The organism is Bradyrhizobium sp. NC92, assembly GCF_025200865.1.
Classification (GTDB): domain Bacteria; phylum Pseudomonadota; class Alphaproteobacteria; order Rhizobiales; family Xanthobacteraceae; genus Bradyrhizobium.
Genome location: NZ_CP104171.1, coordinates 7,951,038 through 8,007,287 on the forward strand (window position 1 = coordinate 7,951,038; position 56,250 = coordinate 8,007,287).

The 56,250-nt window shown below is 65.4% G+C and carries 55 protein-coding genes; 29 read left to right on the forward strand and 26 right to left on the reverse strand.

Annotation, left to right across the window (positions count from 1 at the left end; all coding sequences use genetic code 11):
• Window positions 1-211 precede the first annotated feature (211 nt).
• Both N2602_RS36960 and N2602_RS36965 read left to right on the forward strand, forming a co-directional pair.
• Window positions 212-895: a response regulator transcription factor gene (locus N2602_RS36960; protein WP_260381171.1), complete on the forward strand. Its 684-nt coding sequence runs from the start codon at window positions 212-214 to the stop codon at window positions 893-895.
• Complete coding sequence (locus N2602_RS36965; RefSeq protein WP_260381172.1) at window positions 892-2,838, forward strand: ATP-binding protein; 1,947 nt, start codon at window positions 892-894, stop codon at window positions 2,836-2,838. The genes N2602_RS36960 and N2602_RS36965 overlap by 4 nt, the downstream gene beginning before the upstream one ends.
• Window positions 2,839-2,978: 140 nt before the next feature.
• Here N2602_RS36965 and N2602_RS36970 read toward each other — a convergent pair whose 3' ends face one another.
• Window positions 2,979-3,263, reverse strand: coding sequence for a hypothetical protein (locus tag N2602_RS36970; RefSeq protein ID WP_260381173.1), 285 nt, complete (start codon window positions 3,261-3,263; stop codon window positions 2,979-2,981).
• Window positions 3,264-3,499: 236 nt separating this feature from the next.
• Between N2602_RS36970 and N2602_RS36975 the strand changes: the two genes are divergently transcribed.
• Window positions 3,500-3,724: a hypothetical protein gene (locus tag N2602_RS36975; protein ID WP_036020653.1), complete on the forward strand. Its 225-nt coding sequence runs from the start codon at window positions 3,500-3,502 to the stop codon at window positions 3,722-3,724.
• Window positions 3,725-3,803: 79 nt separating this feature from the next.
• Here N2602_RS36975 and N2602_RS36980 read toward each other — a convergent pair whose 3' ends face one another.
• Complete coding sequence (locus N2602_RS36980; RefSeq protein ID WP_212256198.1) at window positions 3,804-4,226, reverse strand: GFA family protein; 423 nt, start codon at window positions 4,224-4,226, stop codon at window positions 3,804-3,806.
• Window positions 4,227-4,318: 92 nt separating this feature from the next.
• Complete coding sequence (mddA, locus tag N2602_RS36985) at window positions 4,319-5,107, reverse strand: methanethiol S-methyltransferase (RefSeq protein ID WP_260381174.1); 789 nt, start codon at window positions 5,105-5,107, stop codon at window positions 4,319-4,321.
• A gap of 133 nt (window positions 5,108-5,240) precedes the next feature.
• Here mddA and N2602_RS36990 point away from each other — a divergent pair, with 133 nt between their 5' ends.
• The 8 genes from N2602_RS36990 (at window position 5,241) to N2602_RS37025 (ending at window position 14,147) form a co-directional block, all read left to right on the forward strand.
• The gene (locus N2602_RS36990) at window positions 5,241-6,788 is read left to right on the forward strand and encodes a winged helix-turn-helix domain-containing tetratricopeptide repeat protein (protein WP_260381175.1); all 1,548 of its coding nucleotides are present in this window, start codon (window positions 5,241-5,243) and stop codon (window positions 6,786-6,788) included.
• 314 nt (window positions 6,789-7,102) lie between these two features.
• A complete protein-coding gene (locus tag N2602_RS36995) occupies window positions 7,103-8,653 on the forward strand; it encodes an ABC transporter substrate-binding protein (RefSeq protein ID WP_172786032.1) in 1,551 nt (516 codons plus the stop codon).
• 199 nt (window positions 8,654-8,852) lie between these two features.
• Window positions 8,853-9,824, forward strand: coding sequence for an ABC transporter permease (locus tag N2602_RS37000; protein ID WP_172786033.1), 972 nt, complete (start codon window positions 8,853-8,855; stop codon window positions 9,822-9,824).
• Window positions 9,821-10,660 (forward strand): ABC transporter permease, encoded by an 840-nt coding sequence (locus N2602_RS37005; protein WP_172786034.1) that lies wholly within the window; start codon window positions 9,821-9,823, stop codon window positions 10,658-10,660. Before N2602_RS37000 ends, N2602_RS37005 begins: the two co-directional genes overlap by 4 nt.
• Window positions 10,661-10,662: 2 nt before the next feature.
• Window positions 10,663-12,282 carry an ABC transporter ATP-binding protein gene (locus N2602_RS37010; RefSeq protein WP_172786035.1) on the forward strand — a complete coding sequence of 540 codons (1,620 nt, stop codon included), beginning with the start codon at window positions 10,663-10,665 and terminating at the stop codon, window positions 12,280-12,282.
• Between the two features lie 369 nt (window positions 12,283-12,651).
• Complete coding sequence (locus tag N2602_RS37015; RefSeq protein ID WP_172786036.1) at window positions 12,652-12,828, forward strand: hypothetical protein; 177 nt, start codon at window positions 12,652-12,654, stop codon at window positions 12,826-12,828.
• Window positions 12,825-13,034 carry a hypothetical protein gene (locus N2602_RS37020; protein WP_080133401.1) on the forward strand — a complete coding sequence of 70 codons (210 nt, stop codon included), beginning with the start codon at window positions 12,825-12,827 and terminating at the stop codon, window positions 13,032-13,034. Before N2602_RS37015 ends, N2602_RS37020 begins: the two co-directional genes overlap by 4 nt.
• Window positions 13,035-13,205: 171 nt before the next feature.
• On the forward strand, window positions 13,206-14,147 hold the full coding sequence (locus tag N2602_RS37025; RefSeq protein ID WP_260381176.1) for an AEC family transporter: 942 nt from the start codon (window positions 13,206-13,208) through the stop codon (window positions 14,145-14,147).
• A gap of 35 nt (window positions 14,148-14,182) precedes the next feature.
• On the opposite strand, the gene N2602_RS37030 is transcribed toward N2602_RS37025, so the two are convergent.
• On the reverse strand, window positions 14,183-14,467 hold the full coding sequence (locus N2602_RS37030) for a hypothetical protein (protein WP_246708859.1): 285 nt from the start codon (window positions 14,465-14,467) through the stop codon (window positions 14,183-14,185).
• Window positions 14,468-14,654: 187 nt separating this feature from the next.
• Here N2602_RS37030 and N2602_RS37035 point away from each other — a divergent pair, with 187 nt between their 5' ends.
• The 4 genes from N2602_RS37035 to N2602_RS37050 all read left to right on the forward strand — a co-directional run bounded on the left by N2602_RS37035 (window position 14,655) and on the right by N2602_RS37050 (window position 19,584).
• Window positions 14,655-14,975: a hypothetical protein gene (locus tag N2602_RS37035; RefSeq protein WP_260381177.1), complete on the forward strand. Its 321-nt coding sequence runs from the start codon at window positions 14,655-14,657 to the stop codon at window positions 14,973-14,975.
• 224 nt (window positions 14,976-15,199) lie between these two features.
• Complete coding sequence (locus N2602_RS37040; protein WP_260381178.1) at window positions 15,200-15,925, forward strand: outer membrane protein; 726 nt, start codon at window positions 15,200-15,202, stop codon at window positions 15,923-15,925.
• A gap of 163 nt (window positions 15,926-16,088) precedes the next feature.
• Complete coding sequence (locus N2602_RS37045) at window positions 16,089-18,233, forward strand: methyl-accepting chemotaxis protein (protein WP_260381179.1); 2,145 nt, start codon at window positions 16,089-16,091, stop codon at window positions 18,231-18,233.
• 289 nt (window positions 18,234-18,522) lie between these two features.
• Window positions 18,523-19,584: an MBL fold metallo-hydrolase gene (locus N2602_RS37050; RefSeq protein WP_260381180.1), complete on the forward strand. Its 1,062-nt coding sequence runs from the start codon at window positions 18,523-18,525 to the stop codon at window positions 19,582-19,584.
• Between the two features lie 170 nt (window positions 19,585-19,754).
• Here the strand turns inward: N2602_RS37050 and aroQ are convergent, their stop codons facing one another.
• Complete coding sequence (aroQ, locus tag N2602_RS37055; protein ID WP_011084019.1) at window positions 19,755-20,186, reverse strand: type II 3-dehydroquinate dehydratase; 432 nt, start codon at window positions 20,184-20,186, stop codon at window positions 19,755-19,757.
• A 279-nt stretch (window positions 20,187-20,465) separates the two neighbouring features.
• Between aroQ and hemA the strand changes: the two genes are divergently transcribed.
• On the forward strand, window positions 20,466-21,695 hold the full coding sequence (gene hemA / locus N2602_RS37060) for a 5-aminolevulinate synthase (protein WP_212256174.1): 1,230 nt from the start codon (window positions 20,466-20,468) through the stop codon (window positions 21,693-21,695).
• A gap of 407 nt (window positions 21,696-22,102) precedes the next feature.
• Complete coding sequence (locus N2602_RS37065; RefSeq protein ID WP_212256173.1) at window positions 22,103-25,612, forward strand: PAS domain-containing hybrid sensor histidine kinase/response regulator; 3,510 nt, start codon at window positions 22,103-22,105, stop codon at window positions 25,610-25,612.
• A 594-nt stretch (window positions 25,613-26,206) separates the two neighbouring features.
• Here the strand turns inward: N2602_RS37065 and N2602_RS37070 are convergent.
• The 3 genes from N2602_RS37070 to N2602_RS37080 all read right to left on the reverse strand — a co-directional run bounded on the left by N2602_RS37070 (window position 26,207) and on the right by N2602_RS37080 (window position 28,322).
• Entirely contained in the window at window positions 26,207-26,767 is a 561-nt protein-coding gene (locus tag N2602_RS37070; RefSeq protein WP_260381181.1) for a cytochrome P460 family protein, read from the reverse strand.
• Between the two features lie 71 nt (window positions 26,768-26,838).
• On the reverse strand, window positions 26,839-27,867 hold the full coding sequence (locus tag N2602_RS37075; protein ID WP_260381182.1) for an alpha/beta fold hydrolase: 1,029 nt from the start codon (window positions 27,865-27,867) through the stop codon (window positions 26,839-26,841).
• A 35-nt stretch (window positions 27,868-27,902) separates the two neighbouring features.
• Window positions 27,903-28,322, reverse strand: a complete 420-nt coding sequence (locus tag N2602_RS37080) for an organic hydroperoxide resistance protein (RefSeq protein WP_260381183.1) — start codon at window positions 28,320-28,322, stop codon at window positions 27,903-27,905.
• A 194-nt stretch (window positions 28,323-28,516) separates the two neighbouring features.
• On the opposite strand from N2602_RS37080, the gene N2602_RS37085 reads away from it, so the two are divergent.
• Window positions 28,517-31,348, forward strand: coding sequence for a tetratricopeptide repeat protein (locus N2602_RS37085; protein ID WP_260381184.1), 2,832 nt, complete (start codon window positions 28,517-28,519; stop codon window positions 31,346-31,348).
• 4 nt (window positions 31,349-31,352) lie between these two features.
• Here N2602_RS37085 and N2602_RS37090 read toward each other — a convergent pair whose 3' ends face one another.
• Complete coding sequence (locus tag N2602_RS37090) at window positions 31,353-32,021, reverse strand: response regulator transcription factor (protein WP_260381185.1); 669 nt, start codon at window positions 32,019-32,021, stop codon at window positions 31,353-31,355.
• A gap of 333 nt (window positions 32,022-32,354) precedes the next feature.
• On the opposite strand from N2602_RS37090, the gene N2602_RS37095 reads away from it, so the two are divergent.
• A complete protein-coding gene (locus N2602_RS37095; protein WP_172786051.1) occupies window positions 32,355-33,980 on the forward strand; it encodes an MFS transporter in 1,626 nt (541 codons plus the stop codon).
• A gap of 65 nt (window positions 33,981-34,045) precedes the next feature.
• On the opposite strand, the gene N2602_RS37100 is transcribed toward N2602_RS37095, so the two are convergent.
• Window positions 34,046-34,519: a secondary thiamine-phosphate synthase enzyme YjbQ gene (locus N2602_RS37100; RefSeq protein ID WP_172786052.1), complete on the reverse strand. Its 474-nt coding sequence runs from the start codon at window positions 34,517-34,519 to the stop codon at window positions 34,046-34,048.
• Between the two features lie 142 nt (window positions 34,520-34,661).
• Window positions 34,662-35,180 carry a hypothetical protein gene (locus N2602_RS37105; RefSeq protein WP_409241877.1) on the reverse strand — a complete coding sequence of 173 codons (519 nt, stop codon included), beginning with the start codon at window positions 35,178-35,180 and terminating at the stop codon, window positions 34,662-34,664.
• Between N2602_RS37105 and N2602_RS37110 the strand changes: the two genes are divergently transcribed.
• The 6 genes from N2602_RS37110 to gspM all read left to right on the forward strand — a co-directional run bounded on the left by N2602_RS37110 (window position 35,155) and on the right by gspM (window position 38,169).
• The gene (locus tag N2602_RS37110; RefSeq protein ID WP_172786053.1) at window positions 35,155-35,487 is read left to right on the forward strand and encodes a hypothetical protein; all 333 of its coding nucleotides are present in this window, start codon (window positions 35,155-35,157) and stop codon (window positions 35,485-35,487) included. The two genes, N2602_RS37105 and N2602_RS37110, sit on opposite strands and share 26 nt — an antisense overlap.
• Window positions 35,488-35,532: 45 nt before the next feature.
• On the forward strand, window positions 35,533-35,907 hold the full coding sequence (locus N2602_RS37115; RefSeq protein WP_025033499.1) for an AtpZ/AtpI family protein: 375 nt from the start codon (window positions 35,533-35,535) through the stop codon (window positions 35,905-35,907).
• A 111-nt stretch (window positions 35,908-36,018) separates the two neighbouring features.
• The gene (locus N2602_RS37120; RefSeq protein ID WP_172786054.1) at window positions 36,019-36,768 is read left to right on the forward strand and encodes a F0F1 ATP synthase subunit A; all 750 of its coding nucleotides are present in this window, start codon (window positions 36,019-36,021) and stop codon (window positions 36,766-36,768) included.
• Window positions 36,769-36,821: 53 nt separating this feature from the next.
• On the forward strand, window positions 36,822-37,049 hold the full coding sequence (locus tag N2602_RS37125; protein WP_018643436.1) for a F0F1 ATP synthase subunit C: 228 nt from the start codon (window positions 36,822-36,824) through the stop codon (window positions 37,047-37,049).
• A gap of 62 nt (window positions 37,050-37,111) precedes the next feature.
• Window positions 37,112-37,678 (forward strand): F0F1 ATP synthase subunit B, encoded by a 567-nt coding sequence (locus N2602_RS37130; protein WP_172786055.1) that lies wholly within the window; start codon window positions 37,112-37,114, stop codon window positions 37,676-37,678.
• A gap of 5 nt (window positions 37,679-37,683) precedes the next feature.
• A complete protein-coding gene (gene gspM, locus N2602_RS37135; protein WP_172786056.1) occupies window positions 37,684-38,169 on the forward strand; it encodes a type II secretion system protein GspM in 486 nt (161 codons plus the stop codon).
• Window positions 38,170-38,427: 258 nt separating this feature from the next.
• On the opposite strand, the gene N2602_RS37140 is transcribed toward gspM, so the two are convergent.
• The 5 genes from N2602_RS37140 to N2602_RS37160 form a co-directional block, all read right to left on the reverse strand.
• A complete protein-coding gene (locus tag N2602_RS37140) occupies window positions 38,428-39,078 on the reverse strand; it encodes a hypothetical protein (RefSeq protein WP_260381186.1) in 651 nt (216 codons plus the stop codon).
• 120 nt (window positions 39,079-39,198) lie between these two features.
• The gene (locus N2602_RS37145; protein WP_260381187.1) at window positions 39,199-39,786 is read right to left on the reverse strand and encodes a GNAT family N-acetyltransferase; all 588 of its coding nucleotides are present in this window, start codon (window positions 39,784-39,786) and stop codon (window positions 39,199-39,201) included.
• A 39-nt stretch (window positions 39,787-39,825) separates the two neighbouring features.
• Window positions 39,826-41,115 carry a pitrilysin family protein gene (locus tag N2602_RS37150; protein WP_260381188.1) on the reverse strand — a complete coding sequence of 430 codons (1,290 nt, stop codon included), beginning with the start codon at window positions 41,113-41,115 and terminating at the stop codon, window positions 39,826-39,828.
• Window positions 41,112-42,530, reverse strand: coding sequence for a threonine synthase (thrC, locus tag N2602_RS37155; RefSeq protein ID WP_260381189.1), 1,419 nt, complete (start codon window positions 42,528-42,530; stop codon window positions 41,112-41,114). The genes N2602_RS37150 and thrC overlap by 4 nt, the downstream gene beginning before the upstream one ends.
• Window positions 42,531-43,069: 539 nt before the next feature.
• Window positions 43,070-43,714: a response regulator transcription factor gene (locus N2602_RS37160; RefSeq protein WP_172786060.1), complete on the reverse strand. Its 645-nt coding sequence runs from the start codon at window positions 43,712-43,714 to the stop codon at window positions 43,070-43,072.
• A gap of 86 nt (window positions 43,715-43,800) precedes the next feature.
• Here N2602_RS37160 and N2602_RS37165 point away from each other — a divergent pair, with 86 nt between their 5' ends.
• Entirely contained in the window at window positions 43,801-45,141 is a 1,341-nt protein-coding gene (locus tag N2602_RS37165; protein ID WP_260381190.1) for a histidine kinase, read from the forward strand.
• A 1-nt stretch (window position 45,142) separates the two neighbouring features.
• Here the strand turns inward: N2602_RS37165 and N2602_RS37170 are convergent, their stop codons facing one another.
• The 9 genes from N2602_RS37170 to coxB all read right to left on the reverse strand — a co-directional run bounded on the left by N2602_RS37170 (window position 45,143) and on the right by coxB (window position 52,258).
• Window positions 45,143-45,508: a nuclear transport factor 2 family protein gene (locus N2602_RS37170; protein ID WP_172786062.1), complete on the reverse strand. Its 366-nt coding sequence runs from the start codon at window positions 45,506-45,508 to the stop codon at window positions 45,143-45,145.
• Window positions 45,509-45,617: 109 nt separating this feature from the next.
• Window positions 45,618-46,382: an SURF1 family protein gene (locus tag N2602_RS37175; protein WP_260381191.1), complete on the reverse strand. Its 765-nt coding sequence runs from the start codon at window positions 46,380-46,382 to the stop codon at window positions 45,618-45,620.
• Entirely contained in the window at window positions 46,379-46,780 is a 402-nt protein-coding gene (locus N2602_RS37180; protein ID WP_260381192.1) for a DUF983 domain-containing protein, read from the reverse strand. Before N2602_RS37180 ends, N2602_RS37175 begins: the two co-directional genes overlap by 4 nt.
• 97 nt (window positions 46,781-46,877) lie before the next feature.
• A complete protein-coding gene (locus N2602_RS37185) occupies window positions 46,878-47,774 on the reverse strand; it encodes a cytochrome c oxidase subunit 3 (RefSeq protein ID WP_260381193.1) in 897 nt (298 codons plus the stop codon).
• A 78-nt stretch (window positions 47,775-47,852) separates the two neighbouring features.
• Window positions 47,853-48,506 (reverse strand): cytochrome c oxidase assembly protein, encoded by a 654-nt coding sequence (locus tag N2602_RS37190; protein WP_172786066.1) that lies wholly within the window; start codon window positions 48,504-48,506, stop codon window positions 47,853-47,855.
• A gap of 5 nt (window positions 48,507-48,511) precedes the next feature.
• The gene (locus N2602_RS37195) at window positions 48,512-48,688 is read right to left on the reverse strand and encodes a CoxF protein (RefSeq protein WP_260381194.1); all 177 of its coding nucleotides are present in this window, start codon (window positions 48,686-48,688) and stop codon (window positions 48,512-48,514) included.
• The gene (locus N2602_RS37200) at window positions 48,685-49,629 is read right to left on the reverse strand and encodes a heme o synthase (protein ID WP_172786067.1); all 945 of its coding nucleotides are present in this window, start codon (window positions 49,627-49,629) and stop codon (window positions 48,685-48,687) included. Before N2602_RS37200 ends, N2602_RS37195 begins: the two co-directional genes overlap by 4 nt.
• A 61-nt stretch (window positions 49,630-49,690) precedes the next feature.
• Window positions 49,691-51,316 carry a cytochrome c oxidase subunit I gene (gene ctaD / locus N2602_RS37205; protein ID WP_172786068.1) on the reverse strand — a complete coding sequence of 542 codons (1,626 nt, stop codon included), beginning with the start codon at window positions 51,314-51,316 and terminating at the stop codon, window positions 49,691-49,693.
• Between the two features lie 87 nt (window positions 51,317-51,403).
• Entirely contained in the window at window positions 51,404-52,258 is an 855-nt protein-coding gene (gene coxB, locus N2602_RS37210; RefSeq protein ID WP_172786069.1) for a cytochrome c oxidase subunit II, read from the reverse strand.
• A gap of 459 nt (window positions 52,259-52,717) precedes the next feature.
• On the opposite strand from coxB, the gene N2602_RS37215 reads away from it, so the two are divergent.
• Window positions 52,718-53,251 (forward strand): invasion associated locus B family protein, encoded by a 534-nt coding sequence (locus N2602_RS37215; RefSeq protein ID WP_172786070.1) that lies wholly within the window; start codon window positions 52,718-52,720, stop codon window positions 53,249-53,251.
• A 224-nt stretch (window positions 53,252-53,475) separates the two neighbouring features.
• Here N2602_RS37215 and N2602_RS37220 read toward each other — a convergent pair whose 3' ends face one another.
• Entirely contained in the window at window positions 53,476-53,763 is a 288-nt protein-coding gene (locus N2602_RS37220) for a hypothetical protein (RefSeq protein ID WP_210268310.1), read from the reverse strand.
• Between the two features lie 169 nt (window positions 53,764-53,932).
• On the opposite strand from N2602_RS37220, the gene tldD reads away from it, so the two are divergent.
• Entirely contained in the window at window positions 53,933-55,360 is a 1,428-nt protein-coding gene (gene tldD / locus N2602_RS37225; protein WP_172786071.1) for a metalloprotease TldD, read from the forward strand.
• Complete coding sequence (gene lepB / locus N2602_RS37230) at window positions 55,357-56,133, forward strand: signal peptidase I (RefSeq protein WP_172786072.1); 777 nt, start codon at window positions 55,357-55,359, stop codon at window positions 56,131-56,133. Before tldD ends, lepB begins: the two co-directional genes overlap by 4 nt.
• Window positions 56,134-56,250: the final 117 nt, after the last annotated feature.

The window sequence follows — 56,250 nt, forward strand, 5'->3', positions numbered from 1 at the left end:
GCCTGAGGCAGAGCGGACGTCATATGCACCCCAAGTGCAGCACGGATTATGAGCCCGCGCTCTAGCTTAGGCGCAATCCTAGGACCGTGCATGCGTGCCCGACGCGGGACCAAGTTATCGCCGCCCCCATGATTATGGGTGTCGCCGCCTTCGCGCTGCGGTTAGACTTGCCTGGCGCCGCGGGGGACACGCGGGTCGCGGGACCATGGACATGACCGAACAGGGCGAGACGGGTGACGCCATCACCATCCTCCTCGTCGAGGACGATGCGCCGACCTGCTGGCGGCTGCAGGATGCGCTGGCCAAGGCCGGTTACGAGGTGCGCAGCGCCGGTACGCTCGCGGAGGCGCGGCAGGCCCTCGCCGCCGTCGCGCCGCGCGTGCTGCTGACGGATCTGCGGCTGCCCGACGGCCACGGCATCGAGCTGATCCGCGAGATGCGGCATCGCTTTCCCGACACCGAGATCATGGTGATCTCCGCGCTCGGCGACGAGGAAAGCGTGATCTCTGCAATCACGGTCGGCGCCACCGGCTACCTGCTCAAGGACGCCTTCCCCACCGACATCGCCACCACCGTGCGCGACCTGGTCGCCGGACATTCGCCGATCTCGGCCTCGATCGCCCGCTTCATCGTGCGCCGGACGCAAGGTGCCGCGCAGAGTTCAACGGAGCCGCCGCCCGGCCCCGCGCTAAACACGGCGAGGCTGACCCCGCGCGAGATCGACATTCTCTGGGGCATCGCCAAAGGCTTCAGCTATGCCGAGATCGCCAGCCATCTCGGTCTGTCCAAGCAGACCGTGCCCGGCCATATCAAGAACATCTATCGCAAGCTCGAGGTGCACACGCGCAGCGAGGCGGTGTTCGAGGCGGTGCAGCAGGGCCTGATCAAGCTGTGAGCGAGATCGCGGCCAAAGCACCCACGAAGGCACCTGCGAAGGCACCGACACGCCCGCGGCGCCGCCTGCTCGCGTCGCGTCTCGTGCCATATCTGCTGCTGCAGGCGTTGATCGTCATCGTCACGATCCTGGGGCTTCGGCTGCTGCAGCCGAGCGATCCCGAAGACTACGCGGTGAGCGATTTTTCGGCGCGGGAGGACGGTCTGACGCGCCCCGTGACGCTGCCGCATTTCACCTCGTCGCGCGACTCGCTGGCCGACCCGCCATTCTACACCGGCACCTTCACATTCCGGAGCGGCGATGCGGCCTCGGGCTGGTCGGTGTACCTGCCGCGCTTCAGCAATGCCGTGGAAGTCGCCGTCAACGGCGTCGTCGTGCTCGACTCCCGACGCGACGCCAACGCCAACCGGCCCGACCGCAACACGCCGCAGATCGCAGCCATCCCCGCCTCGCTGCTGCGCGACGGCGCCAACGAGATCACGGTGCGGCTTTTCGTGTGGGGACCGCTCAAGGGCTTCCTCGATACCGTCTTTCTCGGGCCGGATGCCGCCTTGCGCCCGGCCTATGAGACGCGCACGCTGCTGTTCGTCACGCTGCCGGTGGTGTTCTCCGCCTGGCAGGCGATCCTGGCCGTCATCCTTGCGATCATGTGGCTGATGCGGCGCCACGAACCGGTCTACGGCGTGCTTGCCGCGGCGATGGTGCTCGGCGTGGCGCAGGCATTCGCGCCGCCGCCGGTGCCGCCGGCCACGGTCTCGCGGCTGGCTGCGGTGCTGCTGGCCTCCGCACCGATCGAGAGCGCGCTGGTCGTCGCGTTCGGCGTGCTGTTCTTCGGCTGGCGCTGGCCGCGTTACGCCACGCTGCTGTTCGTGCCTGGAATCGTCGTGTTCGTGGTCGGGCTGATCGGAGGCCCGCCGCTGCCGCGCATCCTGTTCCTGGTCCTCGGCATTCCCACCGTCGGCATTTGCCTGTTCCTGATGGCCTGCGTCACGGCCACGGCGGTGGTGCGGCGGCAGGACGCGGCGAGCTTCACGATCGGCTGCGCGGTGACCATCGTGCTGGTCTGCTGGGCCCAGGACATGCTCACGGTGCTCGAGATCGCGAGCAATGATCGCATCTTCGTCTCGCGCCTGTCCTATTCGGCGATGCTGGTCGCGATCGGCGCCGGGCTGACCTGGCGCTTTGCCCGCGCCTTGAACCAGGTCGACAGCTTTGCCGGCCAGCTGGTGACGCGGGTGCGCGAAGCCGAGGAGCGGCTGAAGGCGAGCTTTGCCCGCGAGGAGGAGCGCGCCCGCGCGGCGGCGCTCGCCAATGAGCGCACGCGCCTGATGCGAGACCTGCATGACGGTCTCGGCGGCCAGCTCGTGAGCATCGTCGCGCTGTCCGAGCGTGGCAGCGCCGGCGCGACCATCACGGACGCCGCGCGCGCTGCGTTGAAGGATCTGCGCCTCGTCATCGATTCCATGGACGACATTGGCGGCGACCTGATGCTCGCGCTCGGCTCCTGGCGCGAGCGCGCGACGGCCCAATTGCGGCCGCACGACATCGCACTCGAGTGGCGCGTGGCGACGCCGCAGGGCCTGCCGCTGCATCCCGAGCTGAGGCCATGGCACGTCATCCAGATCGTGCGCATCCTCGACGAGGCCGTGACCAATGCGGTCAAGCACGCGCAGGCCCGCCGCATCGCAGTGACAATCGACACGTTCGACGCAGGCCAGGGGCCGTACGGCGTGATCAGCGTGACGGACGACGGAAGCGGCTTTGCACTGGCCGGCACTGGCGAGGCCGCGGGCACCGGCCAGACCGCGCGCGGCCTGCGCAACATGAAAAGCCGCGCCGCGCGCTGCGGCGCGGTGCTCGACCTGACGTCTGATTCCTCCGGCACGCGCGTGCGGCTGAAATTGCCACAGCGCTTTCCCGATGGCGACATGGCCGCGGGCTGAAAGGCCCCCTCCCCGAACGTGTGGGGCGCACGGAGAGAGGGGACGGGCCAGGTTAAAATTTCCTGCGGAGGACGGGGGGTGTTCGTCCGCAGGCCCCGTTGGCCCGTAGCGATCCAATCAATTCAATCGAACAGAAAATATCAGCGCACGCCGACGCGATTGACCGGGCCGCCGCGATTCATCGGCGTTCCCGCGCGCACGCCGACGCCAGGTGCGCCGACGCCTGGCGTTGCGACCGCCGCCGCCACGACCGGCGCTCCCACCACCACGGCGCCAGCCGGCCGCACCACGCAGCCCTTCGGCACGCCGACGGTCTTGCAATAGACCACAGCCTGCGCCGGGCTCGTGCCCAGCGACACCATCGCCGCGCCCGCCAGCGCCATGACCGTCAGCGCTGCGCCCAGCGCTCCAGCTCTCTTCGACATTCTTGCTCTCCTGCTTCCCGTTCGGCGTCCCGATGCAATCACCGGGTTTCGCAGCCGAGGTGCAGCCTGAATGACAAAAGTGGGCGCGCGGATACATGCCATGAAGATGGGGGTACCGCGGGCGGGAGGACTGGCCGGTGCCATGAACATGGCATGGACCCGCGGCCGGGCTTTGCGAGATGGTCCGGCCCGATTGATCCCGGTCGGGACCAACGACGATTGCAAAGAGGTGCTTCATGAAAATTTCGGTTCTTGCCGCGCTGCTGCTCGCAGCTGCCGCCCTGCCCGCTGCGGCGCAGTCCGGTCCATCCGTCCAGGAGCAAATGGCCTGCCGCGGCGACGCCAGCAAATTCTGCGCCGAGCATATCGGCAAGCCGCCGCAGATGAATGCCTGCCTGCGCGAGAACAAGTCGAAGCTCTCGGACTCCTGCCGCAAGGTGGTTGAATCGCGCGGCGGCTAGTCGTTCGCCCCTCTCTCTTGGGAGAAAACAGAGAGGGCGGCGCTCTGCCGCCCTCTCGATAAATGCCGAAGGCGCGCCGCTATTCCTGCATCATCTCGCCGCTTCCGCCGAACTCGGCCGGAAAATCCTTCAGCTTGGGCAGGCCGTCGCGCATCGGTAGCACGGTCTCGGCATAATTGACGTGAACTCCGGGCGTGAACGCGAGCGTGGGGATGGTGGCGGTGAAGACGTCGACCAGACCGAGCGGCGGATGGTTGGTCATGAGATGGCCGCCACACTGCTTGCAGAATTTGCGCTGGCTGAGCGGCGTCTTGGCGAAGGTCTCGACATTCTGAGCGCCTTCGGTGATGCGCACGGCTTCGGGCTTCCACAGGCTGAAGGCGTTGACCGGACCGCCCGACCACGAGCGGCAGGAGCGGCAATGGCAATAGCCCATCGCCTCCGGCTCGCCCGTGACCTCGACCGTGACCGCGCCGCAGAAGCAGTTTCCGACATGTTTCATCTGGAACCTCTCCGTTTTTCTGAAGGATTGTTATTGCGCATCGGCGCCCCGCGCGTCCTTCTTTCGATTGGACGCGCGCGGCTTGGCCGAGACTATACCGATCGGCGCCAGGGAATAAGCATCGAGACGCGTTGTTTGTACTGCCGGTACTCGTCGCCGAAGAGATCGACGAGATCGCTCTCCTCCAGCGCGATGCCGACGAAGATGTAGAGCGTGGTCACGGCCGCGAACAAAAGATGACCCGCGGTCATGACCGGCGCCGCCCAGAACGCGACGATGAAGCCGAGATAGATCGGATGGCGGACGAACTTGTAGAGCAGCGGCGTCTTGAAGCGCGGCGGCTCCATCTCCTTGCCGACGAGATGATTGGTCACCTGATGCAGGCCGAACAATTCGAAATGGTTGATGATGAAGGTCGAGGTGAACACCAGCACCCAGCCGGCGAAGGACAACGTGACCAGTGTCACGGCAAGATCGGGGTTCTCCACGCTCCATATGACCGACGGCAGCAGACGCCACTGCCAGAACAGGAGGAGCAGTGACAGGCTCGCGAACAGCACGTAGGTGCTTCGCTCGACCGGCTTGGGGACGAACTGCGTCCACCAATCCTTGAATTGCTGGCGCGCCATCACGCTGTGTTGAACCGCGAACAGCGACATCAGCAGCAGATTGATGAGGACCGCGCGGACGACGGGCGCTTCGGCTCCGGTGTCGATGGTCTTGGGCACCATCACCCCCATGACGAAGCCGATCGCATAGAGAATGGTGACGAAAAACACGAGATACGCCGCAATTCCGTACAGAAAGGCAATGAACCTGAAAATGCGAGAGCCCGTAATCTCCGGGCCGATGGAATGAACCTGGTGATCGAGTTGGGTCATAGAACGCTCCGTTGTGCCGAGGCATCGACACGGTTTGGTCTTCGCACCGTGCCGGATCGGACGTCCCGCGGCTTTTGCAGATGATTGATTTTCGCCTGAGACGACTTTGATTTTTGCTTGAGACGACGAAAACGTGCGATTTCGCTTTGAAAACAACGTGCTGGACGGTGACCTTCGGGAGCTCACATGCGAGGGAACGGTCGTTCCGTTGCAGCCGCAAGTGCTCGATCTGCTGCTTTATCTGGTCACGCAACGGGCGCGAGTGGTCAGCAAGGATGACCTGATCAGCCAGATCTGGAACGACCGGATCGTGTCGGATTCCGCCCTGAACAGCCGGATCAACGCCGCGCGCAAGGCGCTGGGCGATGACGGTGCGACCCAGCGCCTGATCAAGACCATTCCGCGCAAGGGCTTTCGTTTCGTCGGCGAAGTCCGGGAAGAGTTGGCGGCGGCGCCTGCGGGGACGGAAGCCAAGCCCGCTCCCCCGCGCGCGGCGGACCGCCCGGCGATCGCCGTACTCGCCTTCGAGAACATGAGCGGCGATCCCGCGCAGGACTATTTCGGCGACGGGATCAGCGAGGACATCCTCACCGCGCTGTCGAGGCAGCGCTGGTTCATGGTGATCGCCCGCAACTCCTCCTTCACCTACAAGGGGCGTGCGGTCCATATCAGGCAGATCGCCGAGGAGCTCGGTGTCCGCTACATCGTCGAAGGCAGCGTGCGCAAGGCAAACAACCGCGTGCGCGTCACCGCACAGCTCAACGACGCCGTCTCGGGCAGCCATCTCTGGGCCGAGCGCTATGACCGCGAGCTCGTCGATGTCTTCGCCGTGCAGGACGAGATCACCAACGCGATCGCCGCGGCGATCGAGCCGCAGATCCACGCGGCCGAGAATTTCCGCAGCCATCGCAAGCCGCCGGCGAGCCTCGACGCCTGGGACCTCTTGATGCGCGCGCTGTCGCATTATTGGCGCGTGACGCGCCAGGATCACGAGGCCGCGAAGGCGCTGCTCGCGCGCGCGATCGCGATCGATCCGAATTACGGCCAGGCGCTGTCGCTGCTGGCCGTGAACGACATGTTCGGCGTGCATCTCGGCTGGGTCGAGCTCGCCGCGGTCGCGCCGGCCGCGGAAGCCGCCGCGCTCAAAGCGGTGCGCTGCGACCATGAGGATTCCTGGGCGCATGCCGCGCTCGGCAGCGTCTGCTTCTCGACCCGCAGGCTCACAGACGCGCTGTCCGAATTCGAGCAGGCGCTCGCGCTCAATCCGAACTTCTCGCTGGCGCAGGGCTATTACGCGCTGGCGCTGTCCTATGCCGGACGCTCGAACGACTCGTTCGAGGCCGCGCAAAAAGCGATCCGGCTGTCACCGCGCGATCCGTCACTGGCGATCTATCACGGCATCGCCGCCTATGCGCGCTTCACCGAGCGGCGCTATGGCGAGGCCATCGCGCTCGCGCGCGAGGCGATCCGGCACCGCGGCGACCTCACCGGCGCCTACCGCGTGCTCGCCGTCTCCGCCGGCATGTCCGGCGATGGCGCGCTTGCGGACATGGCACTCGGAGAGCTCCGCCGCACCCAACCTGGCATCTCGCTACACTGGATCGCGACGCAGCTGCCGTGGGCCGACGAGCGAGATCGCGACCACTATCTGGAGGGATTCCGCCGCGCCGGGTTGCGGTAAGACGTCTTGCCCTGGCGGGTAAGCGCGAGGGCGCTCTCGCCGCCGCCATGCCGCGACGCTGTGTCGCTATTCGCAGCCGTCATGTCGACGCACGACGAACGTGACGGACGCCCAGCAATACAAGCCCAACTCATCAAAACAGGACGCGCTGTACATTTTTTGTGCGCGCACTGTCGCGACTTTCATCTTGCCGCGCCGAACGGGACTGTGTGAGCCTCGATGGCGGATGGGGAATGGGATGGACCGACCGTCGCTTTGCGCGCCAGGGCGCCTGCGAAGCGCTTGCGGCCGGTCTCGCTTGAGAAAGATACGACATGCCAAAACGAGTGTTGCTTGGTCTCCTCCTGGCTTGCGGCCTTGCGGCCCCTGCGCTGGCACAAGAACCGAAGACGGGCGGTGTGATCAATGCCGTGATCCAACCCGAGCCGCCGGGCCTGATGCTTGCGATGGTCCAGAACGGCCCGGTCCAGATGGTCTCGGGCAACATCTTCGAAGGCCTCTTGCGCTACAGCCCCAAGCTCGACCCGCTGCCGGAGCTTGCCGAGAGCTGGAGCGTCAGCGAGGACGCCAAGACCTACGCCTTCAAGCTGAAGAAGGGCGTGACCTGGCATGACGGCAAGCCCTTCACCGCCGCCGACGTGCTGTTCTCGATCGAGATGCTGAAGCAGACCCATGCGCGCGCCCGCACCAACCTGGCGCAGGTCGACAAGATCGAGACGCCGGACGATTACACGGTGGTGTTCACGCTGAAGCAGCCGTTCGGCCCGTTCCTCGGCATCTTCGAGGTCGGCTCGATGCCGATGGTGCCGAAGCATCTCTACGACGGCACCGACTGGAAGACCAATCCCTACAACAACGCGCCCATCGGCACCGGGCCCTTCATGTTCAAGGAATGGCAGAAGGGCTCGTTCATCCGCCTGATCAAGAATCCGAACTACCACGAGAAGGGCAAGCCCTACCTCGACGAGATCTACTGGCAGATCATTCCCGACGCCGCCGCGCGCTCGGTGGCGTACGAGACCGGCAAGGTCGACGTGCTGCCCGGCGGCTCGGTCGAGAATTTCGACGTGCCGCGCCTGTCCAAGCTGAAGGACACCTGCGTCACCGGCGCCGGCTGGGAATTCTTCTCGCCGCTGGCCTGGCTGTGGCTCAACAACCGCCAGGGTCCGCTCGCCGACAAGCGGGTGCGGCAGGCGATCATGTATGCGGTCGATCGCGACTTCGCCAAGGACGTGATCTGGAACGGGCTCGGCAAGGTCGCCACCGGCCCGTCGGCCTCGACCATCAAGTACTACACCGACGACGTGAAGAAGTATCCCTACGATCCGGCCAAGGCCAAGGCGCTGCTGAAGGAAGCCGGCTACAAGGGCGAGAAGATCCGCCTTTTGCCGCTGGCCTATGGCGAGACCTGGCAGCGCTGGGGTGAAGCCGTGAAGCAGAATCTCCAGGACGTCGGCATGACCATCGAGACGATCGCCACCGACGTTGCCGGCGGCAACCAGAAGATCAGCGACTGGGATTACGACATCGCCTTCACCTATCTCTACCAGTACGGCGATCCCGCGCTGGGGGTGGGGCGCAACTACATCTCCAGCAACATCGCCAAGGGCCAGGTCTTCAACAACGTCGAGGGCTATTCCAACCCTGAGATCGACAAGCTGTTCGCCGACGGCGCGGTGGCGACGCCCGACTCCAAGCGCAAGGAAATCTACGAGAAGGCGCAGAAGATCCTGGTCGAGGACGTGCCGGTGGCCTGGATGCTCGAGCTGCAATTCCCGACCATCACGCGCTGCAAGGTCAAGAACCTGATCACCACGGGGATCGGGGTCAACGATGGCTTCAAGGACGCATGGCTCGACAAGTGACGGCAGGCGCTCCGAACTCCCCTTACCTCTCCCGCTTGCGGGAGAGGTCGCTAAGCTCGAAGAGCGTAGCGGGTGAGGGCTCTCTCCTCTTGGCAATCCCTTTGCGGAAGCACCCCCTCCCCTGCCCTCCCCCGCAAGCGGGAGAGGGAGCGCACCGCCGCTGCGGTTGCGGCCACCCCGATATCATCGCCGTTTGATCATGCTCTCCTTCGTCGCTCAGCGTATTCTGAAGGGCGTGATCGTCCTGCTCGCGATCGTCGTCCTCAATTTCTTCCTGATCCGCCTGGCGCCCGGCGATCCCGCGATCGTGATGGCGGGCGAAGCCGGGGCCAGCGACCAGGTCTTCGTCAAGCAGCTCCGGGAGAAGTTCGGCCTCGACAAGCCGCTGCCCGAGCAGCTCTTCATCTACGTCAAGGGCGTCGTCGGCCTCGACCTCGGCTTTTCCTTCCGCCAGCAGGCACCGGTCGCGAAGCTGATCGGCGAGCGGCTGCCGGCGACGCTGCTGCTGACCCTGACGGCATTCGCGATCTCGCTGATGCTCGGCATCCTCTGCGGCACCTTCGCCGCGCGCTTTGCCGGAACCTTTCTCGACACCGGCATCACCGTGTTCGCGCTGATCTTCTACGCCATGCCGATCTTCTGGGTGGCGCTGATGGGCATCCTCTTGTTCTCGGTCACGTTCGACTGGCTGCCTAGCTTCGGTTACGAGACGGTCGGCGCCAACCTCACCGGCCTTGCCCATGCGGTCGATGTCGCAAAGCACCTGATCATGCCGGCGATGACGCTCGGCCTGTTCTTCATGGCGACCTACACCCGCATGACGCGCGCCTCGATGCTCGAGGTGAAACGGCTCGACTTCGTCAAGACGGCGCGCGCCAAGGGCCTTAGCGACGCCGTGATCCAGCGCCGCCACGTGCTGCGCAATGCGCTGCTGCCGGTGGTGACGCTCGCCGGCGTGCATTCCGGCACGCTGATCGGCGGCGCCGTCATCACCGAGACCGTGTTCGCCTGGCCCGGGATCGGGCGGCTGATGTACGACGCCCTGCTGCAGCGCGACTACAATCTGCTGCTCGGCGTGTTCGTGATCTGCTCCGCCATGGTCCTGATCTTCAACCTCGTCACCGACCTCGTCTATCGCCTGGTCGATCCGCGCATCGAATACGCCTCATGAAACAGTTCTGGAAATCGATGCTGAGGAGCCCGAGCGGCGTCATCGGGCTCGTCATCCTCCTGGTCGCAGTCTCCGTCGCGGTGTTCGGGCCGATGCTGTTCCCGAACTCGCCCTGGCGCATGGTGCAGCGGCCGTTCCTGCCGCCGTTCACGCTCGGGGCCGTGCCGCTCGGCACCGACGCGCTCGGCCGCGACATCTTCGCCGGCATGATCTTCGGCGCCCGCGTCTCGCTTCTGGTCGGCCTCGTCTCCACGCTGGTGGCGCTGATCGTCGGCGTGCCGATCGGCGCCACGGCCGGTTATTTCGGCGGCAAGGTCGACGACGCCCTGATGCGCTTCACCGAGTTCTTCCAGACCATTCCGAGCTTCGCGCTCGCGATCGTGCTGGTCGCGATCCTGCAGCCCTCGATCTATTCGATCGTCGCCTCGATCGCAGTGGTGAGTTGGCCGCCGGTCGCCCGCCTCGTGCGCGGCGAGGTGCTGTCGCTGCGGACGCGCGAATATGTCCAGGCCGCCGTAGTCACCGGCCAGAGCAACAGCTGGATCATCCTGCGCGAAATCCTCCCCAACGCGTTGTCGCCCGTGATCGTGCTGGCCTCGCTGATGGTGGCGACCGCGATCCTGCTGGAATCCTCGCTGTCCTTCCTCGGCCTCGGCGATCCCAATCTGATTTCCTGGGGCTACATGGTCGGCGCCGGCCGCACCGTGATCCGGCAGGCCTGGTGGATCACCGTGTTTCCGGGCGTCGCCATCCTGATCTCGGTGCTCGGGCTGAACCTGATCGGCGAAGGCCTCAACGATGCGCTCAATCCGCGCCTGTCGCGGGAGGGCCGCTGACGATGACCGCCTCGCCCGCCGTCTCCATCAAGAACTTGCGGATCGCGTTGCCCAAGGGCGCCGAGCGCCCCTTCGCGGTCGACGGCGTCTCGCTCGATTTGCAGCCCGGCAAGATCGTCTGCGTCGTCGGCGAGTCCGGCTCCGGCAAGTCGATGTGCGCGCATGCACTGATGGGCCTGTTGCCGGATACGGTGTCGGTCGCCTCGGGCGAGATCCAGTTCGAGGGCAGCGACCTGCTCAAGCTCGATGACGACGGCTGGCGCGATCTGCGCGGCCGACGGCTCGCGATGATCTTCCAGGAGCCGATGACCGCGCTCAATCCGTTGATGCGGATCGGCGACCAGATGGCGGAGATGTTCGAGGCCCACGGCCTGCTCACGCCGAAGGAGCGGCGCGCCAAGGCGTTGTCGCTGGCACGCGAGGTCGGCCTGCCCGACCCCGAGCGCATCGTCCGCGCCTATCCGCACCAGCTCTCCGGCGGCCAGCGCCAGCGCGCCATGATCGCGATGGCGCTCGCGCTCGAGCCGGCGGTGCTGGTCGCCGACGAGCCGACCACCGCGCTCGACGTCACCACGCAGGCCCAGATCCTGAAGCTGATCCGCAATCTCCAGCAGAGCCGCAACATGGCGGTGATGTTCATCACCCATGATTTCGGCGTGGTTGCCGATATCGCCGACCAGGTCGTGGTGCTCCGCCACGGCAAGGTCGTCGAGGAAGGACCGGCCACAGTCGTCTTCAACGCGCCGCAGCACGACTACACCAAGGCATTGCTTGCCGCCGTGCCCTCGATGGATCCGCCGCCGCGAGAGCCACTCGACGATCGGGCCAGGGCCGTCGAGGTGATCGGGCTGGACAAGACCTATGTCACGTCGGGCGGCTGGTTCCGCGAGGATCGCCGCGTCGATGCGGCGCGCGCGGTCAATTTCAACATCCTCAAGGGCGAGACGCTCGGCCTGGTCGGCGAATCCGGCTCGGGCAAATCGTCGGTGGCGCGCCTGGTGATGCGGCTGATCGAAGCCGACCGCGGCACGGTGCGGATCGGCGAGACCGACCTCACGTCTCTGTCCGGCAAGGCGCTGCGCGCCGAGCGCCATCGCATCCAGATGATCTTCCAGGATCCGTTCGCCTCGCTCAATCCGCGGCGCAAGATCGTCCACATCATCGCCGACGGCCCGATCGCAGCCGGCCTCGATCCGAAAGTTGCGTTCGACCGCGCCCGCGATCTCCTCAAGATGGTGGGCCTCGATGCCGGCGCGCTCGAACGCTATCCGCACGAATTCTCCGGCGGCCAGCGCCAGCGGGTCGGCATTGCCCGTGCGCTCGCGCTCGAGCCGGAGATCATCGTTGCGGATGAGGCCGTCTCCGCGCTCGACGTCTCCGTGCAGGCGCAGGTGTTGAAGCTGCTGGAAGACCTCAAGGCGCGCCTCGGCCTGTCGATGCTGTTCATCACCCACGATCTGCGGGTCGCGGCCCAGATCTGCGACCGCATCGCGGTGATGCAGCGCGGCGCCATCGTCGAGCTGAAGCCGACTGCACAACTGTTCGCCGCGCCCGAGCATGCCTATACGCGCGAGTTGCTCGCAGCCGTGCCCGGACGGAAGGAGCACGCGCCGGCGGCCTGAGACGGCTCGTCTTCATTCATCGATCTCCGTGATGGTTCCAAAAACTTGCACGCTGAGCGGGAGAAACCTATTCGATCCAGCAGCATTTGCTTTTGTGAGACCATCCTTGCTCATGTCGGCAAGGGGTGAGTTGACGCCAATACTCGCTCGTCGCGGCTGCCGCCGTACAACGAACGTGACGTGGTGGGCAGCTTCACAACCCAGCAAATGAGACACACCGGGATGCTGGGAATCGCACAGCGCAGTCACGCGCTTTTTATCCGGTCGTGACCGGGCCTGCCGCTTCAAGGCCGAAGGCGGCACCATAGATGACGATTGAAATGATCGACGTCATCTCATGACGGACTCACACTGATATTCGGAGCCAACATGGGCGAAGTTATTCGATTTGTCTCAAAATCCGAGCGCGAGCGAGCACGCCTCATCGAGGAGGCTCGCGCGATCTACGACAGCATCTTCCCGCCGGCCGATCCGGCCAACGAGGGCCAGGGAAAGCCGGCGATCGGCCGCCCGTTCATCGGCCGCGACGGGGGTAACGTATCGTGATCAAGATCATCGCCGTGCTTTGCAGCCTCGCCTCTCCCTCCAATTGTCACGAGCAGATCGTCACCACGTCGGACTTCGCGCAAGTCTCGGTGCAGTCGTGCCTGATGGGCGCGCCGCAGCTCGCCGAATGGATGAACCAGCATCCGGCCGAGCGCCTAGCGGCATGGCGCTGCGTGATTGGTCAACAGACCGGCCGCGGGATCTAGGCCCGGACCTCTCGCTTCGGCGCAGTAAGCCGTTCGCGATGGGTCCCGGCTCACGTTCGCGCGTCCGGGACACGGCACCAAGCCTGCGCCTCGCTGAACGTTGGGCAGTGACGGCACTCCATCCCCGGAGTAACCTCTCGTTGCGGCCGTTCGCAGCAAGGGGGACGCCGGATGGAAGTCGCCAGTCTCGTTCTTCCGGTCTTCGCGATCATCGTCACCGGCTGGCTCGCAGGCGAGCTTGGCTATCTCTCGCGCTCGCTTGCCGATGCCCTGGTCCACTTTGCCTACAACGTGGCGATGCCGGCGCTGTTGATCGTCACGATCGCCCAGGAGCCGGCGCGCAATCTCCTGGAATGGCGCTTTCTGCTCGCATTCGGCGGCGGCTCGCTGATCTGCTTCGCGCTCGTGTTCCTGCCGGTCCGCGCAGGCGGTACACACGATCTTGCCAGCAGCACCATCCATGGGATGGCAGCGGCGATGACCAACACCGGATTCGTCGCGCTACCGATCCTGCATGCGATCTACGGTCAACCCGCCGTGCTGCCCGCGGCTGTCGCGACGGTGTTCGTTGCCGCGGTGATGTTTCCGATCACGGTGATCCTGCTGGAAAAGCACGATGCACGCGGAGCCTCCGTGCACTCCACGGGACTGGCAAGGCAAATCCTGCTCAATCCCATGGTGCTGTCGACGCTCATCGGCCTCGCCTGGGCGGTGACGGGACTGCCGATTCCGGCACCGGTCGCGGCCTACCTCAACATGATCGCTGCCGCGCTCACGCCGTGCGCGCTGTTTGCCATCGGGCTTGGTCTCTCCGTCGAGGGCCTGCGGTCCAACCTGAAAGCGTCGTTTGCACTCGCGGCGGTGAAACTCGTGGTCATGCCGCTCATCGTCTACGGACTTTCCGTCATGATCGGCCTTACCCCTCTCTACACGGTTGCGGCCGTCATCTGCGCGGCCGTGCCGACGGCGAAAACCGTCTACGTCCTCGCGCATGAGCACAAGGTCGAGGAAAAGCTGGTTGCCGCCACGGTGTCGATCACGACGATGCTGTCGGTCGCAACATTGCTGATCGCGCTTTACCTGCTCTCGGGATCGGCGAGCGGCCTACGTTGATCCGCCAGTGGCTTGCGCCTTACCCGGAGCCCTTTCTATCTCGTGGTATTGCTCCAGGTCGGAACCGAGTTGGTCACGCCGACCGAGGGCCAATTGTATGATCCGACCGACGGCGCGGTGACGGTGCCGACCGTCTGTCCGGACGATCCATACGACGCCCCCGGCTGTGCGGCCGGCGCTCCGGCTCCGCTATTGGTCGGCGCCATCACGCCAGTGCTGTAATGCCGGCTCGACCGGACCTTTTTTGCTTCAGCCGCGAAAGGCGCGGCAAGAAGTCCGGTAGTGATGAGCGCGGCGATGGCAAGTCTGACTGTCTTCATGGCTGATCCTTTCGCACGCTACGCACCCCGATATGCCAAGTGTTCATGGATCGGGAAATTTCCATGGGTCTGCCTTCATAACTCCGCGAGCGGACGGAGGTGCCGCGGCGCGGCGCACTCCGCCGCCTTCGGATGGACCCGAATCAGCGCTAGTGCATTGCTTTCAGTGACTTCCCTGGACGCAAGCATGACCGGCGCCGAACTGAAGCAGCTTCGCAACGACCTCTCCGATGCCCTCGAGCGCAAGCTCAGCGCGGCCGACATGGCCAAGCTTTGCGGTTTGCCGGGAACGAGCGGCGCCGACACCATCCGGCGCTGGGAGGTCAGCGGCCCGACGCCGGAGGCGACCAGGATCTTGCGCGTGCTCGCGATGGCGAGCGAGCGCTATCCGATCCTGGAGAAGTTCGACATCTTCGATCGGCACGACGTGCGTGAGGAGGACAGGCCGGCGAAGCGCGCCGCCTTTCGCGCGCAGATGCGCGATGAGGCGCGGCGGCGCCTTGGTTAACACAAGACGCGCGCAAGTTACCGACAGAGCGCGCCGTTAAGCCTTCCTTCACCGCTTCTTAAGTCGCCATTAAGCACGAAAATCATTTGCACCCCAACAAGTTACGTTGGGTCTCGCTGTGCCACGGATGTGACAGCATTTTCGTCAAAAGCGAGCTATCTGCAAAACCAATGCGGCGCAGAGAACGCGCCTGCCGGGGACCTTACGTGTTGGAGTTCAAGACCATGAAGAAGATTCTGTTTGCGACCGTGGCGCTGCTCGTGCTCGGCGCGGCTGCGCCGGCCGTCGGCGCCGATCTCGGCAACCGCAATTATTACAAGACGCCCGCGCCGGCCTACGCCGCGCCGATCTACAATTGGACGGGCTTCTATCTCGGCGCCCATGTCGGTGGCGCGTTCTCCAGCGACAACAATTTCAACGGCCTCTCCACCGGCAACAACGGCAACGGCCGCTTCCTCGGCGGCGTGCAGGTCGGTGCGGACTGGCAGTTCAACCCCAACTTCGTGGTCGGCGTCGAAGGCCAGTATTCCTGGCTCTCCGGCAGCGTCGGCGCGGTGTTCCCGGGCGGCATCGCCTACACCAACGACCAGCGCGGCCTCGGCTCGATCACCGGCCGCGTCGGCTACACCTGGGGTCCCGGCCTGGTCTACGTGAAGGGCGGCTACGCCTATTCGGACAACAACGAGAAGGTCACCGTCGGCGGCGTGCCGACCGCCTTCGTCATCACGGGCGATCACCGCAACGGCTACACCGTCGGCGCCGGCCTCGAATACATGTTCGCCCCGAACTGGTCGGCCAAGGCCGAGTACCAGTACTACAATTTCGGCGAGGCGAGCTTCACCGGCGGTCCGCTCGCGGGCACCGGCAGCTTCACCACCGACGACCATACCTTCAAGGCGGGCGTCGACTACCGCTTCAACTGGGCAAGCCCGGCTGTGGCGCGCTACTGATCGTTAGCAAGACGTTATCGCGATGAGGGGCCGGCGACGTTGCCGGCCCTTCTTTTTTCGCTCTGCGGAACGCGCGCAACCGGTTGCAGCAATTGCGATTTTTTAACCGCCCCGCCCGATACTCCCGGCCACAAAACATAAGCAAGGGCGTGGGGGAATTTCGATGGGCATCCGTTTCAGTCTCGGCCGTTTCAAGCCGCGTTTCAAAATGCCGAGATGGGGCGTGCGCGGCAGCCTGTTCGCGGCCTTCGCGGTGATCGCGGGCATGGGCCTCGTGATCGCGGCCGGCGCAGGCCTTGCGCTGCAGAATCTCGGAGGACGCATTTCTGAACTGAGCGGACGAGACATTCCGCGCCTTTCCGCCAGCCTGCAATTGTCGGCGCTGAGTGCGAGCCTCGCGGCACAGGGACCGGCCCTGCTTGCGGCGCAAAGCGAAGACGCCCTGAACGAACGCACCAAGAAGCTCAGGGAATTGCAGGAGCAGACGCAGCAGAAGCTCAACGAGATCATCGAGCTCGGCGGCGACAAGAGCGTCGTGTCCGGACTCAGCGACACGATGAAGAGCATCAACGAGGCGGCTCAGAGCCTGACCAAGGCCGCCCGCGAACGGCTCGACGTCGCGGCCCTGCACGAAAAGCAATATGACGCGCTTCGCAACGCGCAGGGCGCCTTCGTCGGGGCAGCGAGCCCGGCGATGCTGGACGCGCAGACCCGAGTCAATGCCATCCTCGGTTCCGCCGACCTGTCCGCCGCCGATGCGAACGACGCCGCGCAGACCGTCGGCCAACTCGGCAACGTCGTCGCCAGCGGCAATCTCGCGGCCGCCAACATGAGCGCGGCGCTTTCGGCGAGCACCAGCGACAAGCTCGACGACATCCAGAAGGAATTCAAGACGGCGCAGGGCCGCCTGCGGTCGAACCTCGATCTGTTGCCGGACAACCAGGGCAACAAGATGCTGCGCGACACCGCGGAAAAGCTGCTCGCGCTCGGCACCGGCAAGACCGGCGTGTTCAATCTGCGCGAAAAGGAGCTCGATTCCATCGACTACGGCCAGACCATCCTGGACGAGACCCGCAAGCTCAACGTCGGCCTCGGCATCAGCGTGCAGCAGCTGGTCGACGGCGTGCAGAAGGAGACCAACACCTCGACCTTCCAGGCGCGGCAGGAGATTTCGCTCGCGACCTCAGTCATGCTGGCGCTGGGCGCGCTGATGCTGGTCGGCTCGGCGCTGTTCGTCTGGCTCTATGTCGGCCGCAACATCCTGCGCCGGATCGGCGCCCTGCAACAGTCGATGCAGCTGCTCGCCAACGGCGATCTCGAAACCGAGATCTACCGCTCGAAGAATCACAACGACGAAATCTCCGTCATGGCGAACACGCTGCAGGTGTTCCGGGAGAGCATGATCGAGACCCGCGCGCTGACGAGCGAGCAGGACAAGGACCGTATCGCCAAGGCCGAGCGTGCCGCGCGCATGGAAGCGAAGATCGCCCAGTTCGAAAGCACGGTGCGCTCCGCGCTCGACAATCTGGCGCAATCGGCCAATTCGATGCAATCGACGGCGCAGAGCATGTCGAACACCGCCGACCAGTCCAACGCGCTGGTCAACGCGGTCGCCTCCGCCGCGGAAGAGACGTCGGTCAACGTGCAGACCGTGTCGGCCGGCACCGAGCAGCTGTCCTCCTCGATCCAGGAGATCAGCCGCCAGGTCGTGACTTCCGCCGGGATCGCCAAGAAGGCGGTCGACGAAGCGGGAGCGACCGACGCCACGGTGCAGAGCCTTGCCGACAGCGCAAGCCGCATCAGCGTCGTCGTCGACCTGATCCAGACCATCGCCTCGCAAACCAATCTGCTCGCACTCAATGCCACCATCGAGGCGGCGCGCGCGGGCGAGGCCGGCCGCGGCTTCGCGGTGGTCGCCTCCGAGGTGAAGAGCCTGGCGAGCCAGACCGCCAAGGCGACGGACGAGATCCGCACCCAGATCGCCAGCATGCAGTCAGTCACGACCTCCGCGGTCGGCGCCATCCAGGGCATCGGCCGGATCATCGGCGAGATCAACGACGTCACCACGACGATCGCAGCCGCGGTCGAGGAGCAAGGCGCCGCCACGCGCGAAATCGCCCGCAACATCCAGCATGCCGCCGGCGGCACCAGCGAGGTCTCCAGCAACATCGTCGGCGTCTCCACCGCGTCCGCCGAAGCCGGCGCTGCGGCCACCGAAGTGTTGGGCGCCTCGGACGCGCTGCGGCGCGAGGCCGATATGCTGCGCGGGGAGATCGACGCCTTCCTCAACGACATGCGGGCCGCGTAGGCACGCGGCATTGAGGCTGCGCTCCCTCTCCCGCTTGCGGGAGAGGGTTGGGGTGAGGGTGCCTCCACAATGGGATACTCGCGGCATCCCGAGAATTATCCCCGTGGGGAGAGAGCCCCCACCCGGCGCTACGCGCCGACCTCCCCCGCAAGCGGGAGAGGTGCAGCGAGTATTGGGCACGACCGTCCCACATCACGGAAAAACACTCCTCGGTATGACCGCCATGCGGTCGCCGCCCAGCATCCTTTTTCGGCTGGCGCCCCGCGCGCACTGGGTTTAAGCCGGTAACATGAGCTCAAAAACCGATACCGCGCCGTCCTCGGCCGAGGCCCTGCGCTACCCCTGGGAACAGCATCCCGGCCCCGAACAGGTGGTCGAGGTCAGGCCCGGCGTGTTGTGGGCGCGGCTGAAGCTGCCGTTTCGCCTCAACCACGTGAACATCTACCTGCTCGCCGATGGCGACGGCTATGCGATGATCGATGCCGGCTTCGGCAACGAGGAGACGATCGAGGCCTGGACCAAGCTGTTCGACGGCCCGCTGAAGGGCGTCACCATCACGCGCCTGATCGTCACCCACTCCCACCCCGACCATGTCGGTCTCGCCGGATGGATCGTGGAGCGGTTCGGCTGCCCGCTGGTGATGTCGCAGGTCGAATATCTGCAATCGGTCTATCACCAGAACCGCGGCACCGAGGAGCGGCGCGAGGCGCAGCGGCTGTTCTTCCGCCGCCATGGCATGGACGAGTCGCTCACGGAAAAGCTGCTCGGCCGCGGCCAGGACTATCTCAAGCGCGTCTCGGTGCTGCCGCCGTCCTACCGCCGCATCTCGCATGGCGACGACGTCGTGATCGGCACGCGCCGCTTCAAGGTCATCACCGGCGGCGGCCACGCGCTCGACCAGGTGATGCTGTATTGCGCCGACGACAAGCTGTTCCTCTCCGCCGACCAGGTGCTGAGCAAGATCTCGCCGAATGTCAGCGTCTGGGCGGTCGAGCCCGACCAGAACTCGCTCGGCGAATATCTGGCCTCGCTCGCCAGCCTCACCACGACGCTGCCCTATGACGTGCTGGTGCTGCCCGGCCACGGCGTGCCGTTCTACGGATTGAAGACCCGCATCAAGCAGCTCGCCGACCACCACGAGGAGCGCTGCCGCCTGATCGCGGAAGCCTGCCGCGAGGTGCCGCAAACCTCGCGCGCCCTGGTGCCTGTCGTGTTCAACAAGCACGTGCTCGACGAGCACCAGATGGGCTTTGCCGCCGGCGAGCTCGTCGCCCACGTCAACTACATGATCGTCGAGGGCCGCCTCACGGCCGAGATGCAGGACGGCGTGCTGCAGTTTCGGACGACGTGAGTTCTTTCTTCACCTCGCCCCGCTTGCGGGGAGAGGTCGGTCGCGAAGCGACCGGGTGAGGGGGAGTCTCCGCGAGTCCAACTCTCACCGTCCCCGCGGAGAGTCCCCCTCACCCCAACCCTCTCCCCGCAAGCGGGGCGAGGGAGTAGACCACCCCCGCGGCAATCACCTCACTTCATATTCGCGATCGCGTGCAGCGCCGCGATGTAGCCGAACGGCCCGAGCCCGCAGATCACGCCGGTCGCCACGAACGAGATCTTGGAGTGCCGGTGATATTCGTCACGGGCGTGGATGTTGGAGATGTGGACCTCCAGCACCGGGCCCTCGAACGTCTTGATCGCATCCATGATCGAGACCGAGGTGAAGGACAGGCCGGCCGGATTGATGACGATGGCATCGGCGTCCTGCCGCGCCGACTGGATCAGATCGACCAGCACGCCTTCATGGTTGGACTGGTGGAAGGCAAGCTTGAGGCCGAGCTTGGCAGCCGCTTCCTCGCAGCTCGCGTTGACCTCCGCGAGCGTCGTCGTGCCGTAGATGTGCGGCTCGCGGATACCGAGCATGTTGAGGTTGGGACCGTTGAGGATCATCACGCGCTTCATGGAAGGGCCCTTTCGAAGACCTGGTTGAGCAAGGAAAGCGCGTGCCGGGCCGCGACGGAAGACGAGAGGCCGAGGGGCCGAACCCTCGCCCGGGCAGATGGTGCAGAGCAGCATTATATGTCGCGCAGGGTTGATCGGGATCAAACTGCGACGCGCCGGATAGGGCATTTTGCCCAAATGCTCCACAGATCCAAATGTGGGATAGCGCATAGACATTAGAGCTGGAAAAGCTCTAAGTAGATGCGTCCCCTTGGTCAGGTTCCGTTGCAGGTTTTGCCGATGGATTACGCCCAATTCTTCGATTCCGCCCTCGATCGTCTCCACACCGAGCGGCGTTATCGCGTGTTCGCCGACCTCGAACGCACGGCCGGCCGGTTCCCGCACGCGGTCTGGCACTCGCCCAAGGGCAAGCGCGACGTCGTGATCTGGTGCTCCAACGATTATCTCGGCATGGGCCAGCACCCGAAGGTGGTCGGCGCCATGGTCGAGACCGCCACGCGCGTGGGCACCGGCGCCGGCGGCACCCGCAACATCGCCGGCACGCATCATCCGCTGGTGCAGCTCGAAGCCGAGCTCGCCGATCTCCACGGCAAAGAAGCCGCGCTGCTGTTCACCTCGGGCTATGTCTCGAACCAGACCGGCATCCCGACCATCGCAAAGCTCATTCCGAACTGCCTCATCCTGTCGGACGAGCTCAACCACAATTCGATGATCGAGGGCATCCGCCAGTCCGGCTGCGAGCGGATCGTGTTCCGCCACAACGACGTTGCGCATCTCGAAGAGCTGTTGAAAGCGGCCGGCCCCGATCGGCCGAAGCTGATCGTCTGCGAGAGCCTCTATTCCATGGACGGCGATGTCGCGCCGCTCGCCAGGATCTGCGATCTCGCCGAGAAATATGGCGCGATGACCTATGTCGACGAAGTCCACGCCGTCGGCATGTACGGCCCGCGCGGCGGCGGCATCGCCGAGCGCGACGGCGTGATGCATCGCATCGACATTCTCGAGGGCACGCTGGCCAAGGCGTTCGGCTGTCTCGGCGGCTACATCGCCGCCAACGGCCAGATCATCGACGCCGTGCGCTCCTATGCGCCGGGCTTCATCTTCACCACCGCGCTGCCGCCGGCAGTCTGCTCGGCCGCGACCGCCGCGATCAAGCACCTGAAGACGTCGAGCTGGGAGCGCGAGCGTCACCAGGACCGCGCCGCCCGCGTCAAGGCGATCCTCAATGCCGCCGGCCTGCCGGTGATGTCGAGCGACACCCACATCGTACCGCTGTTCGTCGGCGATCCCGAGAAGTGCAAGCAGGCCTCCGACCTGCTGCTGGAAGAGCACGGGATCTACATCCAGCCGATCAACTATCCGACCGTCGCCAAGGGCACCGAGCGCCTGCGCATCACGCCCTCGCCCTATCATGACGACGGCCTGATCGATCAGCTTGCCGAAGCGCTGTTGCAAGTGTGGGACCGCCTCGGCCTGCCGCTGCGCGCCAAGTCGCTGGCAGCGGAATAGGGTTCTCCCTTACCCTCCCCTGGAGGGCAGGCCTATCGCATATGACTTCTCGCGGCGGCCGGTGCGCACGCCTCGTCCTTCGAGACGGCGCTGGCGCGCCTCCTCAGGATGAGGCTCATCAGCGTCAGTGCCTCTTGAACCGTAGCCACGCACTCCGTCCTCATCCTGAGGAGCCCGCCTCAAGCGGGCGTCTCGAAGGATGGCCGCGGGGAAGGGCTCTCAAATGCGATAGCCCTCCCCCTCCAGGGGAGGGTAAGAGCGGGCAGCTCATCCTACGGCTTAACGACGCCCGCAGTTCCCGCGCGCGCCGGGCATTTCGCTGTCGCTTGCGTCCGCTCAACGCGCTAGATTTACGGGGAAAATGAGCTCGCGCGCCGCCAGCGCCCAGGGAGAAAGCCCCCCGACCCATGCTGCACGATTGGGGCGTGATCGCCGCCGCCTTCGGCTATATCGGCTTCCTGTTCCTGGTGGCGAGCCATGGCGACCGCCGTTCGCCGGCGGGGCGCGGCCGCGCCTCCGGGCTGATCTATCCGCTGTCGCTGGCGATCTACTGCACGTCCTGGACCTTCTTCGGCTCGGTCGGCTTCGCCACCCGCACCTCGACCGACTTCCTCGCGATCTATGTCGGTCCGATCCTGATGATCGGGCTAGGAGCCGGCGTGCTCCGCCGCGTCATCCAGCTCGCCAAGGCCCACAACATCACCTCGATCGCCGACTTCATCGGTGCCCGCTACGGCAAGAGCCAGGCGGTGGCGGCGACCGTCGCCGCAATCGCGATCATCGGCTCGGTGCCCTATATCGCGCTCCAGCTCAAGGCGGTGGCCTCCTCGCTGGGCACGATCCTGAGCGAAGACCAGGCTTTCTCGCACATCCCGATCCTCGGCGACATGGCGCTGATGGTGACGCTGGCGATGGCGGCCTTCGCGGTGCTGTTCGGCACGCGGCAGACCGACGCCACCGAGCACCAGCACGGCCTGATGCTGGCGGTGGCGACCGAATCCATCGTCAAGCTGGTCGCCTTTCTAGCCGCCGGCATTTTCGTCACCTTCTGGATGTTCTCGCCGCATGAACTGATCGAGCGTGCGATGAGGACGCCGGAAGCGGTGCGCGCCATCAACTATTCCCCGTCGATCGGCAACTTCCTGACCATGACGTTGCTGTCGTTGTGCGCGATCATGCTGCTGCCGCGCCAGTTTCACGTCAGCGTGGTGGAGAATTCCAGCGATGCCGAGGTCGGCCGCGCGCGCTGGCTGTTCCCGCTCTACCTCGTTGCCATCAACCTGTTCGTGATCCCGATCGCGCTCGCCGGCCTCGTCACCTTCCCGTTCGGCGCGGCCGACCCTGACATGTACGTGCTTGCCCTGCCGATCGAGGGCGACGCGGACCTGCTCAGCGTCGCCGTCTTCGTCGGCGGACTGTCGGCGGCGACCGCCATGGTGATCGTCGAATGCGTTGCGCTCTCCATCATGGTCTCGAACGACCTCGTGGTGCCCCTGGTGCTGAAACGTCGGCCGGAGGGGCGCGCCGGCGGAGCCGATTTCAGCAACTTCCTGCTGCGCTCGCGCCGGCTCGCGATCTTCGCCATCATGGTGATGGCCTATTTCTACTATCGCGCGCTCGGCAACACCCAGCTCGCGGCGATCGGCCTGCTCTCCTTTGCCGCCATTGCTCAGCTTGCCCCGAGCTTCTTCGGCGGGCTGCTCTGGCGGCGCGCGACCGCGCGCGGGGCGATCGGCGGCATGCTGGTCGGCTTTGCGGTGTGGCTCTACACGCTGTTCATGCCGAGCTTCATGGATTCCTCGACATCAGGCATCCTGCTGCTGCAGCACGGCCCGTTCGGGATCGAGGCGCTGCGGCCGCAGGCACTGTTCGGCGCCGACCTGCCGCCCCTCATGCACGGCGTGATCTGGTCGCTGTCGCTCAACATCCTGACCTATGTGCTGCTGTCGCTGGCGCGCCGGCCGTCCTCCATCGAGCTGCTGCAGGCCGATCTGTTCGTGCCCAACACGCTCGCACCGATCTCGCCGAGCTTCCGGCGCTGGCGCACCACGGTCACCGTGCAGGACATCCAGACCACGGTGGCGCAATATCTCGGGCCCGACCGCGCGCGGCAATCCTTCGAGGCCTTCTCGGCCCGGCGCAACGTGCGGCTGGAGCCCGGTGCGCCCGCCGATTTCGAGCTGCTGCAACACGCCGAGCACCTGATTGCCTCCTCGATCGGCGCGGCCTCCTCCCGCCTCGTGATGTCGCTGCTGCTGCGCAAGCGAACGGTCTCCGCCAAGGCCGCACTGAAGCTGCTCGACGATTCCCACGCGGCGCTGCATTTCAACCGCGAGATCCTGCAGACCGCGCTCAACCATGTGCGCCAGGGCATTGCGGTGTTCGACGCCGATCTGCAACTGATCTGCTCCAACCGGCAGTTCGGCGATCTCCTCAATGTGCCACTACATCTGATCCAGTTCGGCACGCCCTTGCACGAGATCCTGGAATTCATCGGCCTCGGCGATCCGAACGATCCGCTCGAGCGCGAGGCCCTGCTGAAGCGGCGCCTTGCCGCCTACACCACCGACAGCGAGCCTTATCTCGAGCGCCTGCCGGAGCGGCACATGGTGATCGAAGTGCTCACCAACCGCATGCCCGGCGGCGGCTTCGTCATCACCTTCACCGACGTCACGCCCACCTTCGAAGCCGCGGAAGCGCTGGAGCGCGCCAATGCGACGCTGGAAAAGCGCGTGCGCGACCGCACCGAAGAGCTGACGCGGCTGAACTCCGAATTGGCTCTCGCCAAGAGCGCGGCGGAGGACGCCAGCATCTCCAAGACGCGTTTCCTCGCCGCCGCCAGCCACGACATCCTGCAGCCGCTGAACGCGGCGCGGCTCTACGTCACGAGCCTCGTCGAACGACAGCACAATGGCGAAGAGACGCGGCTGGTCGAGAACATCGACGAATCGCTGCAGGCGATCGAGGAAATCCTCGGCGCGCTGCTCGACATCTCCAGGCTCGATGCCGGCGCGATGACGACCTCGATCTCGAGCTTCAAGATGGCCGATCTGATGCGCTCGCTGGAAATCGAGTTCGCGCCGATCGCGCGCGCCAAGGGCCTGGAACTCGCCTTCGTGCCCTGCTCGCTGCCGGTGCAGTCGGACCGCCTGCTGCTGCGGCGGCTGCTGCAGAACCTGATCTCGAACGCGATCAAATACACCCCGCGCGGCCGCGTGCTGGTCGGCTGCCGCCGCCGCGGCGCCTCGCTCAAGATCTGCGTCTACGACACCGGCGTCGGCATCCCCCCGGTCAAGCGCGGCGAGATTTTCAAGGAATTCCATCGCCTGGAGCAGGGCGCGCGGATCGCGCGCGGTCTGGGCCTCGGGCTCTCGATCGTGGAACGGTTGGCACGCGTGCTCAATCACGGCATCGCCATCGAGGCCAATGCCGGCGGCGGCTCGGTATTCTCGGTGACGGTGCCGACGGCGAAGGCGGTGACCCACACCGCGGCCGTGACCAGCGCGACGCCGCTGGCGCGCACGCCGATCTCGGGCGCGCTGATCGTCTGCATCGAGAACGATGCGGCGATCCTCGACGGCATGCGCACACTGCTCAAGGCCTGGGACGCCGAGGTGATCGCGGTCGCCGATCCCGAAGGGGCGATCGCCGCCATCGAAACCGCCGGACGGCGCGTCACCGGCCTCCTGGTCGACTATCACCTCGATCGCGGCAACGGCATCGCCGCCATCCGCGAGATCCGCCGCCGCTTCGGCGACGGCATCCCCGCGATCCTGATCACCGCCGATCGCAGCCCGGCCGTGCAGGTCGCCGCGCGCGACGAGAAGATCGCGGTGCTCAACAAGCCGGTGAAGCCGGCTTCGCTGCGTGCTCTCCTTGGGCAGTGGCGCACGCAGCAGATGGTGGCGGCGGAGTGAGGCGCACCGGTACCTCCACATCGTCATTGCGAGCGCAGCGAAGCAATCCAGAATCCCTCCGCGGAGACAGTCTGGATTGCTTCGCTGCGCTCGCAATGGCGGAGCAACCGTTGTCGTCCTCAAACCAGCATCTCGACTCGCAGACATGGCATCGCCTTCTCGCGGCGCGTTTCGCCCGAGTTTTGCGCTTTGCGTCGCACCCTCCTGGAGAAAGGGCGCAGGGAAGGCCGGGTGCTGGCTGGTACCCGCGGTCCGCTGCGCGAAATGCACACGCAGGAAGAACCGCACAGCAGCATACAGGTGAAGCCGAACACACGGCCTTCCCTGCGCGATGGTCGGACGGCTTATGCCGTGCTCTTGTGTCTGCAAATTATGCCAAAAAACGCGAACGGGCGGTTCTGACCAACCGCCCGTCGCTGGATCTGAGCCCGACCGTGCTCAAAGGCCTTGAGAGCCTGTCCGGGAGCGTGGGACAGATCCGGTGTCTTCCTCAACCGAACAGTTGCATGGGCTTCGAGCCCGAACCGAGCAAGGAAGAGAGTGGATGATGGCACAAGACGGTGGGGGCGGAATGATTGCGCAGCCAAGCTGCGCTCAGGGCGCAAGCCGCGTGAAGACGTAGTCGCGGCTCCTCGCGCGGGCTTCGTGACAGCCCCAGCACGTGCGGTGCTGGGCCTCGTCGACCGGTTTGCCGTCGATGAAGCGGCCAAAGCCCCAGCCGCCCGTTGCGGCATATTTCTTGGAATCCTTGACCATCACCTGGACCGTTGTGGCGGCCCCGGGAATGGTCGCGGACGCAAACTCCGGCGACTGTTTGCGCTTCCAGGCGCGCTTGACCAGGATGGTGCCGTCCGGGAATGGGAGCTTGCCGGCTTGATAGGCGTCGATGGCGGTCTGGTTGCCCACGACAGCGCGAAGTTCGTCGAGCGGGGCGGCCTCCTCTGCCGGAGCGATCAGCTCCCACTGCTTGTATCCGGGCGGAATCGTGAGGCCGAAGATCGGCGAGGCTTCCGCGGTATTTTGCGAAGGCCCCTCGGCAAGAGCGATCGAGACCAGATACGGCACGCAAGTCAGGAGAATGACCAGGAGGAGCACGGCCAGCGTGATCGCCGTGACGTAGGAGTGCTCTTTCTTTTCAGCTTCGATAGATGGCATGCGGTTTCTTCTAGTTGGATCACGGCACATCCCCGGTCCAGCCAAGCTGGACCGAGGCATTGCATGAACGATCAGGCGCCGTCGGCGTCGATGACGGCTTTGGCGAAGGCTTGTGGCGCTTCTTGCGGCAGATTGTGGCCGACGCCGCCGGTGATCAGGCGAAACTCGTATCGGCCCGAGAACTTCCTGGCATAGGCGCTGGGGTCGGGATGGGGCGCGCCGTTGGCATCGCCCTCCATCGTGATCGTCGGCACCTCGATCTGCGGAGCTGCGGCCAGCTTCTTTTCGAGGTGCTCGTATTTCGCCTCGCCCTGGGCAAGCCCGAGCCGCCAGCGGTAATTGTGGATGGTGATCGCGACATGATCCCCGTTGTCGAACGCCGCCGCGCTCCTGTTGAAGGTGGCGTCGTCGAACTTCCACTGCGGCGAGGCCAGCTTCCAGATCAGCTTGGCGAAATCGTGCGTGTACTTCTCGTATCCGGCGCGGCCGCGCTCGGTCGCGAAGTAGAACTGGTACCACCATTGCAGCTCCGCCTGCGGCGGCAACGGCGCGCTGCCGGCAGCCTGGCTGGAGATCAGATAGCCGCTGACCGATACCAGCGCGCGGCAACGGTCCGGCCACAGCGCGGCGATAATGTCGGCGGTGCGCGCACCCCAGTCGAAGCCGGCGACCACGGCCTTCTTGATCTCGAGCTTGTCCATCAGCGCGATGATGTCCACGGCCATGGCCGCAGGCTCGCCGTTGCGCGGCGTTTCGCTGGAGAGGAAGTGCGTCGCGCCGTAGCCACGCAAGTATGGGATGATCACGCGATAGCCGGCCTTGGCCAGGAGCGGCGCGACGTCGATGAAGGCGTGAATGTCGTAGGGCCAGCCGTGCAGCAGGATCGCCACCGGACCGTTCGAGGGCCCCACCTCCGCATAGCCGACGTTGAGAACGCCGGCATCGATCTGCTTGATCGCGCCGAAGGACGGATCCGATGCAGGGGATCGCTGCGGTTCCGTCTCGGCACGAGCGAACGCGACCATGCCGAGACCGACGGCGGCGGCTCCCGTGGCAATGCCGAGAAACTGGCGGCGGTGCTGATCGATGATCTGCTTCATGATGGTGTGACCTCGTCGTGGTTGATGATGGTGCGTCAGACCAGCGCGATCGTGACGTCGATGTTGCCGCGGACGGCTTTGGAGTAGGGGCAGGTTTGATGCGCTTCATCGATGATGCCGCGTGCGATCTCGGGGTCGAGCCCCGGCAGGCTGACATTGAGGCGCGCCCTCAGCGAGTAGGCGCCCTCGTCGAGCACGAGATCGATCTCCGCATCGATCGCGCTTTTCCTGGGAAGCATCACCTTCCGCTTGCGCGCGGCGAGTTCCATCGCGCCTTCGAAGCAGGCCGACCAGCCGGCCGCAAACAACTGCTCGGGATTGGTGCCGATGCCGGCCCCGCCCGGCGGCGACAGCTTGACGTCGAGGCGACCGTCGGAACTGCGCGACATGCCGTCGTGGCGGCCGCCGTTGGTGTGCGTCCGGGCCGTGTAGAGCAGTTTTGCCGTTTCTGTCATGGAGAGCTCCTTGCCGTCGCGCACCTGACTAGCAGCGACGTGCTCCGGAAACCCGTTTGGACTTGTGAGAAATTGTGAGGCCGGCGCAGAAGCTGTTGCGAGGCCTGCAAACGTGGTCTGATGCCGATGCAACGCAGGCCTTGCCGGATGGCTGCCCTCTGGCTATCCGATTCGCAAATGAGCAAGATTTCGCGATGACCACGCCGGCCGGGCCAAGGCTCTCGTTCGGACCATTCACCGTAGCGCCACATGAAAGGCTCGTGACGCGCGACGGCGTCGCGGTGCCGCTGGGCGCGAAGGCCTTCGACGCGCTGATCGCGCTGATGTCGCGGCCGAACGAGGTCGTCAGCAAATGGGATCTGATGGCCCTGGTGTGGCCCGGCATCACCGTCGAAGAGGCCAATCTGCGCTTTCACATCGCCGCTCTGCGCAAGGCGCTCGGCGACGGCAAGGACGGCGCGCGATACATCGCCACGCTTTCCGGGCGCGGCTATTGCTTCGTGGCGCCGATCTCCCAGACGGAGCTTCCGGCAGCGCGGCGCTCGCCCCCGTCCATGGAATTGCCGCCGGTCAAGCTGCCGAACCGGCTGCAGCGGATGGTCGGGCGCGACCAGGCGGTTGCCGCCATCTCCGACAAGCTTCTCACCTCCCGCTTCGTCACGATCGTCGGTCCGGGCGGCGTCGGCAAGACTGCCGTCGCGGTCGCGATCGCCCACGAGCTGCTCGCGACGTTCTCCGACGCCGCGCATTTCGTCGACCTTGCCGCGCTCAGCGATCCCGATCTCGTGATCACCTCGATCCTGCTGATGCTCGGCTTGCCGGCCGAGACCGACGATCCCCTGCCCGCGCTGCTCGCGCATCTCCGGGACAAGCGGATGCTGCTCATCCTCGACAATTGCGAGCATGTCATCGCCGCGGCGGCACCGCTGGCTTCGGCGATCTTCCACGCTGCGCCGGATGTCCACATTCTCGCCACCAGCCGCGAAGCCCTGCGCGTCGAGGGCGAGCAGGTCTATCGATTGGCGCCGCTCGCCGTTCCGCCTGACAGTGCCGGGCTGACCGCGGCGGCTGCGCAGACCTATTCCGCACTTCAGCTCTTCCTCGAACGTGCCACGGCCGGCGGCGCGCAGATCACGCTGGACGATACCAACGCCGCGACTATCGCGAGGATTTGCCGCAATCTCGACGGCATGGCCCTGGCGATCGAGCTCGCCGCCGGCCGCGTCGAAGCTTACGGCCTGCAGCAGACGGCCGCGCTGCTCGACGAGCGTCTCAATCTGCTCTGGCAGGGCCAGCGCACCGCGCCGCCGCGGCAGAAGACGTTGCGGGCGACGCTGGACTGGAGCTATGGGCTGCTGTCCGACATCGAGCGCCTCGTGCTGCGGAGGCTGGCGGTCTTCGTGGGTCACTTCACCATCGACGCGGCCCTCGAGGTCGTCCCGGATGAACGTGCCGACCGCTCCCGCTTGTTCGATGCCATCGACAGTCTCGTCGCCAAATCGATGGTCGCGCCGCGGCCGATCGGCGCCATGATGCGCTACCGTCTGCTCGATACCACCCGCGCCTATCTGCTCGAGATCGAGCCGAACGACGCCGCGCTCGCCGCCCGCCACGCGACCTACTACCGGCGATGGCTGGAGCAGGCCGGCAGCACATGGGCGGCAACACCGAACGCCGACGAACGGGCGATCCACTTCTCCGCGCTCCACAACGTGCGTGCCGCGCTGGACTGGTGTTTTGGCGCGGGCGGCGACGCCAATGCCGGCATTGCGCTCGCCGCCGCGGCAGCACCGATCTTCCTCGCGATGTCGCTCTTGGTCGAATGCCGGCGCTGGTCGGAACGGGCACTGCGTGCGATGACCCCGTCCGCGCGTGGCAGCGCCGCTGAAATGCACATCCAGGCCGCCCTCGGACTGACCCTGATGTTCACGCGCGGCGGCAGCGAGGCGGCGCGCGTGGCCTTGAGCCGGAGCCTTGCGATCGCCGAGGCGCGCGGCGACGCGCCGAACCAGCTCCAGCTGCTCGGCCGCATGCATATCTTCCACGAACGGATGGGGCAGTTCGACGCCGCGCTTGGCTATGCGCAGCAGAGCCTTGCGGTCGCGCAGCCGCTCGGCGATCCCGGCTCGATCGTCCTCGCCCATTCGCTGCTCGGGGTCTCGCTTCATCTGGCCGGCAAGCACCGCGACGCGCTGAGGATGCTGGAGGTCGCATGGCAAGGGCCGGGCGCGGAACGAATCAGCACCATCCATGGCTTCGACCATCGCAACCGGGCCGGCATCACGCTGGCGCGCGAACTCTGGTTGCAGGGCCGGCCCGCGGACGCGCGGCAGCTGGCGCAACAGACGGTGACTGAAGCCGCGCAGATGGAGCATCCGATCACGCTCTGCATCGCGCTGATCTGGGCGGTCTCGATGTCGCTCTGGGACGGTGATCTCGACGGCGCGGAACAGCGCATCGACCAGTTCATCGCGCATGCCGAATCTCGATCGATGGGTCCCTATCTCGTGGTGGGCCGCGGCGTGAAAGGCGAACTGGCGATCCGGCGGGGAGACGCCACACATGGCGTCGAGACGATCAAGGCTTGCCTATGCGAGCTCCACGAAGCCGGCTACGAATTGCTCACCACCACCTTCAACATCGCGCTGGTTCAAGGCTTGCTGGCGCTTGGACAGATCGAGCAGAGCGCGCGCCTGATCGACGATGCGATCCGCCTCGTCGCTCAGAGCGGCGATCATCTCTACATGCCTGAATTGCTGCGGATGAAGGCCAAGGTCCTGTTGCACCTGCCAGAGCCGAGAGCCGAGCAACCAGAGGTTCACTTGATGCAAGCGCTGGATCTGTGTCGCCGCCAAGGCGCCACAGCGTGGGAGCTGCGCGCCGCGATCGATCTCGCCGGGCTGTTTGCCGAACGCGGGCAGCGCGACGAGGCGAAGCGATGGCTCCAATCGGCGCTCGAGGGCTTTGCCGAGGGCTCCGAGACGGCGGATATCAGAGCGGCCAACCTGCTTCTGACCACGCTGTAGCGGCTCACCCCGTCGGCGTGCCCTGCTTCCATTGGCCGCCGGCGATCTTCGCGGCGGCAATCACCGCTTGCGTCCGACTCTCGACGCCGAGCTTTTGCAGGATCGCCGAGACATGGGCCTTGATGGTGGCCTCGGAGACGCCGAGCTCGTAGGCGATCTGCTTGTTGAGGAGACCTTCCGACAGCATCATGAGGACGCGAACCTGCTGCGGCGTCAGCGTCACCAGGCGGTCGCGCAGGCGCGTCATGTCGGGGTCGGCGGCGGCGGAGAGGTCGGTATCGGCGGGAACCCAGATGTCGCCTTCCATCACCTTGAGGATGGCGTCACGCAGGGTCTCGACCCCGAACCGCTTGGGGATGAAGCCGGACGCGCCGAAATCGAGCGAGCGGCGGATCGTGGCGCTGTCGTCGGAGGCCGAGACGATGACGACCGGAATCGCCGGATATTGCGCGCGCAGATAGATCAGGCCGGAAAAGCCGGAGATCCCGGGCATGGAGAGGTCGAGCAGGACGAGGTCGACTTCGGAGTTCTGTTCCAGGAGCTTGGTCAGGTCCTCGAAGGATCCGGCCTCGTCGATCCGGGCCGAGGGGAGGACGCCCGCCACCGCCTGCCGCAGCGCATCGCGGAACAGGGGATGATCATCGGCGATGACGAGGTGAGAAGGAGCGTTCATCGTTCTCTTGCTGTCGTTCGCGCCGGGTCGGCGAACAGATCCCGGGCGGGTCAATTCTTCCCCGAGCGGCGGTGGCATGCAAGTGCACATTATCCCTTTGCTGCAAAGGGGTTAATCCCTGGTCTCGGCGCTTGCGCACTCGGCCCCGGATACCACAGCGCCCGTGCGCAAGGCCGAAAGTCGTATTGGGGCGGGTTTCACGCCGATGTTACCTTGTGGTCAAGACCTGGGCTGATCCGGCACGTCCGGACATTCTGGGGGCGCGAGGAAACGTATTTCGGGGAGCGACTCAACATGTCGACAATGGCTGTGTCTCAAGCAGGCGCGGGAGGGATGACGAAGGACGAACGGTTCGTCATTCTCGCCTCCTCGCTCGGTACCGTGTTCGAGTGGTACGACTTCTATCTCTACGGTTCGCTCGCCTCGATCATCGGCGCGCAGTTCTTCTCGGCCTATCCGCCGGCAACCCGCGATATCTTCGCGCTGCTGGCGTTTGCCGCGGGCTTTCTGGTGCGTCCGTTCGGCGCCATCGTGTTCGGCCGCGTCGGCGACATCGTCGGCCGCAAATACACCTTCCTCGTCACCATCCTGATCATGGGCCTGTCGACCTTCATCGTCGGCCTGTTGCCCAACGCGGCCACCATCGGCATCGCGGCTCCGATCATCCTGATCGCGCTGCGCCTCGCCCAGGGCCTGGCGCTCGGCGGCGAATATGGCGGTGCGGCGACCTACGTCGCGGAGCATGCGCCGAACGGCAAGCGCGGCTTCTACACCTCCTTCATCCAGACCACGGCGACGCTCGGCCTGTTCCTGTCGCTGCTGGTGATCCTGTTCACCCGCACCGCGCTCGGCGAGGCCGACTTCGCAGCGTGGGGCTGGCGCATTCCGTTCCTGGTGTCGGTGCTGCTGCTCGGCATCTCGGTCTGGATCCGGCTTCGCCTGAACGAATCGCCGATCTTCCAGAAGATGAAGGAGGAAGGGAAGGGCTCGAAGGCGCCGCTGACGGAGGCCTTCGGCAACTGGCAGAACGGCAAGCTCGTGCTGCTCGCCCTGCTCGGCGGCGTGATGGGCCAGGGCGTGGTCTGGTACACCGGCCAGTTCTACGCGCTGTTCTTCCTGCAATCGATCCTGAAGGTCGACGGCTATACCGCCAACCTGCTGATCGCCTGGTCGCTGCTGCTCGGCACCGGCTTCTTCATCGTGTTCGGCATGCTGTCCGACAAGATCGGCCGCAAGCCGATCATCCTCGGCGGCTGTCTGATCGCGGCGCTGACCTTCTTCCCGATCTTCAAGATGATCACCACCAACGCCAACCCGGCGCTGGAAAAGGCGATCGAGTCGGTCAAGGTCGAGGTGGTGGCCGATCCCGCCGGCTGCGGCGATCTGTTCAACCCGGTCGGCACCCGCGTCTTCACCGCGCCTTGCGACACCGCGCGCGCCTACCTGTCGCAATCGTCGGTCAAGTATGCGACGACGCCGGGTCCGGCCGGCTCGGGCGTGAAGGTCGTGGTCAACGGCAAGGACGTGCCCTACGCCAACGCCAAGGACAGCAACCCGGCGGTTCTCGCCGCGGTGCAGGCGGCTGGCTATCCCAAGGCGGGTGACGCCGGCATCGTGAAGATGTCGCATCCGCTCGACATCTTCCGTCCGCAGGTGGCGGCCATCATCGGCCTGCTGTTCATCCTGGTCCTGTTCGTCACCATGGTGTACGGCCCGATCGCCGCGATGCTGGTCGAATTGTTCCCGACCCGCATCCGCTACACCTCGATGTCGCTGCCCTACCACATCGGCAACGGCTGGTTCGGCGGCCTCCTGCCCGCCACCGCCTTCGCCATCGTGGCCTCGACCGGCGACATCTATGCCGGCCTCTGGTACCCGATCATCTTCGCCTCGATTACCGTGGTGATCGGCTTCCTGTTCCTGCCGGAGACCAAGGACGTCGACATCAAGGCGACCTGATCCGAAGCAGAGATCGACGACACGAAACCGGCCGCGGTCTCCGCGGCCGGTTTTGCTTTGTCTGGTTAGCGGTTGCTGCCAATGAATTGCAGCACGATCTCACGGCGATGCGGGCGGCTGCGATGCTCGATCAGGTAGATCGCCTGCCAGGTGCCGAGCGCGAGCCTGCCGTCCAGGACCGGGACCTGGAGCGACGTCTGCGTCAGCATGGTCTTGACGTGGGCCGGCATGTCGTCGGGTCCCTCGGTGTCATGGGTCCACCCGGCGTTCTCCGGTGCGAGCCGTGACAGGGCCGTGGTGAGATCGACGAGCACGGAAGGGTCGGCGTTCTCCTGGATCGTCAGCGAGGCCGAGGTGTGGCGGATGAACAGCGTCAACGCGCCCTCACCTGCGTGCGCCTCGGCGATGAATTTGGCGGCCTCGCTGGTCAGATCGGTGAAGCCGCGGCCGGGCGTCTGCACGGTGAGCAGCGACGATGTGACGGTGGTAGCCTGCACCGACGACGGTGCGGAGCGTGTGACGGATCTGGCTGATGTCATGGCGGGTCTCGATTGATCGAACATTGCGGTAGGGTGGGCAAAGGCGCGCAAGCGCCGTGCCCACGTCTTCCTTCATTGTCGTAGAGGCACGGTGGGCACGGCGCTTTGCGCCTTTGCCCACCCTACGGCAGCTCGTCACGCGTCAAATCTTACCTGACACGTCCTTCTGCACGCGGTTGGCCATGTCGATCAGCCGCCGCCAGGCCTTTTCCAGGAACGACATCACGCGGTCGACGTCCTTGTCGCTCGGCAGCGGGATCTCGATCTTGCGCTCGCCCTCGGCGACCTTGGGCTCGGCTTTCTTGAGCTGATCGGATTTCGGCAGCGCCTCGTCGATCTTGCCCGACACCGGCGGTCCCGCCGCGAGCTGTCCCTTCAGCTTCTCGACCTCGGCCTGGAGCCTGCCGATCTCGGCATCGAGTGCCGTCCGCTCGTCAGGCACTGCGTAGCAGGCCCAGCCGGCGCCGTTCTTGGTGCAGGTCGATACCGTGCCGGTGCGCGTGTCGAGCCGCAGCACGCCCTCGGGAATGGGCGTCATGCTGTAGCGGCCATTTTCGCCGTCGGGCGCCGATTGCGCGGCCACGAGGCCGCCGCTGACGACCATCCCCGCGGCCGCCGCCGCGAGCCATGATGTCGTGGATGTCGTCGCAGGTCTCTTCATTGTCTCCGCCCCGGCGGTGCTGCGGCTGCTGTGCAAGTCTACACCCTTGAGCCGGCAATCCGCCGCCAAAAAACCCGCCCCTGAAATCAACGAACGCGACGGCTTCTTTGATCCCACCAGCGCGGCGAAAGCACGGCTGCATTCGCAGATCATGAGCAGACCTGCTGCGGTGCGGCGTCACGCTGTGTGCAGCGCTGCTGCGCGCGTCAATATCGTCAAGAAAATCAAAGACATAATTGAAAGCGACGCAATCGTGACTTGGCTTGACTTGATTATGGGCCATCAGTATGGTCCGCGCGGCTTTTGAGGGTGACGGGCGTAATTTCCATTCAGCGTTTCGGGTCTTCGTTGCATGACACAGGGCACGGGACACGGCGAAGATGGAGATCGCGATAGATCGTCCGAGGAAGCCGCGCTTTCCGATCGGCTCGGAAATCTTGATCAGCGGTTGTCCGAATTTCGCGACCGCAGGGCCAAGACCGAGCAACCCGCAGGTGACGATGGAGACAAAGCGGCCAGAGCCTCGGCGATGGCGCTTGGTTTTCGGTTATCCTCCGAGTTGGTCGCCGGTGTCGCTGTCGGAGCGGGGATTGGCTGGGGGTTCGACCGTTTGCTGTCGACGTCGCCTTTCGGATTCATCGTGTTCCTGCTGCTGGGCTTCGTCGCCGGCGTGGTGAATGTGGTGAGATCGGCAGGCGCGGGTCAAAACAGGCGCGGTGGTTCGTAAGCTGGTCCCACCAGGAGAGGAATGATCGTGCCGGCCTCGCCGGTACGGGCCGGCCCGGCCGGCAGACCGAGACCCGCCGGCGTGCCCGGCAGACCAAGAGATGCCGCGCCGATGAAAATCGATCCGATCCACCAGTTCAACATCGAGCCTCTCTTCACCCTGGGCCATATCGGCAATCACACGATCGCCTTCACCAATTCGTCGCTCTACATGCTGGTCGCGGTTGCGATCATCTCGATCCTGATGCTCGCCAGCGGCTCGCAGCTGGTTCCCGGGCGCCTGCAGTCGGTCGCCGAGATCTCCTACGAGTTCGTGGCCTCGACCATCCGTTCGACGGCCGGCGCGGAAGGCATGAAGTTCTTCCCGCTGATCTTCTCGCTGTTCATGTTCATCTGCGTCTCGAACCTGGTCGGCATCATCCCCTACACCTTCACGGTCTCGAGCCATCTGATCGTCACCGCGGGGCTGGCGCTGCTGGTCTTCTTCACCGTGCTGATCTACGGCGTCGCCAAGAACGGCGTGAAGTTCTTCAAGATCTTCGTTCCCCACGGCGTCCCCGGCTACGTCCTGCCGCTGGTCATGTTCATCGAGGTCCTGTCGTTCTTCCTGCGGCCGGTCTCGCACAGCATTCGTCTGTTCGCCAACATGCTGGCCGGCCACATCGCGCTGAAGGTGTTCGCGGGCTTCGTCGCCATGCTGGGCTTCTCGCTCGGCGCCATCGGCTGGGTCGGCGGCGTGCTGCCGCTGGCGCTCACGGTCGCGCTGTACGCTCTCGAGATCCTGGTCGCGTTCCTGCAGGCTTACGTGTTCGCGATCCTGACCTGCATCTACCTCAACGACGCCATTCATCCGGGACACTGAGCGGTCCGGGGAATTTCCACCCACAACCCAATCTTTCTTCCAAGGAGTCTAAAATGGATCCGGCAGCAGCAAAACTTATCGGCGCGGGCATCGCGTGCATCGGCATGGGCGGTGCGGGCGTCGGCGTGGGCGTGATCTTCGGCAACTACCTCGCCGCGGCCGTTCGCAACCCCTCGGCCGCTCAGGGCCAGTTCGGCAACCTGATCTTCGGCTTCGCCGTGACCGAAGCGCTCGGCATCTTCTCGCTGCTGATCGCGCTGCTTCTGCTGTTCGTTTTCTAAAGGAACGACTTCTTCCGCGCCGCTTCATCCGAAGCGGCGCGTGACAGCAACAGGAGTACTCCATGGCCGAGAGTCATGGCGGGGCAAAAGGACCGGCAGCAGGTGCCCACACCGAAGCCGATGGCGGTCATCACAGCGGCGGCTTTCCGCCGTTCGAGAGCAGCACCTTTGCTTCACAGCTGGTGTCGCTCGCGATCTTCTTCGTCCTGCTTTACGTGATCGTGTCCAAGCTCGCGCTGCCGAAGGTCGGCGGTGCGATCGAAGCACGCCAGAACAAGATCGAGGGCGACCTCGGCGAGGCGCAGAAGCTGAAGGACCAGTCCGAAGCTGCGCTGAAGGCCTATGAAAGCGAGCTCGCCTCGGCGCGTTCGCGGGCGCAGGCGATCGGCAACGAATCCCGCGACAAGGCGAATGCGCAGGCGGACGCCGAACGCAAGGCATTGGAAGAGCAGCTGACGGCCAAGCTCGCCGAGGCGGAGAAGACCATCGCCTCGACTCGCACGGCCGCCATGAGCAACGTCCGCGGCATCGCGGCCGACGCGGCAGGCCAGATCGTGCAACAGCTCACCGGGGTCATTCCGGATGCCGCCTCGGTCAATGCCGCCGTTGACGCGTCCTTGAAGGGTTAGTCGAGATGTTCTTCGATCCTGAAACCTGGGTCGCCGTCGCCTTCGTGATCCTGATGATCGTGTTCGGCTATCTCGGCGTCTTCAAGTCGGCGATGACCGCGCTCGATCATCGCGCCGCCCGCATCAAGGCCGAGCTCGACGACGCCGCGCGCCTGAAGCAGGAGGCGGCCAAGGTGCTCGCCGACTACAAGGCGCGCAGTGCCACGGCCGAGCGCGAGGCTGCCGACATCATCGCCAACGCCAAGGCCGAAGCCGAGCGCATCGCTGCCGACGCCAAGGCGAAGATGGAAGACTTCGTCGCCCGCCGCACCAAGACCGCGGAGAGCAAGATCGCGCTGGCCGAGGCCCAGGCGCTGGCCGACGTCCGCGCCGCAGCCGCGGAAGCCGCCGTCCAGGCTGCCTCGACCATCCTGTCGCAATCGGTCAAGGGCCAAGTTGCCGACGACCTGCTCGCCAAGGGCATCAACGAAGTCCGGCAGAAGCTGAACTGAGGGATTTGCCTCACCCAATCAAAAAGCCGGCGCGATGAGCGCCGGCTTTTTTGTTTGTGCTGGTCTCTCGTGTCCCGGACGCGGTGCAGCGTGCAACGCTGCTCCGCAGAGCCGGGACCCAGCATACCGCGGCGTGGGCCCCGGCTCTGCGTCGCACCGCACCGGACGATGCTTCGCATCGCCGTAAGCGCGTTCACGCGCGTCTTCGACGCGCTATGGCGCTGCGCCGCGTCCGGGGCACGAGACCTTGAACTGAAGCTACTTCTTCCTCGGCTTGGCCTTCTCCGGCGAGAGCGCCTGCGGGTCGAAACCGACATAGAAGATGTAGTTATCGGCGACGGCGGGCGCCGGTGTCGGATAGGCCAGATCCTCGGCGACAAAGGTGAAGGGCACGCTGCCGCCTTCCGACATCGCGACCGTGGTCCGGTAGGCTTTCGAGGCGATCACCTTCTCGCCGACGCCGCCCTGCACGACGGCGATGCGCAGCGGCACCTCGACGGAGGCAGGCGCACCGGCGGGACCGGCGATGACGCGGCCCTGGATGCCGATCCGGGCCGTGATGCCAGCGCTGCTGCGGGAGCATTCGCGCGCCATCTTGGTGATCGAGGCCTGGAAGCGGATGTCATTGCCGACGGCCGGCTTGCCACTGGCGCCGACCGCGTAGGTCGAGGCCCCCGCGCGCACCGTGACCTGCGGGCAATCGAGGTCGTCTTCGGCCGGCTGCCCGGGCGCAGGCGCCGGCTTCGGCTCGGCCGGCTCGTCGGACTTGCCGCCGAACAGGCTCTTGAAGCGGTCGGTCAATGACTGCGCCGCCGCCGGCGAGACAGACGCCAGCGCAACCGACAACGCCAGTGCGATCCCCGTTCCCAGTCGCAACGCATTCCGCGATGACCGAAGCTCCTGCACCATCGACGCCCGTACTCCATGACAATTGCCCGGCCGATCGCCGGCCGCGGCACGCGGTTATATCGCCAAAATCGGCGAACCCAAGGCAGCAAAAAGGGGGACGCGGCCGCACCAGACGGCCGCTCAGCCGCGGAAATCCTCGTGCAGCAGGCCGAACAGCAGGTGATCCTGCCAGACCCCGTTGATGCAGAGATAACGGCGCGCCAGGCCCTCGCGCGAGAAGCCGCACTTCTCCAGCACCCGGATCGACGGCGCGTTGGTGGGGATGCAGGCGGCCTCGACCCGGTGCAGGTTGAGCTCGCCAAACAGCGTCGGCAGCAGCACCCGCAGTGCGGCCGTCATGTAGCCGCGATGGGCATAGGGCTGGCCGACCCAATAGCCGATGGTACCGGCCTGCACGATGCCTCGCCGGACATTGGCGAGCGTGATGCCGCCGATCAGGGCACCGTCGAGCTCGCGGAAGATCAGAAAGGGATAGGAGCGGTCCGCGGCGATGTCCTCGGCATAGCGGCGCAGGCGGCGGCGGAAGCCGGACCGGGTGAGATCGTCAGACGGCCAGATCGGCTCCCAAGGCGTGAGATAGTCGCGGCTGGTCTCGCGCAAATGCGCCCATTGCAGGAAGTCGGACATTTGCGGCGCACGCAGGAGCAGCCCGTTGCCGCGCGGCGCGAGGGCGGCGGGTCCACTGGATGGCAGGCGAAAGAGGGCCATGGTGATGCTTCCCGGGGCGAGGCAGCCCGCGCGCGGCTCCTAATGCAGCCGCGCCTTGGCGCGCGCCCGGGTCAATCCTTCCGCAAAAGACACCGCCGTGTCCAGACCCCTGCCGCTGCCCAATGCGACAACCGCTGGCCGGCTGCGCGACAGCAGCGCACGGGCCGCGTCCCGCGCCGATTCGATGCTGACGGCATCGATCCGGGCGACCAGTTCCTGCACCGTCTGCGGCCGTCCATAAGCCAGCACATGCCGGGCAAGCTGCTCGGCGCGGGAGGAGCAGCTCTCCAGCGCCATCAGCAGACCCGCCTTCATCTGCGCCTTGGCCCGGGCGATCTCGGCCTCGGTCAGCGTCTCCACCGAATCGTTCATGATGTCGACCACGACCTCCATCATCTCCGGAGCGTCGGCGGGATCGGTGCCGGTGTAGAGGCCGAAGAAGCCGGTGTCGGTGTAGGGCGCGTGGAAGGTGTAGATGGAGTAGCAGAGGCCGCGCTTCTCGCGCACCTCCTGGAACAGGCGCGACGACATTCCGCCGCCGAGGATGTTGGTGAAGACCTGGAGCGAGAACAGCGACGGATCGGACTGCGGCACGCCCTCGAGCGCCAGCGTCAGATGCGCCTGCTCGAGCTCGCGATGCACCACCTTGGTGCCGCCCTGGCCGAATTGAGCGGCCTGCGGCTTCGGCCCCGGCGTCCCCTCGAAGCTCGCAAAACGCTTTCCGACCTCGGCGACGACTTGGGCGTGATTGACCGCGCCGGCCGCCGCCACCACCATGTCCGGCCCGCGATAATGCGTCGAGAGATAGCCGCGCAGCATGTCGCGGTTGAAGGCGCGCAGCGTCTTGGCGGTGCCGAGCAGCGAGCGACCCATCGGCTGGTCGGGATAGCAGAGCTCGTTCAGATGCTCGAACACGACGTCGTCGGGCGTGTCCTGGGCGGCGCCGATCTCCTGCACGATGACGTTCTTCTCGCGCTCCAGCTCGTCGGGCTCGAAGGCGGGATTGGCGAGGATGTCGGCGAGCACGTCGAGCGCGAGCGGCACGTCGGCCTTCAGCACCCGCGCATAATAGGACGTGGTCTCGGTCGAGGTGCCGGCATTGAGGTCGCCGCCGACCGCCTCGATCTCCTCGACGATCTCGCGCGAGGAGCGCTTGGTCGTGCCCTTGAACGCCATGTGCTCCAAGAGATGCGAGATGCCGTGCTCGTTCGGCTTCTCGTCGCGTCCGCCGACACCGGCCCAGACGCCGAGCGCCGCCGTCTCGAGGTGGGGCATCTCGTCGGTGACGACGGTGAGGCCGGAGGCAAGCTTGGACATCTCGACGCTCATCCGGCAACTCCCTGCTTTGCGGCGCGGCTGGCGGACAGCACGAACCGCTCGACCTCGGCCTGATCGTTCTTCATCACCCTCATGTGTTCGGATTTGGTCATCAGGCCGTCGAGCCAGGCCGGCAGTTGCGGCCGCTGGCCGCAGGCCGCCTCGACGGCGTCGGGGAATTTGGCCGGATGCGCGGTGGAGAGCACGATGCTCGGCACCCTCGTATCGGTGGTGTCACGGTCCGCGACGGCGAGCGCCACGGCGGTATGGGGATCGACCAGCTCGCCGGCTTCGCGCCAGGCGGCGCGAATCGCAGCCGCAGTCTCGGTCTCGTCGGCGCGCCCGGCATCGAACTCCTCGCGGATCGCAGCGAGCGTCGCATCGGGCAGCACGAAGCGACCGGACTGCTTCAGCTGTTCCATCAGGCGGCGCACGCCGGCGGCATCGCGCCGGCCGGCCTCGAACAGCAGCCGTTCGAAGTTCGAGGAGATCTGGATGTCCATCGACGGCGATGCCGTCGCGTGCACCTCGCGCACCTCGTAGATGCCGGTCTTCAGCGTGCGCGCCAGGATGTCGTTGACGTTGGCGGCGATGCGCAGGGTGCGCACCGGCAGCCCCATGCGCTTGGCGACGTAGCCGGCGAAGATGTCGCCGAAATTGCCGGTGGGCACGACGAAATCGACCGCGCGCGCCGGCGCACCGACCGCGACGGCGGAGGTGAAATAGTAGACCACCTGGGCGACGATGCGCGCCCAGTTGATGGAATTGACGCCGGAAAGCGAGCTCGCATCGCGGAAGCGATGGTTGTTGAACATCCCCTTCACGAGCGCCTGGCAGTCGTCGAAGGTGCCTTCGATGGCGAGCGCATGGACGTTGGCCGCGCCCGTCGTCGTCATCATCCGCCGCTGCACCTCTGAGATGCGGCCGTGCGGAAACAGCACGATGAGGTCGACGTTCTCGAGACCGGCAAAGGCTTCGACCGCGGCGCCGCCGGTATCGCCTGACGTCGCGACCACGATGGTGGTGCGCTGGCCGCGCTTTTCGAGCACGTGGTCCATCAGCCGCGAGATCAGCTGCATCGCCACGTCCTTGAAGGCGAGCGTCGGACCGTGGAACAGCTCCAGCACGAACTGGTGCGGCGACATCTGGCGCAGCGGCACCACCGCAGGATGGCGGAAGGTGGCGTAGGCCTCGTTCGCCATGCGCCCGAGCTCGGCGTCCGAAATCTCGCCGCCGGCAAAGGGACGAATCACGTCGACCGCGACTTCCCAATAGGGACGGCCGAAGAAGCCGGCGATCGTCTCGCTCGGGAGCTGCGGCCACGCCGCCGGCACATACAGGCCACCGTCGCGGGCAAGGCCGGTCAGCATCACGTCACAGAAGCCGAGTTCGGGGGCTTCGCCCCGGGTCGAGATATAACGAGTCAAACTGCCCTCCAAAGGCCGGCCGGCCGAAGCCCGACCCTTAAGCCTTTGATTCTACGTAGTTACTTGTCAACAGCCAGAGGCTTTGAGCCACCATAGAGTGTTTTGCGGCATCGGGAAACCGCTTCCGGCCTTCCCCTCGCCCAATGAAAAAGGGCTGCGGCATTGCCGCAGCCCTTCTCTTGGAAGGTCTGTCGTTGTGTGCAGACCGGTTTGCTTCGTCGGGGTCGCCGCCCCTCAAAAACTGTTCCGGCAAGCTTTCGTCGCCTGTCACGAAATCGTCAAGGCCAAAACCCGCACGCCTCGAAAATGTTCCTATTCTTCCCGACCCGGCTCAGGCTCGTCCGATGCAGGCACAGCCCAATCTCGGCAATGAATTCCGCTTTTTCCCGCATGAGCCATGGGAACGAATACAGCCTCGGCCCATTGTGTCGGCGGATGGGTGTCAGCCCGTTGTCCATGCATTGCCCGGCCAGCGGCGGCGTCGATCCGTCGGCCGAACCGCTGCATCCCGAAGCAGCCGGTTCGGTCGCTGGCAAAGGTCAGTTCAACCCGATTTCCACTGCGATCCGGATCAGGTCGGAATGGTTCTTGGCGCCCAGCTTCTGCTTGAGCAGGGACGTGGTGTTGGCGACGGTCTTGTAGGAGATGCCGAGCGCCTCGGCGACCTCGACGATCTTGTCGCCGCGTCCGAGCAAGCGGAGAATTTCGAGCTCCCGCGGCGTCATCTGCGAAGCCGGGTTGGCCTTGATCGCCGCGCCGGAAAACGTCACGGCTTCCGCAAGCTGCGGTGAGATGAAATTGTCGCCCGCCACCACCTTGCGCACCGCTTTCAGCAGGATCCTGGGGTCGTCGCCCTTGGAGACATAGCCTTGCGCCCCGAGCTCGACGGCCCGCACCACGAAGGCCGGATCGTCGTTCATGCTGAACATGATGATCTTGGCGTCGGGATCATCCTTGCGGATGCGTCGCATTAGCTCGAAGCCGGAGACGTCGGGCAGGCTGATGTCGATCACGGTGACGTCGGGCCGCTTGCTGACATAGGCGCGATGCCCGGATTTGGCGTCGGTCGCCTCGTCGATGCGGATTGAATGGTCGGATGCGAACAGGGTGCGGCAGCCGGACAACACCACGGGATGGTCGTCGACGATCAGGACCCTTGTCGCCAGCTTGGCGGTATCTTGCATCGCGCACTCTCTGTTTTCTCGACTCTTAGACCGGCGGGAATAAATGGAAAGAGCAAATTCCGCCGATGCGCGTTAGAATTGACCTAATGTGGCACCGACTTTCGTTCCGGACACAATTGTTTCTCCCGCTCGGCGCCAGTTTTCTCGCGGCGCTGGTCCTGGGCGGCGTGCTGCTCCAGGTTTTCGCGACGGGCCAGTTGGCGGAGGAGAGCGAGCCGCGACGGCGTTCGACGGAGGCGGTCGCCGCCGCGCTCAACAACGCCTTGAGCGCTTCGGACAATCCATGGCAGACCCTCGACGCCTTTGTCCATTCCTTGGACACCTCCTCCGATATCCAATTCCGCCGCCTGGGAGCAGGTCCCGCGCCACCGGCGAAGGACGACCTGCGCAAGCCGCATGGCGTGCCGCAATGGTTCATCGACCTTCTCGCTGTTCCCAACATGGACACGGCATTTCCGGTGATGATCAACGGTAAGCGCGTTGGGGACATCGTATTTCTGCAGGACCTGTCGGCCGATCTGTTCGAGAAATGGATTGGCCTTCTAGCGCTCGCCAGCCTGCTCGCCGCGCTGATGGTTATTATCGGCACGATTGCCTATGTCTTGTCGGGATCGGTGCTGCGCCCCCTGCAGGATCTCGGCGAAGGTCTCACGCGAATACGACGGGGCGACTACACCAGGCCGATACCGGTCGGGGGCCCGCCTGAAATCCGGCAAAGCTGCGAGGAGGCGAATGCGCTGGCTGCAACGCTGGCGCATTTGAGCCAGGACAATCGCGATCTGATGCACCGCCTGGTGTCGCTCCAGGATGACGAGCGGCGCGATCTCGCCCGCGAGCTGCATGACGAGCTCGGCCCCCTGCTGTTCAGCATCCGCGCGGGCACGATCGCGCTGAGCGAGGCCTCCCAGCCACAGGGACATCTCGGCAATTCGGCACAGGACCTGCTGCAATCGGTCGAGGCACTGCAGCAGACCAACCGCCGCATCCTCGACCAGCTGCGACCGCTCTATATCGAGGAACTCGGCCTTTCGAGCAGCGTACAGACGCTGCTGCGGAATTTTCGCAAGCAGGCACCTCATATCGTCCTGACGGACGCGATTGATCCCGATCTCAGCGGGATCGGCGGGCCACTGGCGCAGACCGTCTATCGGGTGATCCAGGAGGCACTGACCAACGTGCTGCGACATGCCAACGCCGGCAACGCCCATGTACAGGCGACGGTCGCCGACAAGACGCTCGTCGTCGAGATCTCCGACGACGGCGGCGGTTTTCCTGCGGGCAATGTCTTCGGCCGCGGCCTGACCGGCATGCACGAGCGCGTGCGCGCGCTCAGCGGATCGCTATCGCTGTTGCGCGTGGATGAGCGAACTTACGTGCGCTGTCGCCTTCCGGCGGAGACGATGCCGGACGCGCCATCACCAGGCTAGTTCAGCACGCGCAGCCGTGATGCGCATTCTGTCGCGCCGGCTCGCACAGCGTGCTGCGGATCTTGCCATCCGGGCTGAAGCGGAACGAGGCCTGAATGCGCAGCGCGCCGGCGACGGAATATTCGAGGTCGACGCCGTGGGACGCGGGATGGATCTCTTCCAGCCCGAAGCCAGCCAGCGAGAAGGTGCTGAGCCGCGGCTGCCAATAGATTTCAAGCTCGCTGCGGCCGCGATAGCGTTCCGTGCCGTTGCACGTGCATTCGAGCTCGGCATCGTCGGCATAGAGGTCGAGCAGCGTCGCAAGATCGCCTCTCCGACAGGCATCCACCCAGTCGACGACAATTCCCATCTGATCGAAATCGCTCACGCCGAAATCCTATCTGCCGCGAGAAATCTTGAAGCCGGCTTAGGACCACACTCGTGAATGTCCGCTGAATAATAAAGTCCGGGCGATTCCGGGTTCCACATCAGGGAATCTACGGAGTGACGGAACTCTGCCGCCGTCCTCGCAGCCAGACCGCGAATGCGATCAACACCGCGCCTGCAAGCGTGAACCATGTGATTGCATATTGCAGATGGTCGTCTTTGAGGTTCACCACGAGCGGCCCCGGACGCGGGATCCCGTTCGCCGGCGCAGGCTGCTCGAGATCGATATAGAACGGCGCAACCGCACCCCAGCCCAGCGCGCTTGCGATTGCCAGATGATCGCGCACGAACCAGAGCCGCTTGTCGCGATTCTCCGCCGGTGTCAGCCAGCTTGGCGCCTCGGGAAAGCGCAGATAGCCGGTAAGCGACACCGGTTCGCCCGTGACGAGCTTCTTCACCGCGCGATCCTCGACGCCGCGGTCCTGCATCGTATTCTCGACGAAGCCGGCGTCGATCACGAGCATCTCGCTGCCGGGAAGCCGCGCCGGCAGGAACGCCCAGGTGCCCGGGCCGGAGGCGTCCTTGCGCACTGCCGAGCCGGAGGAATAGACCATCGCATCGGGCAGGGCTGCGTAAGTCGCGGTGAAGCTGACGCGGCGGAATTCATCGCGGGCAGGATTGAGCGCGGCCCATTGCGCGGACGGCGGCAGCGCGACGGGCGCCGCCGCAATCCGCTCGGTGAGTGCCGCAATCAGCTCGTGCTTGGCCGTGCGGCGCTGCAGCTGCCAGACACCGAGGGCGACGAACACGGCCGTCAGGAACAGCGTGAACAGCGCGAAGCCGGTCACGCGGGCCTTGCGCGCAGGCTCGGTCATTTCGCGCGATCGACCAACCGGCCCGGCGCCGCCTTGTGATGGAATTGCAGCGCGATCAGCAGCGACTTCATCGAGCGCAGCGGCAACAGCGTGGTGGCGAGGATCAGCGGCAGCCAGAGCACGGCATGCAGCCAGTATGGCGGCTGGTATTTGACTTCGACGATGAGCGCGCAGGCGACGACGATGCCGCCGGCCAGCATGATGATGAAGATCGCCGGACCGTCGCCGGAATCGATGAAGGCATAGTCGAGCCCGCAACGATCGCAAGCGGGCGCGAGCGTCAGGAAGCCCGCGTAAAGCTTGCCCTGGCCACAGCGCGGGCATCTGCAGGCAAGCCCGCGCAGCGCGCTTTGCAGGACCGTGGCTTCGGACTGGGGTGTGCCGGCACTGTCGTTCATGAGGAGGGACTCTATCACAGTTTCCGGAGAAGCTTCCGGCGGCCGGAAAACGAAAGGGCGGCCCTGCGGCCGCCCTTCCTGATCGCTTCGATACGGCTCAGTGCGCGGCGTGGGCCATGGCCTCGGCGCCGCGTCCCCAGACGTAGATGCAGAGGAACAGGAACAGCCAGACCACGTCGACGAAGTGCCAGTACCAGGCGGCGAACTCGAAGCCGAGATGCTGCTTCGGCGTGAAGTGGCCGGCATAGGCGCGGAACAGGCAGACCAGCAGGAACACGGTGCCGACCAGCACGTGGAAGCCGTGGAAGCCGGTCGCCATGAAGAACGTCGCGCCGTAGACGTTGCCGGCGAAGGAGAACGCCGCGTGGCTGTATTCATAGGCCTGCACGCAGGTGAAGAGCGCGCCGAGCACGACGGTGAGGATCAGGCCGTATTTCAGGCCCTGCCGGTCGTTCTCGAGCAGCGCATGGTGCGCCCAGGTGACGGTGGTGCCTGACGTGAGCAGGATCAGCGTATTCAGCAGCGGCAGGTGCCAGGGATCGAAGGTCTCGATGCCCTTCGGCGGCCAGGTGCCGGGGACCGCGCAAGCGCCGGGCTGCGTGCCGAGGCCGCAGCCGAACACGGCGTCACGGGTGGCGTGAACGGCATCGGCCGGAAACAGCGCCGCGTTGAAGTAAGCCCAGAACCAGGCGACGAAGAACATCACCTCGGAGGCGATGAACAGGATCATGCCGTAGCGGTGATGCAGCTGCACGACGCGGGTATGGTCGCCCTTGTACTGGGCTTCCTTGATCACGTCGGCCCACCAGCTCGCCATGGTGTAGAGCACGCCCACAGTGCCGACGCCGAACACGATCGGCGCCGCGGAGAACATGTGGTGCATCCAGGCGATGGCGCCGACCGCCATGATGAAAGCCGAGAGCGAGCCGACCGCCGGCCAGGGAGAGGGATCGACCAGATGATAGTCGTGATGCTTGGTGTGCGCCGTGGCCATTTCCGTCTCTCTCCTCAATCCCGTGCCTATCAGGCACTTATCCCCTTGTGTCCGACCGCCTGAGCGTGAGCCCTGCGGTCAAAGATTTCCTTTGCGCTTGTCGCCCTCGCCCGATGCCAGCGGCTTCACCACCGGATCGCGCACCGGATAGAACGTGTAGGACAGCGTGATCGTGTTCAGCCCGTCGTTCTCGCGGTCGTCGGCGATGGACGGATCGACGTAGAACACGACCGGCATCTCGCGCTTCTCACCGGGCGCCATGGTCTGCTCGGTGAAGCAGAAGCAGTTGATCTTCTGGAAATAGGCGCCGACCGTCAGCGGCGCGACGTTGTAGGCAGCCTGGCCCGCAGTGGTGCGCGCCGCCTGGTTGGTCACGGTGTAGAAGACGGTCACGACCTGGCCGATATTGACCTCGATCTCGCTCTGCTCCGGCTCGAACTTCCAGGGCAGGCCGGGCGCGACGTTGGAATCGAAGCGCACCGAGATCTTCCGCGCGATCGGGCCCGTGGCCGGCGCGGAGGTCGCCACTTGCGTCGTGCCGTTGAAGCCGGTGGCGCGGCAGAACCAGTTGTAGAACGGCACCGCCGCGTAGGAGGCGCCGACCATCAGCGCGACCACGCCGCCGCAGATCGAAGCAACCACCACATCGCGGCCCAGCCCGCGTGCCTTGCCCGGCTTGCGAGAGCCCGGCTTGGCGCTGACGTCCTGCGATATGGTCCGCTCGTAATCCATGTTTCCTACATCGGCCGCACGAGCACTGCCGGCCCCTTGACCATGGTGACGGCGAAGAACAGCACCACCAGCACGCCGAGCGCCAAAGCGATGGCGATGGAGCGCTGACGGCGGCTCTTCTGCTGCGCCTCGGTGAGGACGATTCCTTCTGGCTCGCGTTTGTTGGCCATCGCGGTGATCATGCGCCCCCAACCATCGGAGCCAGCGCGCGGAACACGACCTCGGCCAGCAGGGTCGCAAACAGCGCGAACAGATACAGGATCGAGAAGGCAAACAGCTTGCGCGTCGCGCGCAGCGACTGGCTGCGCTCACGGCGCAGATAGACGTTGATGGCGAGCACCAGCATGCCGGCACCGAGGATCAGCGAGACCACGCCGTAGACGGCGTCGAAATAGCCGAGCGCCCAGGGCGCGGCGGCGACCGCGATCAGCACGATGGTGTAGAGCAGGATCTGCAGGCGCGTCGCGTCGGGGCCGGCGACGTTGGGCAGCATCGGAATGCCGGCGCGCGCGTAGTCGTCGGAGCGGAACAGCGCCAGCGCCCAGAAATGCGGCGGGGTCCAGAAGAAGATGATGGCGAACAGCAGCAGCGGCTCGACGTCGACCGTGCCCGTCACCGCGGCCCAGGCCACCACCGGCGGCAGCGCGCCGGCGGCGCCGCCGATCACGATGTTCTGCGCGGTCCAGCGCTTCAGCCACATGGTGTAGATCACGACGTAGAAGAAGATGGTGAAGGCGAGCAGCGCGCCCGCGACCCAGTTGACGAGGATGCCGAGCGTCATCACCGAGAAGAAGGCGAGCGTCATGCCGAACGCCATCGCTTCAGGGCGGGTGATGCGGCCGCGCGGGATCGGCCGGTTCGCCGTCCGCGACATCTTGGAATCGATGTCGCCTTCGAGCGCCATGTTGAGCGCCCCGGAAGCGCCGGCGCCGACCGCGATGCAGAGCAGCGAGGTGATTGCCAGCACGGGATGGAAATGCCCCGGCGCCATCGCCATTCCGACCAGCGCGGTGAAGATCACCAGCGACATCACCCGCGGCTTGAGCAGCGCGATGTAGTCGCCCACCTCCGCTTCGGAGATGCGGGGATTGATGTCGGCGGCGTGGTGGTCGAGGACAGACACTTAATTCAACTCGCTTCGTTATAGCGCCGCGGCGCCCGTCACGGGCGCCGCGGGAGATCGATCACTGCACGCGGGGCAGCACTTCGAACTGGTGGAACGGCGGCGGCGAGGACAACGTCCACTCCAGCGTGGTCGCGCCGGCACCCCACGGATTGTCGCCCGCAGGCACCTTCTTCATGTAGGCGTCGAGCACGCAGTAGAGGAAGATCAGCACGCCGAAGCCGGAGATGTAGGAGCCGACCGACGAGACCAGGTTCCAGCCCGCGAAGGCATCGGGATAGTCGACGTAGCGGCGCGGCATGCCCGACAGGCCGAGGAAGTGCTGCGGGAAGAACACCAGGTTGACGCCGATGAAGGTGACCCAGAAGTGCGCCTTCGCGAGCGCTTCATTGTACATGTAGCCCGACATCTTCGGGAACCAGTAGTACCAGCCGGCGAAGATTCCGAACACCGCGCCGAGCGACAGCACGTAATGGAAGTGCGCGACGACGTAGTAGGTCTCCTGCAGCACGCGGTCGACGCCGGCGTTCGCCAGCACGACGCCGGTCACGCCGCCGATCGTGAACAGGAAGATGAAGCCCACCGCCCAGATCATCGGTGCCCGGAACTCGATCGAGCCGCCCCACATCGTGGCGATCCACGAGAATATCTTCACGCCGGTCGGAACCGCGATGACCATGGTCGCCGCGACGAAATAGGCCTGCGTCGCCGAGGACATGCCGACCGTGTACATGTGGTGCGCCCACACCACGAAGCCGATGCCGCCGATCGCGACCATGGCGTAGGCCATGCCGAGATAGCCGAACACGGGCTTGCGCGAGAAGGTCGAGACGATCTGGCTGATCATGCCGAAGGCGGGCAGGATCAGGATGTAGACCTCGGGGTGGCCGAAGAACCAGAACAGATGCTGGAACAGCACGGGGTCGCCGCCGCCGTCGGGCGCGAAGAAGGTCGTGCCGAAATTGCGGTCGGTGAGCAGCATGGTGATCGCGCCGGCGAGCACCGGCAGCGACAGCAGCAGCAGGAACACCGTCACCAGGATCGACCACACGAACAGCGGCATCTTGTGCAGGGTCATGCCCGGCGCGCGCATGTTGAAGATCGTGGTGATGAAGTTGATGGCGCCGAGGATCGACGAGGCGCCGGCGAGATGCAGCGACAGGATCGCGAAGTCGACGGCCGGCCCCGGATGGCCGGAGCTCGACAGCGGCACGTACATGGTCCAGCCGGCGCCGACGCCGTTGGCGCCCGGCTCGCCCTCCACGAAGGTCGACATCAGCAGTAGCGCGAAGGACGCCGGCAGCAGCCAGAACGAGATGTTGTTCATGCGCGGGAACGCCATATCAGGCGCGCCGATCATCAGCGGCACGAACCAATTGCCGAAGCCGCCGATCATCGCCGGCATGACCATGAAGAAGATCATGATCAGGCCGTGCGAGGTCACGAACACATTGTAGGTGTGGGTCTCGTGGAACACCTGCACGCCCGGATACATCAGCTCGGCCCGGATCGCGATCGACATCGCGGCACCGATGATGCCGGCGATGACCGCGAAGACCAGGTACATCGTGCCGATGTCCTTGTGGTTGGTCGAATAGACGTAGCGCCGCCATCCGGTCGGGTGGGCGTGCTCGTCATGTCCGTGGGCTTGCGCGTGATCGCCGTGTGCCGCTGCGCTCGTTGCCATTTTCAAATCCTGCCTTGCGTCCCATTCGGACCTTTGGAGGTCCCGCCCTTTTATCGCTTTCAGTCCCTGAAAGCCGTCACCCGGCGCTTACTGCGTCGGGCCGGCCGCGGAGGCGTAGGTGCTGGTGCCGCCGCTCGCATATTTCTTCTTCGCCGTCTCGACCCAGGAGGCGAACTCCTGGTCGCTCACCACACGCACGGCGATCGGCATGAAAGCGTGGTCCTTGCCGCAGAGTTCCGAGCACTGACCGTAGTACATGCCGGTCTTGGTGGCCTTGAACCAGGTCTCGTTCAGCCGGCCCGGGATGGCGTCGATCTTGATGCCGAAAGCCGGCACCGCGAATGCATGGATGACGTCGGCGCCGGTGGTCTGGACACGAATCACCTTGTTGACCGGCACCACCATCTCGTTGTCGACACCGAGCAGGCGGGGCTGCTTGTCCTGCGCCATCAGCGAGTCGAACTCGAACTTGCCGTTATCCGGATAGGCATAGGACCAGTACCACTGCTTGCCGGTCGCCTTGATGGTCAGATCCGCCTTCGGCACGTCGAGCTCCAGGAACAGAAGCCGGAACGACGGCACCGAGATGCCGACCAGGATCAGCACCGGAACGAGCGTCCAGGCCACCTCGATCAGCGTGTTGTGGGTGGTCCGCGACGGCACCGGATTGGCCTTCGCGTTGAACTTGACGACCACGATCACGAGCAGCGCGAGAACGAACAGCGTGATCAGGGTGATCAGCACGAAGAGGAAGTTGTGGAACCAGACGATGTTGTCCATCACCGGGGAACCGGACTGCTGGAGCGTCCACTCCCATGGCGCCGGCTGCCCGAGCTCGGCCAATGCCGCACCACCCGTCGCCAACGTGACGCCAGCCGCCACCACGGCGATGGTGGCCAATCCCAGCAATTGCCGGCCCACCCGACCCATCGACATCCTCATGTCGTTCGCGCTCCCCTTCCGAAATCACCCCAAGTGCATTCCCCTGTTTCCGGGAAACGCTTATTCGATCCGCCAGTCCGACAAACCGCCACGCAAGAATACCTCTAAGAGGAATCGGGGCCAGATCGCTAGAACGCGAAATCAAGCCTCTCAAACCATAATTCTTGATCTATCGCAATGCAGTCTTGAGCCCCGTCTGCCAGGCATCACCGGCAAGATATTTCCCAGCAAGATCAGACAAAAATACCGTTTCCCGGGACGCTGCGGCTTGACAGCGGAATTGCCCGCGGTAGGCACTTGCAGACAGCCAGGCAGGAACCTGATTCGTGCCGGCAATGGCGGTGTGGGCGGCGCGGAATTTGCTTGGGAATCGCCTTCAAGACGCCGTCATTTCCGTATCAGTCCGCCAGATCAGCCCGCCAAGCGCGAGCAACCCAGGCGAGCAGAGGGACCGACCCGATGGGGCTTTCGAGATCGATGGCAAGGCCGGCGAACGGCCTCCCGGCGCTCGCCGCCCTCCTGGCTGCGATCGTCCTGCTGGCGCTTCCGGGGCTCGCCCATGCGCAGGGCGCGGTGCGCTCCGTCCATGGCGACTGGCAGATCCGCTGCGACACCCCGCCAGGCGCCCAGACCGAGCAATGCGCCCTGATCCAGAGCGTGGTGGCCGAAGACCGCTCCAATGCCGGCCTGACCGTGATCGTGCTCAAGACCGCCGACCAGAAGAGCCGCCTGATGCGCGTGGTCGCCCCGCTCGGGGTGCTGTTGCCCTCCGGCCTCGGGCTCAAGCTCGACAACCAGGACGTCGGCCGCGCCGGCTTCGTCCGCTGCCTGCCCAACGGCTGCGTCGCCGAGGTCGTCCTGGAGGACAAGCTGCTCGGCCAGCTCCGCGGCGCCAAGACCGCGACCTTCATCATCTTCGAGACCCCGGAAGAAGGCATCGGCTTCCCGCTCAGCCTGAACGGGCTCGGCGAGGGCTATGACAAGCTGCCGTAGCGCGTCACACAGCCCCGAGCCACCTATTCGCCTTCACCATCGGCGCCGTCATGGCCGGGCTTGTCCCGACCATGACGACTGAGAGTGTGGCGCACGCCTTTGCCCGATTGTTATTGCGAGCGCGGCGAAGCAATCCAGACTGTCTCGGCGGAAAGAGGCTGGATTGCTTCGCTGCGCTCGCAATGACGGAGTGTGGGCAACCACCTGCCCAACAATTCGCGACCTCACGCCTTGTCGACGCGATAGAGTTCGGAGTCACACCAGCCGCAGCGATAGATGCGACCTCTGCCGGCCACCGGCGCTACCAACGCCTTGCGCCGGCACGTCGCGCAGACGACGCCTTCCGCCGTAGCGCATCCGGGGTGGGCTGCAAGGTAATCCTCGCGGGAGGGATATGACGTCCACCGGCGACGGGAGGCGAACTGATTGAACAGCAGCACCAGAGCCAGCGCGGCAAAGCCGATGATCAGGCCGTGATACTGATCCCAGAACACAAGCAGGGAATTCCACATGCTCTGCCGGCGGCTCCGACCCAGGGTTCGCCCGTCATAGCCTGGAAAGCCTGAAAGCCGGCTTAAGGGGAAGTCTCACCTATCGTTTCCGTAATGTGACGGCCCGCCCCTCGCGGAACCGATCCAAAACCATTATCTTGCCCCACATCTTCCGATAATGGACGGACGCATGACCAATCCTGCCACGACCTCCCTGCTCGACCGCGCCAATCTCGACCGCGACCAGGTTCGCAGCGAGGTCGCGCGCGGGCTCTCGGGCGCTGACGACGGCGAACTGTTCCTGGAATACAGTCAGACCGAAGCGCTGATGTTCGACAATGGGCGGCTGAAGCAGGCGACCTACGACACCTCGCAAGGTTTTGGCTTACGCGCGGTCAAGGATGACGCGGTCGGTTACGCGCATTCCTCGGACGTGTCGCTGCCGGCGCTGATTCGCGCGGCGGACGCGGTTGCTGCCGTGCGCGGCGGCTACTCCGGCAGCTTTGCGGCACCGCCCCCGCATACCAATGTCCGCCTTTATGGCGACGACAATCCGCTCGATGCGCCGGGCTTCGAGACCAAAGTAAAACTGCTCGCCGAGATCGACGCTTACCTGCGCGACAAGGATCCGCGGGTACGGCAGGTCAGCGTCAGCCTGGGCGCGACCTGGCAGGTCGTCGAGATCCTGCGGCCCGACGGCGAGAGCTATCGCGACGTCCGTCCGCTGGTGCGCGTCAATATCTCGGTCGTCGCCGGCCAGGGCGATCGCCAGGAGAGCGGCAGCAAGGGCTATGGCGGCCGCGCCGGCTATGCCGAGTTCATCGAGAGCAAGAACTGGCGCGAGGCCGCCGACGGCGCGCTGCGCGAGGCGCTGGTCAATTTGGAATCGATTCCGGCTCCCGCCGGCGAGATGGACGTCGTGCTGGGCGCCGGCTGGCCCGGCGTGATGCTGCATGAAGCGGTCGGCCATGGCCTCGAAGGCGACTTCAACCGCAAGAAGACGTCGGCCTTCGCCGGCCTGATGGGCCAGCAGGTCGCGGCCAAGGGCGTCACCGTGGTCGATGACGGCACCATTGCCTCGCGCCGCGGCTCGCTCTCGATCGATGACGAGGGCACGCCGACCAACCGCACCGTGCTGATCGAGGACGGCATCCTGGTCGGCTACATGCAGGACCGCCAGAACGCGCGGCTGATGAACATGAAGCCGACCGGCAACGGCCGCCGCCAGGGCTATGCCCATGTGCCGATGCCGCGCATGACCAACACCTACATGCTCGCGGGCGACCGCGACCCGGCCGAGATCATCGCCTCGGTGAAGAACGGCGTGTTCGCCGCGAATTTCGGCGGCGGCCAGGTCGACATCACCTCGGGCAAGTACGTGTTCCAGTGCACCGAGGCCTACAAGATCGAGAACGGCAAGATCGGAGCGCCGCTCAAAGGCGCCATGCTGATCGGCAACGGGCCGACCGATTTGCATCGCATCCGCATGATCGGCAACGACCTCGCGCTCGATACCGGCATCGGCACCTGCGGCAAGAACGGCCAGGGCGTGCCTGTCGGCGTCGGCCAGCCGTCGCTGCTGATGGAGCGCATCACGGTGGGTGGAACGGGCGCATGAGCATCGAAAAGGCAACGGTCACCCCGAAGCGGAAGACTAGCGGCTGGGGTGGCCAACTCGTGCAGCTCGCCGGCATCGTCGCCGCCGTGTTCATCGCCAAGGGCGCGCTCGCCGAGCCGTTCTACGTACCGTCGGGCTCGATGGAGCCGACGCTTCTGATCGGCGATGCGCTGCTCGCCTCGAAATTCCCCTATGGCTACGGCACCTCGTCGCTGCCGATTCAGATCAGCCTGCCCGAGAGCGGCCGCGTCTTCGCGGAGACGCCGAAGCTCGGCGATGTCGTCGTGTTCCGCTGGCCCGGCGATCGCTCGCAGGCCTGGGTCAAGCGCGTCGTGGGTCTGCCCGGCGACCGCATCCAGATGCGGCAGGGCCAGCTTTTCATCAACGACCGTCCGGCCGAGCTGAAGCCCGATGGCGTCGGCGCCGCCGAGGACGACCATGGCGGCAGCGAGCCCGCCTATCGCTATGTCGAGACGCTGCCGAACGGCGTCTCGCATCTGATCTTCAAGATGCGCGACAGCGGTCCGCTCGACAACACGCCCGAGGTGACGGTGCCGGCAGGGCATCTGTTCGTGCTCGGCGACAACCGCGACAATTCGGCCGACAGCCGCGTGCCGCTGCGCTCCGGCGGCGTCGGCCTGTTGCCGATCGACAATCTGATCGGCCGTGCGGACGCAGTGGTCGGCTCCTGGGATCTCGGCATGCGTAGCCAGCCGGTGTGGACCTGGCTGTCCGGATTCAGGCTGGCGCGATTCTTCACCGCCGTGCACTGAGCGGTAACGTAGATCGGTAGGGTGGGCAAAGCGGAAGCGTGCCCACCACATCTGTCGTAACGTGGAGAGATGGTGGGCACGACGCGCGAAGAGCGCGCCTTTGCCCACCCTACGAGA

Bases quoted from the DNA above. Each gene is read 5' to 3' on its own strand.
- gspM (WP_172786056.1), top strand. From the start codon at position 37,684: ATGTTCTTCGATCCTGAAACCTGGGTCGCCGTCGCCTTCGTGATCCTG.
- coxB (WP_172786069.1), bottom strand. From the start codon at position 52,258: ATGAGGATGTCGATGGGTCGGGTGGGCCGGCAATTGCTGGGATTGGCC.
- N2602_RS36975 (WP_036020653.1), top strand. From the start codon at position 3,500: ATGAAAATTTCGGTTCTTGCCGCGCTGCTGCTCGCAGCTGCCGCCCTG.
- N2602_RS37070 (WP_260381181.1), bottom strand. From the start codon at position 26,767: ATGCCATCTATCGAAGCTGAAAAGAAAGAGCACTCCTACGTCACGGCG.
- N2602_RS37115 (WP_025033499.1), top strand. From the start codon at position 35,533: ATGACACAGGGCACGGGACACGGCGAAGATGGAGATCGCGATAGATCG.
- N2602_RS37000 (WP_172786033.1), top strand. From the start codon at position 8,853: ATGCTCTCCTTCGTCGCTCAGCGTATTCTGAAGGGCGTGATCGTCCTG.
- ctaD (WP_172786068.1), bottom strand. From the start codon at position 51,316: ATGGCAACGAGCGCAGCGGCACACGGCGATCACGCGCAAGCCCACGGA.
- N2602_RS37040 (WP_260381178.1), top strand. From the start codon at position 15,200: ATGAAGAAGATTCTGTTTGCGACCGTGGCGCTGCTCGTGCTCGGCGCG.
- N2602_RS37180 (WP_260381192.1), bottom strand. From the start codon at position 46,780: ATGAACGACAGTGCCGGCACACCCCAGTCCGAAGCCACGGTCCTGCAA.
- N2602_RS37215 (WP_172786070.1), top strand. From the start codon at position 52,718: ATGGGGCTTTCGAGATCGATGGCAAGGCCGGCGAACGGCCTCCCGGCG.
- hemA (WP_212256174.1), top strand. From the start codon at position 20,466: ATGGATTACGCCCAATTCTTCGATTCCGCCCTCGATCGTCTCCACACC.
- N2602_RS36995 (WP_172786032.1), top strand. From the start codon at position 7,103: ATGCCAAAACGAGTGTTGCTTGGTCTCCTCCTGGCTTGCGGCCTTGCG.
- N2602_RS36970 (WP_260381173.1), bottom strand. From the start codon at position 3,263: ATGTCGAAGAGAGCTGGAGCGCTGGGCGCAGCGCTGACGGTCATGGCG.
- N2602_RS37195 (WP_260381194.1), bottom strand. From the start codon at position 48,688: ATGATCACCGCGATGGCCAACAAACGCGAGCCAGAAGGAATCGTCCTC.
- N2602_RS36980 (WP_212256198.1), bottom strand. From the start codon at position 4,226: ATGAAACATGTCGGAAACTGCTTCTGCGGCGCGGTCACGGTCGAGGTC.
- aroQ (WP_011084019.1), bottom strand. From the start codon at position 20,186: ATGAAGCGCGTGATGATCCTCAACGGTCCCAACCTCAACATGCTCGGT.
- N2602_RS37105 (WP_409241877.1), bottom strand. From the start codon at position 35,180: ATGAAGAGACCTGCGACGACATCCACGACATCATGGCTCGCGGCGGCG.
- N2602_RS37085 (WP_260381184.1), top strand. From the start codon at position 28,517: ATGACCACGCCGGCCGGGCCAAGGCTCTCGTTCGGACCATTCACCGTA.
- N2602_RS37080 (WP_260381183.1), bottom strand. From the start codon at position 28,322: ATGACAGAAACGGCAAAACTGCTCTACACGGCCCGGACGCACACCAAC.
- N2602_RS37140 (WP_260381186.1), bottom strand. From the start codon at position 39,078: ATGGTGCAGGAGCTTCGGTCATCGCGGAATGCGTTGCGACTGGGAACG.
- N2602_RS37095 (WP_172786051.1), top strand. From the start codon at position 32,355: ATGACGAAGGACGAACGGTTCGTCATTCTCGCCTCCTCGCTCGGTACC.
- N2602_RS37220 (WP_210268310.1), bottom strand. From the start codon at position 53,763: ATGTGGAATTCCCTGCTTGTGTTCTGGGATCAGTATCACGGCCTGATC.
- N2602_RS37045 (WP_260381179.1), top strand. From the start codon at position 16,089: ATGGGCATCCGTTTCAGTCTCGGCCGTTTCAAGCCGCGTTTCAAAATG.
- N2602_RS37145 (WP_260381187.1), bottom strand. From the start codon at position 39,786: ATGGCCCTCTTTCGCCTGCCATCCAGTGGACCCGCCGCCCTCGCGCCG.
- N2602_RS37005 (WP_172786034.1), top strand. From the start codon at position 9,821: ATGAAACAGTTCTGGAAATCGATGCTGAGGAGCCCGAGCGGCGTCATC.
- N2602_RS37120 (WP_172786054.1), top strand. From the start codon at position 36,019: ATGAAAATCGATCCGATCCACCAGTTCAACATCGAGCCTCTCTTCACC.
- N2602_RS36960 (WP_260381171.1), top strand. From the start codon at position 212: ATGACCGAACAGGGCGAGACGGGTGACGCCATCACCATCCTCCTCGTC.
- N2602_RS37075 (WP_260381182.1), bottom strand. From the start codon at position 27,867: ATGAAGCAGATCATCGATCAGCACCGCCGCCAGTTTCTCGGCATTGCC.
- N2602_RS37025 (WP_260381176.1), top strand. From the start codon at position 13,206: ATGGAAGTCGCCAGTCTCGTTCTTCCGGTCTTCGCGATCATCGTCACC.
- N2602_RS37125 (WP_018643436.1), top strand. From the start codon at position 36,822: ATGGATCCGGCAGCAGCAAAACTTATCGGCGCGGGCATCGCGTGCATC.
- N2602_RS37010 (WP_172786035.1), top strand. From the start codon at position 10,663: ATGACCGCCTCGCCCGCCGTCTCCATCAAGAACTTGCGGATCGCGTTG.
- N2602_RS37050 (WP_260381180.1), top strand. From the start codon at position 18,523: ATGAGCTCAAAAACCGATACCGCGCCGTCCTCGGCCGAGGCCCTGCGC.
- N2602_RS37035 (WP_260381177.1), top strand. From the start codon at position 14,655: ATGACCGGCGCCGAACTGAAGCAGCTTCGCAACGACCTCTCCGATGCC.
- N2602_RS37175 (WP_260381191.1), bottom strand. From the start codon at position 46,382: ATGACCGAGCCTGCGCGCAAGGCCCGCGTGACCGGCTTCGCGCTGTTC.
- N2602_RS37150 (WP_260381188.1), bottom strand. From the start codon at position 41,115: ATGAGCGTCGAGATGTCCAAGCTTGCCTCCGGCCTCACCGTCGTCACC.
- N2602_RS37065 (WP_212256173.1), top strand. From the start codon at position 22,103: ATGCTGCACGATTGGGGCGTGATCGCCGCCGCCTTCGGCTATATCGGC.
- N2602_RS37185 (WP_260381193.1), bottom strand. From the start codon at position 47,774: ATGGCCACGGCGCACACCAAGCATCACGACTATCATCTGGTCGATCCC.
- N2602_RS37015 (WP_172786036.1), top strand. From the start codon at position 12,652: ATGGGCGAAGTTATTCGATTTGTCTCAAAATCCGAGCGCGAGCGAGCA.
- lepB (WP_172786072.1), top strand. From the start codon at position 55,357: ATGAGCATCGAAAAGGCAACGGTCACCCCGAAGCGGAAGACTAGCGGC.
- tldD (WP_172786071.1), top strand. From the start codon at position 53,933: ATGACCAATCCTGCCACGACCTCCCTGCTCGACCGCGCCAATCTCGAC.
- N2602_RS37030 (WP_246708859.1), bottom strand. From the start codon at position 14,467: ATGAAGACAGTCAGACTTGCCATCGCCGCGCTCATCACTACCGGACTT.
- N2602_RS37160 (WP_172786060.1), bottom strand. From the start codon at position 43,714: ATGCAAGATACCGCCAAGCTGGCGACAAGGGTCCTGATCGTCGACGAC.
- mddA (WP_260381174.1), bottom strand. From the start codon at position 5,107: ATGACCCAACTCGATCACCAGGTTCATTCCATCGGCCCGGAGATTACG.
- N2602_RS37190 (WP_172786066.1), bottom strand. From the start codon at position 48,506: ATGGATTACGAGCGGACCATATCGCAGGACGTCAGCGCCAAGCCGGGC.
- N2602_RS37090 (WP_260381185.1), bottom strand. From the start codon at position 32,021: ATGAACGCTCCTTCTCACCTCGTCATCGCCGATGATCATCCCCTGTTC.
- N2602_RS37100 (WP_172786052.1), bottom strand. From the start codon at position 34,519: ATGACATCAGCCAGATCCGTCACACGCTCCGCACCGTCGTCGGTGCAG.
- N2602_RS37165 (WP_260381190.1), top strand. From the start codon at position 43,801: ATGTGGCACCGACTTTCGTTCCGGACACAATTGTTTCTCCCGCTCGGC.
- N2602_RS37130 (WP_172786055.1), top strand. From the start codon at position 37,112: ATGGCCGAGAGTCATGGCGGGGCAAAAGGACCGGCAGCAGGTGCCCAC.